Origin of the sequence: Collimonas sp., assembly GCF_039923675.1 — a bacterium.
Lineage (GTDB): Bacteria > Pseudomonadota > Gammaproteobacteria > Burkholderiales > Burkholderiaceae_D > Collimonas.
In genome coordinates, this window is record NZ_JBDTCG010000097.1 from 1 (window position 1) to 56,286 (window position 56,286).

At 58.2% G+C, this 56,286-nt stretch carries 58 protein-coding genes (1 of these 58 only partly in view); 38 read left to right on the forward strand and 20 right to left on the reverse strand.

Features of this window, described 5'->3' with window-relative positions; all coding sequences use genetic code 11:
* The 3 genes from metH to rocD form a co-directional block, all read right to left on the reverse strand.
* Positions 1 to 3,037 (reverse strand): methionine synthase (gene metH / locus ABI171_RS21500; protein ID WP_348094610.1); only part of this gene is annotated, 3,037 nt, incomplete at its 3' end.
* Positions 3,038 to 3,156: 119 nt separating this feature from the next.
* Complete coding sequence (locus tag ABI171_RS21505) at positions 3,157 to 4,035, reverse strand: arginine deiminase-related protein (RefSeq protein WP_348094611.1); 879 nt, start codon at positions 4,033 to 4,035, stop codon at positions 3,157 to 3,159.
* Positions 4,032 to 5,273 (reverse strand): ornithine--oxo-acid transaminase, encoded by a 1,242-nt coding sequence (gene rocD / locus ABI171_RS21510; protein WP_348094612.1) that lies wholly within the window; start codon positions 5,271 to 5,273, stop codon positions 4,032 to 4,034. The genes ABI171_RS21505 and rocD overlap by 4 nt, the downstream gene beginning before the upstream one ends.
* A gap of 237 nt (positions 5,274 to 5,510) precedes the next feature.
* Between rocD and ABI171_RS21515 the strand changes: the two genes are divergently transcribed.
* The 3 genes from ABI171_RS21515 (at position 5,511) to ABI171_RS21525 (ending at position 7,251) form a co-directional block, all read left to right on the forward strand.
* A complete protein-coding gene (locus ABI171_RS21515; RefSeq protein ID WP_348094744.1) occupies positions 5,511 to 5,978 on the forward strand; it encodes an Lrp/AsnC family transcriptional regulator in 468 nt (155 codons plus the stop codon).
* Between the two features lie 173 nt (positions 5,979 to 6,151).
* Complete coding sequence (locus tag ABI171_RS21520; protein ID WP_348094613.1) at positions 6,152 to 6,784, forward strand: cysteine hydrolase family protein; 633 nt, start codon at positions 6,152 to 6,154, stop codon at positions 6,782 to 6,784.
* A 65-nt stretch (positions 6,785 to 6,849) separates the two neighbouring features.
* On the forward strand, positions 6,850 to 7,251 hold the full coding sequence (locus tag ABI171_RS21525; protein ID WP_348094614.1) for a 4-oxalocrotonate tautomerase family protein: 402 nt from the start codon (positions 6,850 to 6,852) through the stop codon (positions 7,249 to 7,251).
* Here the strand turns inward: ABI171_RS21525 and ABI171_RS21530 are convergent.
* A complete protein-coding gene (locus ABI171_RS21530; RefSeq protein WP_348094745.1) occupies positions 7,244 to 7,525 on the reverse strand; it encodes a 2Fe-2S iron-sulfur cluster-binding protein in 282 nt (93 codons plus the stop codon). The two genes, ABI171_RS21525 and ABI171_RS21530, sit on opposite strands and share 8 nt — an antisense overlap.
* Positions 7,526 to 7,782: 257 nt before the next feature.
* On the opposite strand from ABI171_RS21530, the gene ABI171_RS21535 reads away from it, so the two are divergent.
* Positions 7,783 to 7,938, forward strand: a complete 156-nt coding sequence (locus ABI171_RS21535; protein WP_348094615.1) for a DUF3096 domain-containing protein — start codon at positions 7,783 to 7,785, stop codon at positions 7,936 to 7,938.
* Positions 7,939 to 7,954: 16 nt separating this feature from the next.
* Here ABI171_RS21535 and ABI171_RS21540 read toward each other — a convergent pair whose 3' ends face one another.
* Together ABI171_RS21540 and ABI171_RS21545 are read right to left on the reverse strand one after the other, a co-directional pair.
* Positions 7,955 to 8,857 carry a LysR family transcriptional regulator gene (locus ABI171_RS21540; protein ID WP_348094616.1) on the reverse strand — a complete coding sequence of 301 codons (903 nt, stop codon included), beginning with the start codon at positions 8,855 to 8,857 and terminating at the stop codon, positions 7,955 to 7,957.
* A gap of 60 nt (positions 8,858 to 8,917) precedes the next feature.
* Positions 8,918 to 10,009, reverse strand: a complete 1,092-nt coding sequence (locus tag ABI171_RS21545; RefSeq protein WP_348094617.1) for a BMP family ABC transporter substrate-binding protein — start codon at positions 10,007 to 10,009, stop codon at positions 8,918 to 8,920.
* 257 nt (positions 10,010 to 10,266) lie between these two features.
* On the opposite strand from ABI171_RS21545, the gene ABI171_RS21550 reads away from it, so the two are divergent.
* Positions 10,267 to 11,031, forward strand: coding sequence for a class II glutamine amidotransferase (locus ABI171_RS21550; RefSeq protein WP_348094618.1), 765 nt, complete (start codon positions 10,267 to 10,269; stop codon positions 11,029 to 11,031).
* 37 nt (positions 11,032 to 11,068) lie between these two features.
* Here ABI171_RS21550 and ABI171_RS21555 read toward each other — a convergent pair whose 3' ends face one another.
* Positions 11,069 to 11,836: an exodeoxyribonuclease III gene (locus ABI171_RS21555; RefSeq protein WP_348094619.1), complete on the reverse strand. Its 768-nt coding sequence runs from the start codon at positions 11,834 to 11,836 to the stop codon at positions 11,069 to 11,071.
* Between the two features lie 234 nt (positions 11,837 to 12,070).
* Between ABI171_RS21555 and pyrE the strand changes: the two genes are divergently transcribed.
* Entirely contained in the window at positions 12,071 to 12,736 is a 666-nt protein-coding gene (gene pyrE, locus ABI171_RS21560) for an orotate phosphoribosyltransferase (protein WP_348094620.1), read from the forward strand.
* Positions 12,737 to 12,873: 137 nt separating this feature from the next.
* Entirely contained in the window at positions 12,874 to 13,494 is a 621-nt protein-coding gene (locus tag ABI171_RS21565; protein ID WP_348094621.1) for a DUF4124 domain-containing protein, read from the forward strand.
* A gap of 75 nt (positions 13,495 to 13,569) precedes the next feature.
* Here ABI171_RS21565 and gatB read toward each other — a convergent pair whose 3' ends face one another.
* The 4 genes from gatB to gatC form a co-directional block, all read right to left on the reverse strand.
* Positions 13,570 to 15,030, reverse strand: coding sequence for an Asp-tRNA(Asn)/Glu-tRNA(Gln) amidotransferase subunit GatB (gene gatB, locus ABI171_RS21570; protein ID WP_348094622.1), 1,461 nt, complete (start codon positions 15,028 to 15,030; stop codon positions 13,570 to 13,572).
* Between the two features lie 10 nt (positions 15,031 to 15,040).
* Positions 15,041 to 15,556, reverse strand: coding sequence for a hypothetical protein (locus ABI171_RS21575; protein WP_348094623.1), 516 nt, complete (start codon positions 15,554 to 15,556; stop codon positions 15,041 to 15,043).
* 11 nt (positions 15,557 to 15,567) lie between these two features.
* On the reverse strand, positions 15,568 to 17,034 hold the full coding sequence (gene gatA / locus ABI171_RS21580; protein ID WP_348094624.1) for an Asp-tRNA(Asn)/Glu-tRNA(Gln) amidotransferase subunit GatA: 1,467 nt from the start codon (positions 17,032 to 17,034) through the stop codon (positions 15,568 to 15,570).
* A gap of 102 nt (positions 17,035 to 17,136) precedes the next feature.
* The gene (gatC, locus tag ABI171_RS21585; protein WP_348094625.1) at positions 17,137 to 17,439 is read right to left on the reverse strand and encodes an Asp-tRNA(Asn)/Glu-tRNA(Gln) amidotransferase subunit GatC; all 303 of its coding nucleotides are present in this window, start codon (positions 17,437 to 17,439) and stop codon (positions 17,137 to 17,139) included.
* A gap of 247 nt (positions 17,440 to 17,686) precedes the next feature.
* On the opposite strand from gatC, the gene ABI171_RS21590 reads away from it, so the two are divergent.
* From ABI171_RS21590 to ABI171_RS21615, 6 genes are all read left to right on the forward strand, one after another.
* Positions 17,687 to 18,730: a rod shape-determining protein gene (locus ABI171_RS21590; RefSeq protein WP_038493730.1), complete on the forward strand. Its 1,044-nt coding sequence runs from the start codon at positions 17,687 to 17,689 to the stop codon at positions 18,728 to 18,730.
* A gap of 167 nt (positions 18,731 to 18,897) precedes the next feature.
* Positions 18,898 to 19,911, forward strand: coding sequence for a rod shape-determining protein MreC (gene mreC / locus ABI171_RS21595; protein WP_348094626.1), 1,014 nt, complete (start codon positions 18,898 to 18,900; stop codon positions 19,909 to 19,911).
* Entirely contained in the window at positions 19,908 to 20,420 is a 513-nt protein-coding gene (gene mreD / locus ABI171_RS21600) for a rod shape-determining protein MreD (RefSeq protein ID WP_348094627.1), read from the forward strand. The genes mreC and mreD overlap by 4 nt, the downstream gene beginning before the upstream one ends.
* A gap of 43 nt (positions 20,421 to 20,463) precedes the next feature.
* Positions 20,464 to 22,464, forward strand: a complete 2,001-nt coding sequence (gene mrdA / locus ABI171_RS21605) for a penicillin-binding protein 2 (protein ID WP_348094628.1) — start codon at positions 20,464 to 20,466, stop codon at positions 22,462 to 22,464.
* A 29-nt stretch (positions 22,465 to 22,493) separates the two neighbouring features.
* Positions 22,494 to 23,606, forward strand: a complete 1,113-nt coding sequence (rodA, locus tag ABI171_RS21610) for a rod shape-determining protein RodA (protein ID WP_348094629.1) — start codon at positions 22,494 to 22,496, stop codon at positions 23,604 to 23,606.
* Between the two features lie 85 nt (positions 23,607 to 23,691).
* Entirely contained in the window at positions 23,692 to 24,801 is a 1,110-nt protein-coding gene (locus tag ABI171_RS21615; protein WP_348094630.1) for a septal ring lytic transglycosylase RlpA family protein, read from the forward strand.
* A 29-nt stretch (positions 24,802 to 24,830) separates the two neighbouring features.
* Here the strand turns inward: ABI171_RS21615 and ABI171_RS21620 are convergent, their stop codons facing one another.
* Positions 24,831 to 25,625, reverse strand: coding sequence for a hypothetical protein (locus ABI171_RS21620; RefSeq protein ID WP_348094631.1), 795 nt, complete (start codon positions 25,623 to 25,625; stop codon positions 24,831 to 24,833).
* Between the two features lie 120 nt (positions 25,626 to 25,745).
* On the opposite strand from ABI171_RS21620, the gene ABI171_RS21625 reads away from it, so the two are divergent.
* The 6 genes from ABI171_RS21625 to ABI171_RS21650 all read left to right on the forward strand — a co-directional run bounded on the left by ABI171_RS21625 (position 25,746) and on the right by ABI171_RS21650 (position 30,993).
* Positions 25,746 to 26,477: a transcriptional regulator gene (locus ABI171_RS21625; RefSeq protein ID WP_348094632.1), complete on the forward strand. Its 732-nt coding sequence runs from the start codon at positions 25,746 to 25,748 to the stop codon at positions 26,475 to 26,477.
* A 227-nt stretch (positions 26,478 to 26,704) separates the two neighbouring features.
* A complete protein-coding gene (gene phnC / locus ABI171_RS21630) occupies positions 26,705 to 27,550 on the forward strand; it encodes a phosphonate ABC transporter ATP-binding protein (protein ID WP_348094633.1) in 846 nt (281 codons plus the stop codon).
* A gap of 98 nt (positions 27,551 to 27,648) precedes the next feature.
* Positions 27,649 to 28,623 carry a phosphonate ABC transporter substrate-binding protein gene (phnD, locus tag ABI171_RS21635; protein ID WP_348094634.1) on the forward strand — a complete coding sequence of 325 codons (975 nt, stop codon included), beginning with the start codon at positions 27,649 to 27,651 and terminating at the stop codon, positions 28,621 to 28,623.
* 27 nt (positions 28,624 to 28,650) lie between these two features.
* Positions 28,651 to 29,430, forward strand: a complete 780-nt coding sequence (phnE, locus tag ABI171_RS21640; RefSeq protein ID WP_348094635.1) for a phosphonate ABC transporter, permease protein PhnE — start codon at positions 28,651 to 28,653, stop codon at positions 29,428 to 29,430.
* Between the two features lie 129 nt (positions 29,431 to 29,559).
* Positions 29,560 to 30,057 (forward strand): GNAT family N-acetyltransferase, encoded by a 498-nt coding sequence (locus ABI171_RS21645; protein ID WP_348094636.1) that lies wholly within the window; start codon positions 29,560 to 29,562, stop codon positions 30,055 to 30,057.
* Between the two features lie 84 nt (positions 30,058 to 30,141).
* Positions 30,142 to 30,993: a D-hexose-6-phosphate mutarotase gene (locus ABI171_RS21650; RefSeq protein ID WP_348094637.1), complete on the forward strand. Its 852-nt coding sequence runs from the start codon at positions 30,142 to 30,144 to the stop codon at positions 30,991 to 30,993.
* A gap of 3 nt (positions 30,994 to 30,996) precedes the next feature.
* Here ABI171_RS21650 and fmt read toward each other — a convergent pair whose 3' ends face one another.
* Positions 30,997 to 31,950 (reverse strand): methionyl-tRNA formyltransferase, encoded by a 954-nt coding sequence (gene fmt / locus ABI171_RS21655; RefSeq protein ID WP_348094638.1) that lies wholly within the window; start codon positions 31,948 to 31,950, stop codon positions 30,997 to 30,999.
* 103 nt (positions 31,951 to 32,053) lie between these two features.
* On the reverse strand, positions 32,054 to 32,584 hold the full coding sequence (gene def, locus ABI171_RS21660; protein ID WP_348094639.1) for a peptide deformylase: 531 nt from the start codon (positions 32,582 to 32,584) through the stop codon (positions 32,054 to 32,056).
* A 260-nt stretch (positions 32,585 to 32,844) separates the two neighbouring features.
* On the opposite strand from def, the gene ABI171_RS21665 reads away from it, so the two are divergent.
* Positions 32,845 to 33,918, forward strand: coding sequence for a LysM peptidoglycan-binding domain-containing protein (locus ABI171_RS21665; RefSeq protein WP_348094640.1), 1,074 nt, complete (start codon positions 32,845 to 32,847; stop codon positions 33,916 to 33,918).
* Here the strand turns inward: ABI171_RS21665 and ABI171_RS21670 are convergent.
* Positions 33,912 to 34,124 carry a hypothetical protein gene (locus ABI171_RS21670; RefSeq protein ID WP_348094754.1) on the reverse strand — a complete coding sequence of 71 codons (213 nt, stop codon included), beginning with the start codon at positions 34,122 to 34,124 and terminating at the stop codon, positions 33,912 to 33,914. The genes ABI171_RS21665 and ABI171_RS21670 overlap by 7 nt on opposite strands.
* Between ABI171_RS21670 and dprA the strand changes: the two genes are divergently transcribed.
* The 11 genes from dprA to ABI171_RS21725 all read left to right on the forward strand — a co-directional run bounded on the left by dprA (position 34,023) and on the right by ABI171_RS21725 (position 46,796).
* Positions 34,023 to 35,141 carry a DNA-processing protein DprA gene (gene dprA, locus ABI171_RS21675; RefSeq protein WP_348094746.1) on the forward strand — a complete coding sequence of 373 codons (1,119 nt, stop codon included), beginning with the start codon at positions 34,023 to 34,025 and terminating at the stop codon, positions 35,139 to 35,141. The two genes, ABI171_RS21670 and dprA, sit on opposite strands and share 102 nt — an antisense overlap.
* 172 nt (positions 35,142 to 35,313) lie before the next feature.
* Entirely contained in the window at positions 35,314 to 35,793 is a 480-nt protein-coding gene (locus tag ABI171_RS21680) for a DUF494 domain-containing protein (protein ID WP_038493694.1), read from the forward strand.
* Between the two features lie 299 nt (positions 35,794 to 36,092).
* Positions 36,093 to 38,738, forward strand: a complete 2,646-nt coding sequence (locus ABI171_RS21685; RefSeq protein WP_348094641.1) for a DNA topoisomerase III — start codon at positions 36,093 to 36,095, stop codon at positions 38,736 to 38,738.
* Between the two features lie 192 nt (positions 38,739 to 38,930).
* Positions 38,931 to 40,109 carry a pyridoxal phosphate-dependent aminotransferase gene (locus ABI171_RS21690; RefSeq protein WP_348094642.1) on the forward strand — a complete coding sequence of 393 codons (1,179 nt, stop codon included), beginning with the start codon at positions 38,931 to 38,933 and terminating at the stop codon, positions 40,107 to 40,109.
* Positions 40,110 to 40,426: 317 nt separating this feature from the next.
* Positions 40,427 to 41,383 carry a sugar ABC transporter substrate-binding protein gene (locus ABI171_RS21695; RefSeq protein WP_348094643.1) on the forward strand — a complete coding sequence of 319 codons (957 nt, stop codon included), beginning with the start codon at positions 40,427 to 40,429 and terminating at the stop codon, positions 41,381 to 41,383.
* 96 nt (positions 41,384 to 41,479) lie between these two features.
* On the forward strand, positions 41,480 to 43,075 hold the full coding sequence (locus ABI171_RS21700; protein ID WP_348094644.1) for a sugar ABC transporter ATP-binding protein: 1,596 nt from the start codon (positions 41,480 to 41,482) through the stop codon (positions 43,073 to 43,075).
* A 37-nt stretch (positions 43,076 to 43,112) separates the two neighbouring features.
* Positions 43,113 to 44,078 carry an ABC transporter permease gene (locus ABI171_RS21705; RefSeq protein ID WP_348094645.1) on the forward strand — a complete coding sequence of 322 codons (966 nt, stop codon included), beginning with the start codon at positions 43,113 to 43,115 and terminating at the stop codon, positions 44,076 to 44,078.
* Positions 44,079 to 44,148: 70 nt separating this feature from the next.
* Positions 44,149 to 45,138 (forward strand): LacI family DNA-binding transcriptional regulator, encoded by a 990-nt coding sequence (locus tag ABI171_RS21710; RefSeq protein ID WP_348094646.1) that lies wholly within the window; start codon positions 44,149 to 44,151, stop codon positions 45,136 to 45,138.
* Between the two features lie 51 nt (positions 45,139 to 45,189).
* A complete protein-coding gene (rbsK, locus tag ABI171_RS21715) occupies positions 45,190 to 46,104 on the forward strand; it encodes a ribokinase (RefSeq protein ID WP_348094647.1) in 915 nt (304 codons plus the stop codon).
* 1 nt (position 46,105) lies between these two features.
* Complete coding sequence (gene rbsD, locus ABI171_RS21720; RefSeq protein WP_348094648.1) at positions 46,106 to 46,498, forward strand: D-ribose pyranase; 393 nt, start codon at positions 46,106 to 46,108, stop codon at positions 46,496 to 46,498.
* 52 nt (positions 46,499 to 46,550) lie between these two features.
* Positions 46,551 to 46,796: a DUF3717 domain-containing protein gene (locus tag ABI171_RS21725; RefSeq protein WP_348094649.1), complete on the forward strand. Its 246-nt coding sequence runs from the start codon at positions 46,551 to 46,553 to the stop codon at positions 46,794 to 46,796.
* Here the strand turns inward: ABI171_RS21725 and ABI171_RS21730 are convergent.
* Positions 46,785 to 48,305 carry a DUF4080 domain-containing protein gene (locus tag ABI171_RS21730; protein WP_348094650.1) on the reverse strand — a complete coding sequence of 507 codons (1,521 nt, stop codon included), beginning with the start codon at positions 48,303 to 48,305 and terminating at the stop codon, positions 46,785 to 46,787. The two genes, ABI171_RS21725 and ABI171_RS21730, sit on opposite strands and share 12 nt — an antisense overlap.
* Positions 48,306 to 48,516: 211 nt before the next feature.
* On the opposite strand from ABI171_RS21730, the gene ABI171_RS21735 reads away from it, so the two are divergent.
* Together ABI171_RS21735 and ABI171_RS21740 are read left to right on the forward strand one after the other, a co-directional pair.
* Entirely contained in the window at positions 48,517 to 48,780 is a 264-nt protein-coding gene (locus tag ABI171_RS21735; RefSeq protein WP_348094651.1) for a type II toxin-antitoxin system HicA family toxin, read from the forward strand.
* A 1-nt stretch (position 48,781) separates the two neighbouring features.
* Positions 48,782 to 49,198: a type II toxin-antitoxin system HicB family antitoxin gene (locus tag ABI171_RS21740; protein ID WP_348094652.1), complete on the forward strand. Its 417-nt coding sequence runs from the start codon at positions 48,782 to 48,784 to the stop codon at positions 49,196 to 49,198.
* Positions 49,199 to 49,214: 16 nt separating this feature from the next.
* Here the strand turns inward: ABI171_RS21740 and ABI171_RS21745 are convergent, their stop codons facing one another.
* Complete coding sequence (locus ABI171_RS21745; RefSeq protein WP_348094653.1) at positions 49,215 to 49,493, reverse strand: hypothetical protein; 279 nt, start codon at positions 49,491 to 49,493, stop codon at positions 49,215 to 49,217.
* Positions 49,494 to 49,671: 178 nt separating this feature from the next.
* Between ABI171_RS21745 and ABI171_RS21750 the strand changes: the two genes are divergently transcribed.
* The 3 genes from ABI171_RS21750 (at position 49,672) to phaP (ending at position 52,322) form a co-directional block, all read left to right on the forward strand.
* On the forward strand, positions 49,672 to 50,856 hold the full coding sequence (locus ABI171_RS21750; RefSeq protein ID WP_348094654.1) for a patatin-like phospholipase family protein: 1,185 nt from the start codon (positions 49,672 to 49,674) through the stop codon (positions 50,854 to 50,856).
* A gap of 28 nt (positions 50,857 to 50,884) precedes the next feature.
* Positions 50,885 to 51,649, forward strand: coding sequence for a M15 family metallopeptidase (locus ABI171_RS21755; protein ID WP_348094655.1), 765 nt, complete (start codon positions 50,885 to 50,887; stop codon positions 51,647 to 51,649).
* 118 nt (positions 51,650 to 51,767) lie between these two features.
* Positions 51,768 to 52,322 carry a TIGR01841 family phasin gene (gene phaP / locus ABI171_RS21760; RefSeq protein WP_348094656.1) on the forward strand — a complete coding sequence of 185 codons (555 nt, stop codon included), beginning with the start codon at positions 51,768 to 51,770 and terminating at the stop codon, positions 52,320 to 52,322.
* 49 nt (positions 52,323 to 52,371) lie between these two features.
* Here phaP and ABI171_RS21765 read toward each other — a convergent pair whose 3' ends face one another.
* Positions 52,372 to 53,286: a LysR family transcriptional regulator gene (locus ABI171_RS21765; protein ID WP_348094657.1), complete on the reverse strand. Its 915-nt coding sequence runs from the start codon at positions 53,284 to 53,286 to the stop codon at positions 52,372 to 52,374.
* 135 nt (positions 53,287 to 53,421) lie between these two features.
* Here ABI171_RS21765 and ABI171_RS21770 point away from each other — a divergent pair, with 135 nt between their 5' ends.
* Positions 53,422 to 53,862 (forward strand): DoxX family protein, encoded by a 441-nt coding sequence (locus ABI171_RS21770; protein WP_348094658.1) that lies wholly within the window; start codon positions 53,422 to 53,424, stop codon positions 53,860 to 53,862.
* A 39-nt stretch (positions 53,863 to 53,901) separates the two neighbouring features.
* Positions 53,902 to 54,699: a 4,5-DOPA dioxygenase extradiol gene (ygiD, locus tag ABI171_RS21775; RefSeq protein ID WP_348094659.1), complete on the forward strand. Its 798-nt coding sequence runs from the start codon at positions 53,902 to 53,904 to the stop codon at positions 54,697 to 54,699.
* 21 nt (positions 54,700 to 54,720) lie between these two features.
* Here the strand turns inward: ygiD and ABI171_RS21780 are convergent, their stop codons facing one another.
* Both ABI171_RS21780 and ABI171_RS21785 read right to left on the reverse strand, forming a co-directional pair.
* Positions 54,721 to 55,938, reverse strand: a complete 1,218-nt coding sequence (locus tag ABI171_RS21780) for a phospholipase D-like domain-containing protein (RefSeq protein WP_348094660.1) — start codon at positions 55,936 to 55,938, stop codon at positions 54,721 to 54,723.
* Between the two features lie 28 nt (positions 55,939 to 55,966).
* Positions 55,967 to 56,286 carry the final stretch of a bifunctional metallophosphatase/5'-nucleotidase gene (locus ABI171_RS21785; RefSeq protein WP_348094661.1) on the reverse strand. It continues 1,402 nt past the right edge of the window, so the window shows 320 of its 1,722 coding nt (coding positions 1,403-1,722); the start codon falls outside the window, past its right edge; its stop codon occupies positions 55,967 to 55,969.

The window sequence follows — 56,286 nt, forward strand, 5'->3', positions numbered from 1 at the left end:
CGATAATCCTGGCAAGCATCGCCTTTCCCTCGGCGAGCACGTTGCGCGCTGCTTCACCGACGACCGGATCGTCGAGGATCGCCGGATACGGTCCCGACAATTCCCATGCCTGGAAAAACGGTCCCCAATCCATGAACGGCAGCAACAGCGACAGGTCGACGTTGCGCAGCGGGCGCTTGCCGATCAGCGTCGGCGCCGGCGGCGCGTATTGCTTCCAGTCGGTGGCGAACGCGTTGGCGCGCGCGGCGGCGAGCGTGACAAGCTTCGGGCCCGACTTCGCGGCATGCTGCGCGCGCACGCGTGTGTAGTCGGCGGCCGTCTCGGCGATGAATGCGTCGCGCTGGTCGGGTGACAAAAGGCGCGTGGTGACCCCCACGGCGCGCGACGCGTCGGGCACGTACACGGTAACGCCGGCGTAATGCGGCGCGATCTTGACGGCGGTATGCACGCGCGACGTTGTCGCGCCGCCGATCAAAAGCGGCAGCGTGCAGCCCTCGCGCTGCATTTCGGCCGCCACATGCGCCATTTCCTCGAGCGACGGCGTGATGAGGCCCGAGAGCCCGATCGCGTCCGCGTTGCGCTCGCGCGCCGTGGCGAGGATCTTCTGCGCCGGCACCATCACGCCGAGATCGATGACGTCGAAGTTGTTGCACTGGAGCACGACGCCGACGATGTTCTTGCCGATGTCGTGCACGTCGCCCTTGACCGTCGCCATGACGATCGTTCCCTTCGGCTTCGACGCGGTGCCCGTCAGCCGCTTTTCGTCCTCGATGTACGGGATCAGGTGCGCGACCGCGAGCTTCATCACGCGCGCGCTCTTCACCACCTGCGGCAGAAACATCTTGCCGGCGCCGAACAGGTCACCAACGATGTTCATGCCATCCATCAGCGGGCCTTCGATCACATGGATAGGGCGGCCGCCGTTGTTCAACAATTCTTGCCGGGCTTCTTCGGTATCTTCCACGATCCATTGCGTGATGCCCTGCACCAGCGCATGCGCCAGCCGCTGCTGCACTGTGCCGCCGCGCCATTCCAGCGTCGCTTCTTCCTTCTTGTCGCCAGCCTTCAGGGTCGAAGCGATTTCGATCATGCGTTCGGTCGCATCGTCTCTGCGGTTCAACACCACGTCTTCAACCCGCTCGCGTAATTCCGCCGACAGGTTGTCGTAGACGCCCATCATGCCGGCGTTGACGATGCCCATGGTCATGCCGGCCTTGATCGCGTGATACAGGAACACGGTGTGGATCGCTTCGCGCGCCGGATCGTTGCCGCGGAAGCTGAAGCTGACGTTGGAAACGCCGCCACTGATTTTTGCATGCGGCAGGTTTTCGCGGATCCAGCGGGTGGCGTTGATGAAGTCGACTGCGTAGTTGTTGTGTTCTTCGATACCGGTGGCGATCGCAAAAATATTCGGGTCGAAAATGATGTCTTCCGGCGGGAAGCCGATCTGGTTCACCAGCAGTTTGTAGGCACGCTCGCAGATTTCGATCTTGCGCTCGAAGGTATCGGCCTGGCCCTTTTCATCGAAGGCCATGACGATCACGGCGGCGCCGTAGCGCCGGCACAGCTTGGCCTGGCGCAGGAATTCCGGCTCGCCTTCCTTCATCGATATCGAGTTGACGACAGCCTTGCCCTGCACGCATTTGAGACCGGCCTCGATCACCGTCCATTTGGACGAATCGATCATGATCGGCACGCGCGCGATATCCGGTTCGGAAGCGATCAGGTTGAGGAAGCGCTGCATGGCTGCGATTGAGTCCAGCATCGCTTCGTCCATGTTGATGTCGATGACCTGAGCGCCGTTTTCAACCTGCTGCCGAGCCACCGCCAGCGCTTCGTCGTATTGCTCGTTCAGGATCAGCCGCGCAAACGCCTTGGAGCCGGTGACGTTGGTGCGCTCGCCGACGTTGACGAACAGCGAGTTGTCGTCGATGGTGAACGGCTCCAGGCCGGACAGGCGCATTTCGTGCGTGGTTTCCGGCACGGTACGCGGCGGAATTCTGGCGACGGTATCGGCAATCGCCTTGATGTGCGGCGGCGTGGTGCCGCAGCAGCCACCGGCGATGTTGACGAAGCCGCTCTCGGCGAAATCCTTCAGCAGTGACGAAGTGACGTCCGGGGTTTCGTCGAAGCCGGTGTCGCTCATCGGATTGGGCAGACCGGCGTTCGGATAAATGCAGACGAAGGTATCGGCGATCTTGGACAACTCTTCGGCGTAGGGACGCATCAGCGCCGCGCCCAGTGCGCAGTTGAGGCCGACCGTCAGCGGTTTGGCGTGGCGGATAGAATTCCAGAAAGCGGGCACGGTTTGTCCCGACAGGATACGTCCCGAGGCATCGGTGACGGTGCCGGAAATCATGATCGGCAAACGCAGTCCCGACTCTTCAAAGAAGGTATCGATGGCGAACAGCGCAGCCTTGCAGTTCAGCGTATCGAAAATGGTTTCGACCAGCAGCACATCGGCCCCGCCTTCGACCAAGCCGCGGGTTTGCTCCAGGTACGTGGCGACCAGCTGATCGAAAGTGACGTTGCGCGCCGCCGGGTCATTCACATCCGGCGAGATCGACGCGGTTTTCGGCGTCGGGCCGAGAGCGCCGGCGACGAAGCGCGGCTTGTCCGGCGTCGAGTATTTGTCGCAAGCAGCGCGCGCCAGCCGTGCCGAGGCGACGTTCATCTCATAGGCTAGATGCGCCATATGGTAATCGTCCTGCGCCACAGTGGTGGCGCCAAAGGTATTGCTTTCGATCAGGTCGGCGCCGGCCGCCAGGTATTCCTCATGAATGGCGCTGATGATATGCGGCTGCGTCAGCGACAACAATTCGTTATTGCCTTTGACGAACAGCTCCCGACCCGGCCCGGTGAAGTCGATGAAGCGGCCATTGGGACCGCCGCGATAATCCTCTTCCGTCAGCTTGTATTGCTGGATCATGGTGCCCATGGCGCCATCCAGGATCAGGATGCGTTGCGCCAGTAGCTCGCGCAAACGCGTTTCGACGGGGTTGATTGAAGCGGCAGGATTTGTTGCGGAAGGCGTCATTAGCGTACTCAGTCGGTCAGGACGCAAAAAACCCGGTCGCCGATAGCGCCGGGTTGTTTGCAAGGGCAATGCCAGAAATTATACGTTAAATCAATGGCTTGCGTATTCCAGATAGCTGATTAGGCAGCTTCTTGGCGGACCGCCTGTGTAGCGCCTTGATGTGGTTCATTGAGCTTCAACGTCAGGCATTTTGCTGCGCCGCCAGCCTTGAGGAACTCGGTCAATGCTGTCTGATGCACAATGAAACCGTGTGCCTGCAGCTGAGCGACCAGCGTGTCCGATGCCTGGTTCAGGAAAATATGACGGCCGGAGTTGACGGTATTGCAAGCAAAATGCAGGGCATCTTCGCTACCGACGATAATGCGCTTGTCGGCTGGAACACGGGCTGTGATGTGCGCTTGCGACTCGGCGTCGAATGCTTCAGGGAAATACATCACATAGCCGCCAGCCAAAGGACAGAAGCAGGTATCCAGATGATAGAAGCGGGCGTCGACCAGTTTCAGCGGCTGCACTTCGATGTCCAGCAGTTCAGACAAACGGGTGGCGCAAGCGATATCGGAGCGATGGCCGTGGCCGAACCACAACAGGTTTTCACTGCGGTCCATCAGCGCGTCGCCGGCGCCTTCGAAAGGCAGCTCCGGCGGCAGGGTCAGCACTTCAAAACCGTGGGCGGTGAAGGCGGCGTCGAAATAGACTTCCTCAGCTTGCCGCTCAACGTGGCGGAAACGCGACAACACCACTTTATTGCCCAGCACTACGCCGGCATTCGCAGTAAATACCAGATCGGGAACGCCCGGCATGGCCGGCATCATCTCGATCTTCGCTACCTGGCCGATGGCTTCCACCAATGCCAGCCATTGCTCCATGGCGATGCTACGGTTGCCATGCGCAATATTGCCAGCCATCCACGGATTAATGACATAAGACACTTCAAAATGGTCCGGAGCGCACATCAAGAATGTGTCTTCCGCGGTATGGTCCAGCAGTTGGTTGGTCATGCGTAGCTCCTTTCGGTCAGGTTGGTTGCGGGTGTATCAGTCAAGGTCGAAAATGTGTGGCGAATGGCTTCGAGTGCGGTATCGATGTCGTTGGCGGTGATGATCAGCGGCGGCGCAAAGCGCACCACGGTGTCATGCGTGTCCTTCGATAAAATACCCTGGCTCATCAACCGTTCGCAGAATTCGCGGGCGGAAATAAAGCTCGGATCGAGGTCCATGCCGATCAGCAGGCCCTTGCCGCGGATCTGCCGGATCGCAGGATGCTGAATCGCCCGCAAGCCGCTCAACAGGCGCTCGCCCATGCGTTGTGCGTTCTCAGCCAGCTTCTCTTCGCGCAGCAAGCGCAGCGCCGCATGGCCGACAGCCGCCGCCAGCGGATTGCCGCCGAAGGTGCTGCCATGGTCGCCGGGCGTAAACACCGCCATCAAATCTTCCCTGGCTAAAAATGCGGATACCGGCAGCAAACCGCCACCAAGGGCCTTGCCCAGGATCAGGCCATCCGGCTTGACGCCGTCGTGGTCGCTGGCCAGCAGGCGGCCGGTACGGCCGAGGCCGGTTTGCACTTCATCGCAAATCAGCAAGACGTTGTGGCGGTCGCAGATTTCACGGCATTTTGCCAGATAGCCATCGGGCGGCACAATGATGCCGGCTTCACCCTGGATCGGTTCCAGCAAGAAGGCTGCGGTGCGCGGCGTAATTGCGGCTTCCATGGCGGCGGCATCGCCAAACGGCACGCTGCTGAAACCACCGGAAAACGGCCCGAAACCATCGCGATACTGCGCTTCAGAGGAGAAGCCGACAATGGTTGTGGTGCGGCCGGAGAAATTGCCGTGGCAAACGATGATTTCAGCGCTGTTTTCAGCAATGCCCTTGACCTTGTGGCCCCACTTGCGAGCCGCCTTGATCGCGGTCTCGACGGCTTCCGCGCCGCTATTCATCGGCAAAGCCTTAGGCATGCCGGTCATTTCGCATAATAATTGCAGGAACGGTCCGAGCTGGTCGCTATAGAACGCCCGCGAGACGATTGCCAGCTGGGCGGCCTGTTTGGTCAGCGCGCCGACCAAGGTAGGGTGGCTATGGCCGAAACTGACGGCAGAGTAGGCCGACATCATGTCCATGTAGCGCTTGCCATCCTGATCCCACAGCCAGATGCCTTTGCCGCTGCTGAGCACCACCGGCAGCGGTTCATAGTTGTGCGCGCAGTATCGGTCTTCGAGAGTTATTGCATGGTTCTTCATGGTCTGCTCCTGGTGAGGCCACTTCTAAGAACCTAGCCTGGCCAGGCGATGACGTTATGTCCGCAGGCGGACGCTGGCTGAGACGCTTAGAGGTAGCTGCAAAATGCTGTTGTATATATGTATTGCATCTGGCTACATGATAATCACAAGCGATGGAAATATTTGTGCATAATGAAGCATGAATTGGTTGTAATACGCACGAATCGTGCATAAGTGGGAGTAAAGATGGAAAGCAAGGTGGAAAAACTCGATCGTTACGACAGGATACTGCTGCGCACCCTGCAGGCGAACGGCCGCGCATCCAATGTGGAACTGTCGGAACAAGTCAATTTATCGGCGCCGCAATGCTACCGGCGCGTCCAGCGGCTGGAGAAAGACGGCATCATCCGGGGTTATGCCGCGCAGGTGGAACCGGCGGCCATCGGCTTGGGCGTGGTCGCCTTCGTCAACCTGAATATCGCGCGCGAGCAGTTCAAGCAGGTGCGCAAGTTGGAGAAGGCGATCCGCCTGTTTCCTGAAATCCTGGAGTGCTATACGATTTCGGGGGACTTCGATTATTTGCTGAAGGTGGCGGCCAGCGATTTGAAGTCGCTATCGGCATTTTTGACGGATCGTTTGATGCAGGTGCCGGGGGTGGCGGGAGTGCGTTCCATGGTGTGTCTGGAAGAGATCAAGCCGTCCAGTCCTCTGCCGTTGGCGGATTGAGTGAGAAAACTCCTGCAAGGATTGAAGCGACTTGGTACGGGTGTGATGTTGCGAATAAATTAATTTAATGATGATTTGTGCTGTTCTTGCACAAATCATGTGTTATCTACCCGCTGTTCTAGCGCTGCTCGCGGGCTTAAGCTGTGTACTCCAACTCACCAACAGGAGCTCACATGAATGCCTCGACCAACAACCTGGCCGGTAATCCAACCATCCGGACCCTGGTAGGCGCGACAGCCAGCACCAGCCTCGATCCGAAAACGACCGCTCTGTTGGTGATTGATGTTCAAAATGAATACTTCAGCGGCAAGCTACCGATTCCGGATGGCTTGGCGGTAGTGCGCAACGCCAATCGCCTGATTACGCTAGCCGACAAGCATGGCATGACAGTGTTTCATGTGCAGCAATGGAATGCAGTCGAGCGGCCACTGTTTACGAAAAACACGGTGATGGCCGAATTCCATCCCGATATGCAAGTGGCTTCGCATCATGCGATTGTCCGCAAAACCTTCGCCAGTGCTTTTGCCGGCACCGATCTGCAGCAACAACTACAGGCGCGTGGCATCAAGACGCTGATCGTGACTGGCTTGATGACTAATAACTGCGTGGCGGCGACTTCTTTCGATGGTGTCGCCAACGGCTACAAAGTCATCATCGGCAGCGACGCCAGCGCCACGCGTGACATCCGCAGCTGGGACGGCGGTGTAGTCAATCACAAGGACTTGCATCGCGCCGTATTGACCGGCATGTCGGACGCCATTGCTGAAATTCGCAGCACCAGTGAAATCCTGGAGCTGGTCAGCTAGAAATAGATTTTCCTATTGCTACAGCAGCCGTTGCTTCTTTTTCTACCCTATATTGAAAGCGCATCATGCCCATACTTACCGTACTGTTATCCACTACTCCGGACACCGCGATGTCAGCCAAGGTCGCCGGCACCTTGTCACGTCTGACCGCGGAGATTTTGCACAAGAAACCTGAACTGACCTCGGTTGCGATTTCGCACGTCGATCCGGCGCACTGGTTTGTCGGCGGCCCGTCATTGGCGGCGCAAAGAAAGACCAGCTTCTTCCTGGACATCCGTATCACCGATGAAACCAACACCGCGGATGAAAAGGCGCGTTACATCGATGTAGTCTTCAAGGAAATCGGTGCATTGCTGGGCGAGCTGCATCATGAAAGCTATGTCCACGTCCACGATGTGCGGGCAGCCGCTTACGGTTTCGGCGGTTTGACGCAGCAGCATCGGGCGGTGGCGGCGCGCCTTACTTGATAAGTTGCGTGGCACGCGGTTCTTCGATGACCAGGTCGGATTGCGGATAAGCGATACAGGGCAGGATGTAGCCGTCTTTTTTTTCATCGCTGCTCAGGCCCGGCCACGCGATCTGGTAGCGAATTTCTCCACTGAGAAGACGGCACATGCAGGTTCGGCATGTGCCGTTTCTGCATGAACTCGGCAAGTTGATTGCGGATTGCCTCGCTGCTTCCATGACAGGGATGGCGCCAGACGCTTCAAAGTCCCAATTCTTTGGCTCGATCCGCACCATGAATCTTCCATCAGGCGGCATGTTTCATTCCTCTATATGTCGATATGTAATAGAACTTACGCAAAACTGCCCCAGCGGCGTTACTCCTCCTAGCCGTACGCCGTACTGTCTTCGTCGTCGTGCCTTGCCGGGACAGTTTTGCGTAAGTCCTATGTAAATCTCTCCGTAAGATGGCGGCGATCTTGTAGAATCGCTGATCGGTCAGAACCCCTGTCCGCAGTCCGCATTGCGCCGTTTTCCATCCTATGGATTTACCCATGAATATACATTTTTCGCTCGTTCCCATCGTGTCCCTGATCGCCGGCATCCTGATTCTGATCACGCCCAAGCTCTTGAACTATATCGTGGCTTTCTACCTGATCGCCATCGGGCTGATCGGTCTGTTCGGCGCCGGCCATTTCCGTCTGCATTGAGAATTGACGCGCTGTTTCAATCCCAGCGCGGAGTGGCATACCATGTCACCGCGAAATCGACAAAAGCCCTTACTTTCGGCGACAAGTGCCGATTTTGCGGATAGATCGCGTACAGGTCGCGCGGCTTCAGCGTGAAGCCGGGTAATACCTGCAACAGATCGCCACGCCGCAAGTCTTCGTGCACGATAAAGGAGCTGGTGGCGGCGATGCCCAGCCCGGCCAGCGCCGCCGAACGCAAGGCAATCCCGGTGTTGGCTTGCAAGTTGCCACGTACAGTCACCGTGTGTTCGCTGCCATCGGCTGCGTAAAATTCGAATTCGTCGGGTTTTTTCGCCAACGTGTAAGTCAGGCAGTTATGCCGGGTCAGGTCAGCGGGCTGGTTCGGGACGCCCTGCCGTTTCAGATATGCCGGTGAAGCCGCCAGGAGTATTCCACAAGTCGCCAGGCGCTTGGCGACCAGGGTCGAGTCGGGCAAGCTGCGGGTCAGGCGCAACGCCACGTCGAAACCTTCTTCGATCACATCGACCAGCCGGTCATTGCACACCAGGTCGACTTTCAACTGCGGATTGGCGATGATGAATTGCGGCAGCCATTGCGCCAATTCCAGCGTGCCGAACGCCATCGGCGCATTAACCCGCAAGGTGCCGGACGGCCGCGCCTGATGCGCCGATACGGCCTGGGTGGCGTCGTCTATCTGGTCGAGTATGTGGCGGCTGCGTTCATAGTATTCCTGGCCGGCCTCGGTCAGCGCAAAGCGGCGCGTTGTGCGGTTCAGCAGTTGCGCGCCCAGCTCCAGCTCCAGTTGCCGTACCTGGCGCGAAACGATGGTGTGCGACTGGTTGAGTTCAGCGGCGGCAGCGGTGAAGCTGCCGCTCTCCACCACACGCCGGAAGGCGCGCATTGCAGCCAGTTGATCCATGCGCCATGCTCCAGGATAAATAAAAGCACAACGCTATCAGAATCGACCGGCTACCGCTATTTAATCTACCTTGAGTTTGCCGCTGATGATTGCAGTGCTGGCTTCGCGCAGCTTTTGCAGCAGCGGCCGTTGATGCAAGATGTCGCACTCCGAATAGGCGGCATCCAAGCTCAGTGCGGTCAACGCCACGGCCCCCTCTTTCAGGCCGAAATCAAAACGCGGTGAGGTCGAACCGTTGGCCAGCAAGCCGACCGCCAGGATAATTGCGCTATCCACATGCACTTCGACGTTGTCCAGTACCTTGCCCGGCGCCTGGATGCATTGGTTGACGCCGCTGCCGATGGCCTTGGCATGGGACTGTGGCGTGAGTGCCTTGAACACACCGGAATTGCTGCCGGCGGCGGCGGCCCAGATGACGTCGACGCCGTCGCCGAGCATGGTCTTGGTCAGCGCCTCGGCGCGCGACGGATCGTTGAACGGCTGAGCGCCTTCCACCCACAACGGCTCGTGCACCGAAATCGCCGGTTTGGCGGCTCGTGCGCCATTGGTGAAGGCCTGGCTGTTTTTCTGGCGCAAAGCGGTATCGCTGGCGCCGATCAGGCCGATCTTGCCGGTTGCAGAGACCAGCGCCGCCTGCATGCCGGCCAGGTAGCTGGCTTCGGATTCACGGAAAGTGATACAAGTGATATTGCTGGCGGCGTTGTCAATGCAGTGTTCAAGAATCAGAAAACGGGTCTGCGGCGCCTGGCGCGCCACACTGTCCAGCAGTTCCTTGAACTCCACTCCCATTACCACCACGATCTTGGCGCCTTGCTTGACCGCGTTGTCCAGCTGTTGCAGGCGGCCGGCGCGGGTAGGCTGGCTTTCCAGCGTGCCGGCCTGCATCTTGTACAGTTTGGCGGCGTTGTTGACGCCACTGCTGCCTTGCTGCAGGAGGAAGTCGTCGTTGTTTGGCACCGGCCGCACATAAATGATCTTGGGCAGGTCGGCAGCGTTGGCATTAGCGGCGGCAGACTCCACAAAAAACCCTGGCAGCAATGCCAACGGCAGAAACAGGCAGCGCCATTTGGCCACATTGTGCGGCTTGCGGCATTCCATGCCGGTCATAACGGGACGTGAGTTTGTGTGCGGCGTACGAGCGGCCAGTGTCATTGTCTCTTCCTTTTTTATACGGCGCCGGATCTGATGCCGGCACGCGGTGTGCCCACATATTGCTGGCAAAGCGGTTGCGCTCCATTTGGAGGAAGATATACAAGGTATTGCGCCGAACTGATGTGCGGCGCCGTGGGGCGCGGCAGCGGCACGATATTTAACTTTTTATTGCGGCTTCTGCGTGATACCGTTATCAAATTGAATATTGCCGCAATAATGCGGCAGCAAATTACGTTTATCTCACCTGGTTCAGGAATATGTGTCAGTTACTTGGAATGAATTGCAATGTGCCGACCGACATTGTGTTCAGCTTTACCGGCTTCGCCACACGCGGCGGCCAGACCGATCATCATAGCGACGGCTGGGGCATCGCCTTCTTCGAAGGCAGCGGCGTGCGTCATTTTGTCGATTACCAGGCGGCGATCGCCTCGCCGGTGGCGGAGTTGATCCGGCGTTGTCCGATCAAGTCGAAAAACGTCATCGCGCATATCCGCAAAGCCACCCAGGGCCAGGTGGCATTGGAAAACTGCCATCCGTTTGTACGGGAGTTGTGGGGCCGCTACTGGGTCTTTGCCCATAATGGCGATCTGAAGGAATTCGCGCCGCGCCTTAACGGCCCTTACCGGCCGGTCGGTAATACCGACAGCGAGCTGGCGTTCTGTTATCTGCTGCAGCAGCTGCGCCAGCGTTTCGGCGACAGCCCGCCATCACAGGCCGAGCTGACCGTTGCGTTGCGCGAACTGGCAAGTGAAATTGCTGCCCACGGCACCTTCAACATGATGCTGTCCGATGGCTCGGCGTTGTTTACGCATTGCTCGACCAATCTGTATTACATCGTGCGCCAGTTCCCGTTTGCCGAAGCCCATCTCTCAGACGAGGATGTCAGCGTCGATTTCTCGCAAGTAACCACGCCGCAAGACCGGGTCGCAGTGATCGTCACCGAGCCGCTGACGACCAATGAGGTATGGACCAAATTTGGCCAGGGCGAACTGATCGTGTTCGTCGACGGCCAGCCGGTCTAGGAGTCCGACAGACTCCTAGGGCTGCCGTCGGAACCAATCAGGAGTAATCGATCGTCAGCGGCGCGTGATCCGAGAAGCGTTCGTCCTTGTAGATGGCCACCGCATGCGCGTTGGCGGCGATGCCCGGTGTGGAGATGTGGTAGTCGATACGCCAGCCGACGTTCTTGGCCCAGGCTTGGCCGCGGTTGCTCCACCAGGTGTATTGCTCTTCGCGCTGGTCGACCTTGCGGAAGACGTCGACCAGGCCGACTTCGTCAAACAGCCGGGTCAGCCAGGCGCGTTCTTCCGGCAGGAAACCGGAGTTCTTCTTGTTGCCCTTCCAGTTTTTCAAGTCGCGTTCCTGATGCGCGATATTCCAGTCGCCGCAAATTACGACTTCGCGGCCGCTGGCTTTGAGTTCTTGCAGATGCGGCAGGAATGCTTCCATGAAACGGAACTTGGCGATTTGCCGTTCTTCGCTGGACGATCCGGACGGGCAGTACAAGGAAATCACCGTCAAATCACCAAAATCGCACTCCACATAACGGCCTTCGGCATCGAATTCCGGATTGCCAAAGCCGATCCTGACCGATTTCGGCTTGCGTTTGCTATACAAGCCGACGCCCGAATAGCCCTTCTTTTCGGCGTAATGGAAATGTCCGACGTAACCTTCCGGCGTCAGGAATTCCGGCGTCATGTCAGCGGCTTGCGCTTTCAGTTCCTGGACGCAGATGAAATCGGCGGACTGTTTGGTCAGCCACTCGAAGAAACCTTTCCTGGCTGCGGAGCGGATACCGTTGAGATTGGCGGAAATGATTCTTGGCATGGTTGTTATTGGTAAAAAATTAATGGGAAATGATGTCCGGTGAGGTACCAAGGATAACCGAAGCGTAGCCTGGGCGTGTAGACCGCTCTGTATGCAAAGCATTGACATGGCAGGCACGTTGTTTGCACTTACCGCTGTGTAGCAGGTGAACTCCATTTAAAATGGCGGTCTGGTGTCGCTTTTGGTTTATAAATAGCGACAAAATTTGTCAGCCTCAACCGTCTGGAGTGCATTTTGAACAATTTACGTCAACAATTTATTGAATTTGCGGTGAAGGCCGGGGTCCTGAAGTTCGGCGAGTTTGTCACCAAGGCAGGGCGCACCTCGCCGTATTTCTTCAATGCGGGCATGTTTAACGAGGGCGCCGCCCTGGGCCAGCTGGCGCAATTTTATGCACGCACCCTGATTGATTCTGGTTTGCAGTTTGACATGCTGTTCGGACCTGCCTACAAAGGTATTACGCTGGCTTCGGCCACCGCGGTGGCGCTGGCGGCGCAAGGGCGCAATGTGCAGTTTGCCTATAACCGCAAAGAAGCCAAGGATCACGGCGAGGGCGGCAACATCGTCGGCGGGCCATTGAAGGGTCGGGTGCTGATTATCGATGACGTGATTTCAGCCGGGACCTCTGTGCGGGAGTCGGTCGACATGATCCGCGCCGCCGGCGCTACGCCTTGTGCGGTAGTGATCGCGCTGGACCGGATGGAGCGGTCCGGCAAGGATGACGCTTTATCGGCCAATTCCGCAGTAGAAGAAGTGACGCAAGCGTATGGCATGCCGGTGGTTTCGATCGGCAACCTGAACGACTTGCTGGAATATATTTCCGGTGCTGGCGCCGATGCTGAACTGAACCGCTACCAGGCTGCGGTAGCAGCTTACCGGGAGCGCTACGGGGTAGCATGATCGCGCGGCTTGTGTGACGCACGAGCCGTTGCCTTCGCGCTGCTGGTATCGCTCGCGCCGGATTGCAACGTGTTGTGTGTCGACATTTGTCGTGGATGATGGGAATGAAGCGGATTGCACTAACTCTTAAGCGAACTTTGTTTTTCGGTGTAGCAGGCTTGCTGCCTTTGCTGCCCATCATGGCGCACGGCCAGATTTATACCTGCAAGGATGCCGCCGGGCGCACCGTCACCGGCGACCATCCGATGCCGGAATGTGCCGACCGCCGGATTGTGGAATTGTCCAAGGCGGGAGTGGTGAGGCGAGAAATCCCGGCGCCGCTGACCGCGGAACAAAGACGGCAGCAGGACATCCTGGATGAAAAACGGCGGGCGGAGGCGGCGACGGCAGAGCAGCGGCGCCAACAGGACCGTGCTTTGCTGGCGCGTTATCGCAGCGAGGCCGACATCGAATCTTCGCGCCGCTATTATCTGTCGTTGTCGCAAGATTTGATCAAGCGCGACCAGATCGGCATCGACGATGCGCAGAACCAGCTGAAAACAGCCAATACCGAAGCCGAGTTTTACAAGCACAAGAAAAGTCTGCCGATGAGCTTGCGCAACAAGATGGACGAAGCTAATCGCGATATCGCCTATAACCAGAAAAACATGGCGGATCATCAGTCCGAATTGACCCGTATCAATGGCAAGTTCGACGAAACCCTCAAGCACTATCGGGAATTGGCCAGCGTCGCTGCGGAAGCGCAGGCCGCACGCTGAGAGAAGCTGCCGCAGAAAGCAGAACGGCTGGCAGAGCGTCCAGCCGTTTTTTTTCGTCCTGCTGTCGTCCTGCTGTTATGTCGTCAGTTTCCGTTTCAACAGCTCGGTCAATTGCGCCGGATTGGCTTTGCCCTTGGTGGCTTTCATGGCCTGGCCGATCAGGGCGTTAAAGGCCTTTTCCTTGCCGGCGCGGAATTCCTCGACTGATTTGGCGTTGGCCGCCAACACGTCATCGATTATTTTTTCCAATGCGCCGCTGTCGGAAATCTGCTTCAGGCCCTTGCTTTCGATAATCTCGTCGGCCAGGTTTTCCTGTGCGGATTTTGCTTCCCACATCGCGCCGAATACTTCCTTGGCAATCTTGTTGGAGATGGTGCCGTCGGCGATACGCTGCAACAGCACGGCCAGCTGCGCCGCACTGACAGGCGCGTGCGCGACATCGACGTTTTCGCGGTTCAGCGCCGACGCCAGGTCGCCCATCAGCCAGTTGGCGGCAGGCTTGGCTTGTTCCTTGCCGGCTTTGACCGTCACTGCTTCAAAGTAACCCGCCATGGCTTTTGACTGCGTCAATACCGCTGCGTCATATTCCGACAAGCCAAAATCGCGGACGAAACGTTCGCGCATGGCGTCCGGCAGTTCCGGCATGGTGGCGCGCACGCGTTCCACCCATTCCGCAGCGATCACCAGCGGCGGCAAATCCGGGTCGGGGAAGTAGCGGTAATCCTGCGAATCTTCCTTGCTGCGCATCGAGCGCGTTTCCTTCTTGTCCGGGTCGTACAAGCGGGTTTCCTGCACTACTTTGCCGCCGTCTTCGATCACTTCGATCTGGCGCCGCACTTCGTAGTTGATTGCTTCTTCCAGGAAGCGGAAGGAGTTGAGGTTCTTGATTTCACTGCGGGTGCCGTAGGCAGCCTGGCCGACTGGGCGCACCGAGACGTTGGCGTCGCAGCGGAACGAGCCTTCCTGCATGTTGCCGTCGCAAATGCCCAGCCACATTACCAGCGAGTGCAAAGCCTTGGCATAGGCCACCGCTTCAGCGGCGCTGCGCATGTCCGGCTCGGTCACGATTTCCAGCAGCGGCGTACCGGCGCGGTTGAGGTCGATGCCGCTCATGCCCTGATAGTCTTCATGCAACGATTTGCCGGCGTCTTCTTCCAGATGGGCGCGCGTCAGTTGCACGCTGCGCAGCTCGCTCTTGCCGTCTTTTTCCAGCATGAAGGAGACTTTGCCGCCTTGGACCACAGGAATTTCAAACTGGCTGATCTGATAGCCTTTCGGCAGGTCAGGGTAGAAGTAGTTTTTACGCGCAAAAATGGATTGCGGCGCAATCGTGGCGTTCACCGCCAGGCCGAACTGGATCGCGCGTTCTACCGCGCCGCGATTGAGCACCGGCAGCACGCCTGGCAAGGCCAGATCGACCGGGCTGGCCTGGGTGTTGGCTGCCGCGCCGAACTGGGTCGAGGCGCCGCTGAATATTTTTGACTTGGTCGAGAGTTGCGTATGCGTTTCCAGACCGATCACGACTTCCCACTGCATAATTATTTCCTCATTTATCTTGATAACTACAGTCGCCGGTCTTCAAGTCTACCGACAGTTCCGTAAAATTTCCTCTAGAGCCGCATAGCGCCGGGCAGCTGGGTATCACGTGCAATTTGTCGCCATCGCGTTGCAAGCGAATACTGCAATTCATGCCGTGATTGAAAAAATCGTAACCGCGCTGTTGGCGTGCCGCGGCAGGATCTTTCAAGGTGATGCGCCAGTTGTCTTTCTTGCCGTCCTGCTCGACTTCGGCTTGCGGATCGTCGCTGGTGTCGATGCTGCATTCGAAACCGTGGGTCGGCCGGTACAGCGCCGATTCCCAGCGCAGCGCTTCGATGCGGTCGCCATCCAGCTTGAACTCGCCGGTGTCGCCGTAAATCACTTTTTCGCCATCCTCATTGCGCGTCATGTTGCAGCCGAACTTGGTCTGCAACTGTTGCGCCTGGCTGGCCGGCGCCAATAACGCCGCACTCAGGGTCAGCAGCGCCAGCAAGCTGACGCGATTGCGCGAAACAGATGGCATCAGGCGGCTCATCAGTCAGGCGAACGCAGATGCCAGTCGGTGACGCGCTGGAACTGATGCGCGACGTTGAGCAGCTTGGCTTCGTCATAGTAATTGCCGATGATTTGCAAGCCCACCGGACGTCGTGCATTCTTCTCGCCCTGGCCGAAACCGCACGGTATCGACATGCCGGGCAAACCTGCCAGGCTGGTCGACAAGGTGTAGATGTCGGCCAGGTAATTGGCCACCGGATCGTTGGCCTTGGCGCCCAGATCCCACGCCACGGTCGGCGAAACCGGCCCCATGATGACGTCGCACTGGCGGTTCGGGCCGCTCAGTGCGTTCTGGAAATCCTGGGCGATCAGACGGCGGATCTTTTGCGCCTGCAGATAGTAGGCGTCATAATAACCGTGCGACAGCACATAGGCGCCGACCAGAATGCGACGCTTCACTTCTTCGCCGAAACCTTCCGCGCGCGACTTCTTGTACATCTCTGCCAAGTCTTTGTAATCGGCCGCACGGTGGCCATAGCGAACACCGTCGAAACGACTCAGGTTGGACGACGCTTCGGCCGGTGCGATCACGTAATAGACCGGGATCGACAGTTCGGTTTTCGGCAGCGAAATGTCGACCAGCGTCGCGCCCAGTTTTTCATATTCGGCTAGCGCCGCGCGTACCGCCTGCTCGACATCCGGCGCCAGGCCGCTGCTGAAATATTCGCGTGGAATACCGATGCGCAAACCCTTCAAATCTTTTTCCAGATCGCGGCTGAAATCTTCTTTGGCGCGTTCCAGGCTGGTCGAATCGCGCGGATCGAAACCGGTCATGGCGTTTAGCAGCAGCGCGCAGTCTTCCGCAGTCTGGGCGATCGGCCCGGCCTGGTCCAGCGACGAGGCGAAGGCGATCATGCCGAAGCGCGAGACGCTGCCGTAAGTCGGCTTGATGCCGGTGACGCCGCACAGCGAAGCCGGTTGGCGGATCGAGCCGCCGGTGTCGGTTGCGGTGGCCGCCGGCGTCAGGCGCGCAGCTACTGCCGCCGCGGAGCCGCCAGACGAACCGCCAGGAATCGCGCACTTGTCCCACGGATTCTTGACTGCGCCGAAATACGAATTTTCATTCGACGAACCCATCGCGAATTCATCGCAGTTCAATTTCCCCAAGGTCACCATGCCGGCGTTGTTGAAGTGTTCGACGACGGTGGCGTCGAACGGGCTGGTGTAATTTTCCAGCATCTTCGAACCGGCGGTGGCGCGCCAGCCGCGCGTGACGAATATATCCTTGTGGGCGATCGGCACGCCGGTCAGCGGCGTCGTGTCGCTTTGCGCCAGACGCTGGTCGGCGGCGCGCGCCTGTTGCAAGGTCAGTTCCTGATCGACATGCAAGAAGGCGTTCAGGTCGCTTTGCTGGATACGCGCCAGGTACAGTTGCGCCAATTCCTCGGCGGAAATCTTCTTTTCGTGCAACAGCACTGACAATTGCTTGAGTGTTTTGGTATGCATGAGTACTTTTAAATATTAACTTTGCGGGACCGCCCGCCAGGCTTCGGAGCATTTATCGTGCGCACATCGCTCGCAGATCGGTGCAAGCAAGCGCGAAATGATTTATTCGATTACCTTAGGCACCAGATATAAACCATCTTCAATCGCCGGGGCAACTTTTTGATATTCTTCGCGTCGATTGGGTTCGGTCACTTCGTCGTCGCGCAAGCGCAGGGCGAGATCATGGCGGATCGCGGCAATCGGGTGGCTCAGCGGTTCGATACCGGTGGTATCGACTGCGCGCATCTGCTCCACCAGAGAGAAGATACCGTTCAGTTTGTCCAGCGTGGAGGCGGCCTGGTCTTCGGTGAGTTCAAGGCGTGCTAAATTGGCAATGCGCTTAACGTCGGAAAGGGCTAATGACATGATTTTCGTTCGCGCTTCGGGGCGCGGCTGCTAGTGTGGTTAAAAAGTAAATGCTTTGCTTGCGGAAAATTGCTCGGATTTTTGTAAAAAGCAAGCATTTTGAGCGCTATACGCCCTAAGTTGAGTCAAATTATAAGGTAGAATGTTGCGTCCATGCGGCAGGTAATAGATCTTTACCATGCGCGGGATACTAGACACCCCCCTAAAAAACGTTTAAGCGCACCATTGTTGCGCATTGGAACAATTCATGTTTGGATTTTTACGCAGCTACTTTTCAAATGACCTGGCGATTGACCTGGGTACCGCGAATACGCTGATTTATGTACGCGATAAAGGTATTGTCCTGGACGAGCCGTCGGTTGTAGCAATTCGCCAGCAGGGCGGCCCGAACGGCAAGAAGACAATTCAAGCCGTCGGCCGTGAAGCAAAACAGATGCTGGGCAAGGTTCCTGGCAACATCGAAGCGATCCGCCCGATGAAAGACGGCGTGATCGCCGACTTCACTGTCACCGAGCAAATGCTCAAGCAGTTTATCCGCATGGTGCACGACACCAAGCTGTTCAAGCCGTCGCCACGCATCATCATCTGCGTACCTTGCGGCTCGACCCAGGTTGAGCGCCGCGCGATTCGCGAGTCGGCATTGGGCGCCGGCGCTTCGCAGGTGTTCCTGATCGAAGAGCCGATGGCCGCGGCGATCGGCGCCGGCTTGCCGGTCTCGGATGCGACCGGTTCGATGGTGGTGGATATCGGTGGCGGTACGACCGAAGTCGGCATCATCTCGCTGGGCGGCATGGTCTACAAAGGCTCGGTACGGGTCGGCGGCGATAAATTCGACGAAGCCATCGTCAACTACATCCGCCGCAACTACGGCATGCTGATCGGCGAACAGACTGCCGAAGCGATCAAGAAGGAAATCGGTTCCGCCTTTCCTGGTTCGGAAGTGCGTGAGATGGAAGTCAAGGGCCGCAACCTGTCCGAAGGCATCCCGCGCTCGTTCACCATCTCCAGCAATGAAATCCTGGAAGCGCTGACCGATCCGCTCAACAACATCGTATCGGCCGTCAAGAACGCGCTGGAACAGACACCGCCGGAACTCGGCGCCGACATCGCCGAAAAAGGCATGATGCTGACCGGCGGCGGCGCTTTGCTGCGCGATCTGGACCGGTTGCTGATGGAAGAAACCGGTTTGCCGGTGATCGTGGCCGAAGACCCGCTGACTTGCGTGGTGCGCGGTTCCGGTATGGCGCTGGAACGGATGGACAAGCTGGGCTCGATCTTTTCTTACGAGTAATCCAGGCTGATGCGACGCTTACCCAACCTCGTCAGTTTTATCTTGAGGGTGGGTAACGGCAACCGGGTCGGTGCACCAGTGCATACGACCCGTTGTCACATCTGCGGTATCAGCATGAACCTGCTGGTGCCGCCAGTTACCGACCATACCGAACCTGTCCATTACTGATGGAATACAGTCCACCACCCCTCTTCAAGCAAGGCGCTTCCGCCCGCGCCAAGGCGGTGATATGCACGCTGCTGGCGTTGTCGCTGCTGATTGCCGACTCGAAGATACATGCCTTGCTGCTGCTACGCCAGGCAGTCGGCACCGCGCTTTATCCCTTGCAGATGGTCGCTCTGGTGCCACGTGACGCCAGCAACAAAGTGATCGATTATTTTTCTTCGCTGTCGACGGTGGAAAAAGAAAATCAGGCATTGCGCAGCAAGCAAGGCGAGCGCGCGCAGCAATTGCAGCAGGCGCTGCAGCTGGCCGCGGAAAATGCGCAACTGCGTAAATTGCTCGGCGTCGAGCAGCGCTTGCCGGTGAAATCGGTGATGAGCGAAATCCTGTATGACGCGCGCGACCAGTTTGCCCGCAAGGTCATCATGGACCGTGGTTCGCAGCATGGCGTCGCTACCGGCCAGCCGGTGATCGACGACGCCGGGATTGTCGGCCAGGTGACGCGCGTATTTCCATTCACTTCCGAAGTCACGCTGCTGACCGACAAAGACCAGGCGATTCCGGTGCAAGTGCTGCGCAACGGCTTGCGTAGCGTCGCCTACGGCCGCGGCCAGTCCGGTTACCTCGACCTGCGTTTCATGTCGTCCAACGCCGATATCCAAAAGGGCGACCTGCTGGTCACCTCCGGCATCGACGGTGTCTATCCGGCCGGTCTTGCGGTTGCCAAGGTGATACAGGTTGAAACCAAGTCGGCCGACGCCTTCGCCCATATCGTGTGCGAGCCGGTGGCAGGTATCGACAGGCACACGCAGTTGCTGATCCTGTTGGTCGATCCGAATCCGATCGCTCGGCCGGATGATGAGGCGGCTGTCCCCAACAGCAAGGCCGACATTCTCAGCAAACGCCGTCTGACCGAGAGCACCCGTGACAAGACCAGGGAAGCTGCTGCCAAAGATGCCGGCAAAGAAAATAATCCGGAAGCGGCCCGCAAAAATCCGCAGGGAGCCAGTGTCCGATGATGCGTCCTCACTATATTCTGTTGCCGGCCAATCCGCTGTTCATTGCGATGACCTTGCTGCTGGCGTTTCTGCTCAATTTGCTGCCATGGGGCCAATGGCCCGGGGTGCCGGATTTCGTCGCGTTGACGCTGGTGTTCTGGAGCATTCACCAGCCGCGCAAGATCGGCATCGGCATCGCCTTTTGCATGGGCTTGCTGATGGACGTGCATGAAGCCACGCTGCTCGGCCAGAACGCCTTGGCATACACTTTGTTATCGTATTTTGCGATCATGATCCATCGCCGCGTATTGTGGTTTTCGGTCGGCGTCCAGGCCCTGCATGTGCTGCCTTTGATGCTGTTTACACAGCTGATACAGATGGTGATCCGCATGTCGGTCAGCGGCAAGTTTCCCGGCTGGCTGTATTTCTCCGAGAGTTTTGTCAGCATGGCCTTGTGGCCGCTCGTGGTGTGGTTATTGCTGGCGCCGCAGCGGCGCGCAGTCGATCGCGATGACAATCGCCCAATCTAGCATTTATCGCTACGACTGCTATTGAACCGTTGCAGAGTTATTCATGACAGAATTTAAAAACACCGAACGCGAACTCAGAAATTTCCGCCTGCGGATTTCGGCGGCTATCGCGTTTGTGCTGATCTGCTTTGGCCTGCTGTGCGCGCGCTTTGTCTGGTTGCAGGTGGTGCGTCACGATGCCTACGCCGCACAAGCTGAAGACAACCGGATTTCGCTGGTGCCGGTGGTGCCCAACCGCGGCCTGATCATGGATCGCAACGGCGTTATCCTGGCGCGCAACTACTCCGCCTACACGCTGGAAATCACCCGCTCGAAAATCAAGGGCGATATCGATAGCGTGATCGATGATCTGGCGCAGGTGGTCAGTATCACGCCGAAGGACCGTCGCCGTTTCAAGAAATTGCTGGAAGACTCCAAGAGTTTCGCCAGCCTGCCGATCCGCACCCGCCTGACCGATGAGGAAGTGGCGCGCTTCACCGCACAGCGTTACCGCTTTCCCGGCATCGATGTGCAGGCGCGTTTGTTCCGCCAGTATCCGCTGGGCGAAGTGGCGGCCCACGTGATCGGCTATATCGGCCGCATCAACCAGAAGGACGCCGACCGCATCGACGACAGTGACGACGCCGCCAACTACAAAGGCACCAGCTACATCGGCAAGGACGGGCTGGAAAAAAGTTACGAAAAACAATTGCACGGCACCACCGGCTACGAGGAAATCGAAATCGCCGCCAGCGGACGGGCGGTGCGCAGCATGTCGCACGTGTCAGCGACGCCGGGCGACAACCTGATCCTGTCGATCGACATCGAATTGCAGAAGGTGGTTGAAGAAGCGTTCGGCAACCGCCGCGGCGCAATGGTGGCGATCGAGCCATCCACCGGCGACGTGCTGGCGTATGTGTCACAGCCTTCCTTCGACCCCAACCTGTTCGTCGAAGGCATCGACCAGCAAAGCTGGGATGAGTTGAATAATTCGCCCGACCACCCGCTGATCAACCGGCCGATGAGCGGCAGCTATGCACCAGGCTCGACCTACAAGCCGTTCATGGCGCTGGCTGCGCTTGAGCTGGGCAAGCGAACGCCAGCGTTTGCAATCAACGATGTCGGCTATTTCATGCTGGGCGGCCATCAGTTCCGCGACGACAAGGTCGGTGGCCACGGCCGGGTCGATATGTACAAGTCGATCGTGGTTTCCTGCGATACCTATTACTACATGCTGGCCAACGATCTGGGGCCCGACACCATCCATGATTTCATGAAGCCGTTCGGCTTCGGCCAGCTGACTGGCATCGATCTGGAACACGAGCAGCGTGGCCTGTTGCCATCGACCGACTGGAAGCGTAAATACTACAAACGCGTGGCGGCACAGAAATGGGTAGGCGGCGACACCATTTCCCTCGGCATCGGCCAGGGTTTCAATTCCTTTACGCCTTTGCAGATGGCGCATGCGGTGGCGACGCTGGTCAACGATGGCATCGTGATGAAACCGCATCTGGTGAAAATCATTGAAGACGGCGTGACCCGCCAGCACACAGAGACGGTGCCAAAGGAAAGCTATCGGATTCCGCTGAAGCAGGAAAACGTCGACTTCATCAAGAAAGCCATGGTCGGCGTGACACGTGAAGGTACCGGCGCCAAGGTATTTGCAGGGGCTGGTTACGAGTCGGGTGGCAAGACCGGGACGGCACAGGTGGTCAGCATCAAGCAAGGCGAGAAGTTCGATGCCAAGAAACTGAGTTCGCGCCAGCTGGACCATGCTTGGTATACCGCATTTGCCCCTGCCGATAAGCCGCGCATCGCGCTGGCCGTGATCGTCGAAAATGGCGGCTTCGGAGCGGCGGCGGCGGCGCCGATCGCACGCAAGGCCCTGGATTTTTATCTGTTGGGCAAGCGCCCTGGCGATTCCGGCAAGGCAGCGCCAGCCGCTGCACCGACGCCGGTGGAGGAAGACATCACTCCTGCGCAACCGACGGACGACATGAAGTCCAGCGATGGCTCGGAAAACAGCTATAAGCCGGGTGAAGAAACCCCCGGGAACCGGGAATAACAGATGGCCGCCGAATTGAAAGCAACAGCATGAGCCTGACCGATAAACACGCCTGGCTGCGCAGCATCAAATCACACATCGTGGTATTCGATGCAGCGCTGTCTCTGATCATTTTCCTGATCCTGGCGGTCGGCATCGTCACCTTGTATTCGGCCGGGATCGATTTTCCTGGGCGGGTTGAAGACCAGCTGCGCAATATCCTGGTGGCGTTCGTCATCATGTGGGTCGCCGCCAACGTACCGCCGCAGACCCTGATGCGGTTTGCAGTGCCGATCTATACGGTCGGGGTGGCTTTGCTGATTGCGGTGGCCTTGTTCGGCATCGTCAAGAAGGGTTCGCGGCGCTGGATCAATTTCGGCGTCGTCATCCAGCCGTCCGAAATCATGAAGATCGCCATGCCCCTGATGCTGGCCTGGTACTTCCAGAAGCGCGAAGGCATGATCACCTGGCGCGATTACCTGGTGGCGGCAATATTGCTGGCGCTGCCGGTCGGCCTGATCATCCGCCAGCCGGACCTAGGCACCGGCACCCTGGTGCTGGCGGCCGGCTTCTATGTGATTTTCCTGGCCGGCCTGTCGTGGCGTGTACTGGTCGGCCTGGCGGTGGCCGTCGCGGCCAGCCTGCCGGTGCTGTGGTCGGTATTGCACGATTACCAGCGGCAGCGCGTGATGATGCTGATCGATCCGACCTCGGACCCGCTCGGCAAAGGTTTCCACATCATTCAATCGACGATTGCGGTCGGCTCTGGCGGCGTCTTCGGAAAAGGTTGGCTGAAAGGCACACAAGCGCATCTGGAATTCATTCCCGAACGCACCACCGACTTCATTTTTGCGGTATTTTCCGAAGAGTTCGGCTTGATCGGCAATGGCGTCCTGCTGTTCTTGTACATGCTGCTGATCGGTCGCGGCATGATGATTGCGGTCAATGCGCCCACCATGTTCACGCGTTTGCTGGCCGGCTCCATCACGCTGATTTTCTTTACTTATGCCTTCGTCAACATGGGCATGGTCAGTGGCATTTTGCCGGTGGTTGGCGTACCTTTGCCATTCATGAGCTATGGCGGCACGGCGTTGGTTACGTTGGGCCTGGGCGCCGGCATCCTGATGAGCATCCAGCGCCATCGCAAACTGATACAAACATGACCATGGTTGAACTTGTGTCGTCAAACTCGAGTCCATTGCTGCAGTTATGCATGAGCAATGGCCAGCGGAAAGTCAGGGAGAATGCATGGTAGGCAGGCAGGGCGCGCGGCGCCACGGTAAAGTGAGCACCAGCTACGGCATCGCCGCGTATGCCGGCGCATTGCTGACGGCGCTGATACTGACCGGCTGCGGCTCGTCGCCGAAAGCGCCTTCAGCCTCCTCCGCGCCGACCAAGACCGCTGCGAGCGGCCGTGGGGGGCCGTCGCTGCCCGCGGCAGGCTCCGGCCGCGGCGGCTACTACAAGGATGACGGCCCGGGCGATGTCACGCCAGAAGGGCTGCTGGACGTTCCTGATGCGATTCCCGCCATCGAACCTTATTCGCGCACCGGCAACAAGCCGTATGTGGTATTTGGCAAGACCTACACGCCGCTGACCGACGACCAGCCGTTCAAGCAGCGCGGCACCGGCAGCTGGTACGGCAAGAAATTCCATAATCAAAAGACATCTTCCGGCGAACTGTACGACATGTACAAGATGACCGCCGCCCATCCGACCTTGCCGATCCCGTCCTATGCGCGGGTAACCAATCTGAAAACCGGCGCCCAGGTGATCGTGCGGGTGAATGACCGCGGACCTTTCCATTCCAGCCGCATCATCGACCTGTCCTATACGGCGGCGCTGAAGCTGGGCTACATCGGCAGCGGTAGTGGCCAGCTGGAGGTGGAACGGCTGCTGCCGGCAGATATCATCGCGATGAACAAGCAACGCCAGAACGGTACTTTAGCGTTGCCGCAAGCGCAGCTTGAGCCGGCCAGGGATATCGGCGCGCCGGCGACCGTAGTCACGGAATCCGTCGACATGCCGGTGCTGACGGCGCAGCCGCTGCTGCTCGGCCCGATGCCGTCTGCCGCAGCCAGCGTTGCGCCAGCCGCGGCCCAGGACGATAGCAACAGCACGCTCGCCGCCGGCTTCTACCTGCAGTTCGGCGCCTATTCCCAGCAAGCCAATGCCGACGGCGCCCGCGCCCGTCTCATGCAAGAGTTGAGCGGCGTAGTCAATTCGCTTAACAGCGTTGCGGTCAACGGCTTGTATCGCTTGTATGCCGGACCTTACGCCAGCCGCTCCGACGCCAACAGCATCCTGCAACAGATCCGCCAGCGCACCAGCGTCAATCCGATTGTGGTGCAGCGCTAGATTATTGGCCGGGTACTGTCGCAGATCGGCTAGACGGCCAGCCGATCTATCCCTGCTGTCAAATCGTTCCATTCCCGAGTACGCCGGACTACCCGGCAGACCAGCACGCCCGCTGCCGCAGTTGCCAGCAAATGCTTGAGCGTGTGGCCGCTGATGACTCCCAGAAGATCAAACAGCTGGTGATCGTTCAGTTCCGCGATCTTTGCCCCGACATACAGCAACAGGGCGATGCCAACGGCGCGGCGGTCTGCAACCGGGGCCCGGTAAATCCACTGCCAGAGCGGGATCAAGACCAGCGGCAAGCCCTGTATCAGCAGATACGGCCGCAGATCGCCGACGCCATGGCGTTCGCCCAGCCACCACCAGCCGACGCTGAATAATGCGCAGACCGCCAGTAGTGCGACATTTGCCTTGCTGTCGACATTGGTGACGGTCTCCGCCCTGATAGCCGCCAGCAAACCGGTGCAAGCCAGGGCAATCGGCAAGCGGTCCCATAGCAGCCGTGAATTGTCCGGCGCCAGGTGGTAAAAGCCGGAACCCAGTGCGGTCAGCAACAAGCCGGCCAGGAACAGGTGATAACCACGCCAACCAGCTTCGAGAAATGCCTGTTCGCGTACTTTCCGTAATCTGAACAAGCCCCATACAGCGATTAATGCAAAGCCGAGATTGGAAAAAACATCGGCGGCATGCGGTACCCTCATGAAGGCAGACTGGTCGGCAAATTCGTTGTAGTGCGGCAGTTGCGCTATCGGCCCGTGAAATAAAAACAGGCCGCAGATTGTCGTGGTGACTAGCGTCGGCAGATAGACAAGCAAACGTCTCAAGATGCATCCCCTTGGTAATGGTGTGCTCGCAGATTGCCGGAATATCGCTATAAATGGTACTTTATAGAAACAAGTATTTAATTCTATAAAGGAAAGTATCGAATTCCGATACTAGTCGTCATGACCGAAGCAACCCAACTCGTCGTAACGCTCAAGCAGCAACTGAGGCAGCAAGGCAAAACCTATCGCGACGTCGGGCGCGAGCTGGGCATGTCGGAAGCGAGCGTGAAGCGCATGTTCGCCTCGGGGCGCTTTGCCCTTGAGCGATTGGTGCAGGTGAGTAACATGCTTGGTTTCACCTTGGCGGAGCTGGCGCAAACCGCCAGCGCCGGCGAACTGAGACTGCGCGTGCTCAGCGCTGAGCAGGAACAAGAACTGGTGTCGGATCCGAAGCTGCTGCTGGTAGCCGCTTGCGCGCTTAACCATTGGACCCTGATTGACATCCTCGCGGCTTATCGCTTGAGTGAAGCGGAATGTTTACAACGCCTGCTGCGGCTCGATCGCTTGCGCCTGATCAGCCTGTTGCCGGGCAACCGGATCCGGCTGGATGTCGCGCGGGATTTCGACTGGATCCCGGAAGGCCCGATCCGCAAATATTTCCGAGAGCAAGGGCTGGGCGATTTTCTCGACAGCGGCTTCAACCGCGCCGATGAGTCATTGACGTTTTCCAATGGCATGCTGACGGAAGCCGCCATCGTTAAAATGCAAGGCGAGCTGCGCCAAGTCCGCCTCAAATTCGCCGAACTGCACGAAGAAAGCCTGGCCTCGCCTTTGGCCAAGCGGCGCGGCAGCGGCATGTTGCTGGCGATGCGGGAATGGGAACCGGCCGGTTTTACCCGCTTGCGGCGCTAACCGGTTCCGGTTTATCTGCAGTGTTGATAGCGCGTCAAAAGCTTGCCTGACTTAGGCCTGCATCCAGTATAACCAAGCCCTCTGGGGCCATGGAAATCAAGTAAAACAGACTTGTAGATTGTCTACATTCATGCCTTTTGTAACCGAATGGTCATAAAACATTCATACGCCTGACATATTTGACCGCAATACTTCGGCCATTCAAAAGCGTAATGGCGGTAACAATCATGGTTGAAATCAAAGGTTTGTCAAAGACGTTTCGCGGCGGTTTCCGGGCGCTGGATAATGTCAGCCTGCGCTTCGCGCAGGGCGAGATGGTGGCCTTGATCGGTGCATCCGGTTCGGGAAAATCAACGCTTTTACGGCATATTTCCGGTTTGATGGCGGCAGATGGCGGTGGCGGCACGATTTCCATCGATGGCCACTCGGTACAGAAGGACGGCCTGGTCGACCGCAATATTCGCGCCGTCCGCGCCAACGTCGGTTTCGTGTTCCAGCAATTCAACCTGGTCGGCCGCCTGCCGGTCCTGACCAATGTGCTGACCGGAGGCCTGTCGCGCATGCCGCTCTGGCGCAGCTGCTTCAAATTGTTTACCGCGGAAGAGAAGGCACTGGGCCTGGAAGCGCTGACGCGGGTCGGCATTTCCGATCACGCCTATAAGCGCGCATCGGCGCTGTCCGGCGGCCAGCAGCAACGGGCGGCGATCGCCCGCACCATCGTGCAGAAGGCGCGCGTGGTGCTGGCCGATGAGCCGATCGCATCGCTGGATCCGGAATCGGCGCGGCGCGTGATGCAAACGCTGGCCGACGTTAACCAGCGCGACAAGAGCACCGTCATCGTCTCGCTGCACCAGGTCGATGTGGCGCTGCGTTTTTGTTCGCGTACGGTGGCGCTGCATAAAGGCCGTGTGGTGTACGACGGCCCGTCCAACGCGTTGACCGAAGCCATGTTGCGCGACCTGTACGGCAGCGAAGCGGAAGACATCCTGGGCGGCTCCAACAGCTTGACCCGGCCGGCGGTCGCAGTGCCGACGCCCTTCGACAGCATACCGGCGCTGGCTGTCGCCGCCTGAGCATAATCGAAATCAGCATCAAAAATCAGCACCAAAAATCAGCACCAAGATACGCGCTACAAATTCATAACACTCATCCCAATCAGGAGTTTCAAATCATGTTTGCAAAATTATTTTCCGGCGTTGCCCTGGCGATGCTGGCGGTGACAGCTTCTGTAGCGCATGCCGACGATGCCAAGGTGCTGAACTTCGGCATCATCTCCACCGAATCGTCGCAAAACCTGAAGCAGGACTGGCAGCCGGTGCTGGACGAAATGAGCAAGCGCATCGGCATCAAGGTCAATGGCTTTTTTGCCTCCGACTATGCCGGCATCATCGAAGGCATGCGTTTCGGTAAAGTGCAGATGGGCTGGTTCGGCAACAAGTCGGCGATGGAAGCGGTAGACCGCGCCAGCGGCGAAGTGTTTGCGCACGTGGTCAATCCGGACGGCACATCAGGTTATTACAGCCTGGTCGGCGTACAAAAAGACAGTCCGTACAAGAGCATCGAAGACGTCCTGAAAAATTCCAAGAGCCTGACTTTCGGCATCGGCGACCCGAACTCGACTTCCGGTTTCCTGCTGCCTAACTACTACATCTTCGCCAAGAACAATGTCGATCCGAAGACAGCGTTCAAGGTCATCCGCACCTCCAACCACGAAGCCAATATCCTGGCCGTGGCCAACAAGCAGCTCGATTCCGCCGTGTTTGCCTCCGACACCATGGACCGCATCGAAGAGCGCCAGCCGGCAGTCGCCAAGGAAGTCCGCATCGTCTGGAAATCGCCGCTGATCGCCGCCGATCCGCTGGTATGGCGCAAGGATCTGCCGGCCGACACCAAAGCCAAGATCAAGGATTTCTTCCTCACCTACGGCAAGACCGGTCCTAACGCAGCGCAGGAAAAAGTGCAACTCGCCAAGCTGCAATACAGCGGCTTTGCAGAATCCAGCAACGTCCAGCTGAATCCTATCCGCCAACTGGAACTGTTCAAGCAAAAGGGCAAGCTGGAAGCGGACGAGAACCTGAGCGCCGACGAAAAGAAAACCAAGCTTGACGACATCAACCGTAAATTGTCCGACCTGGCCAAATCCTAAGCAATGACAAGTTCCGCACCTCTGAAAATGCAAACCACGTACCCGGTCCCGCCTAAGCAATCGATAGGCCGGACGCTGTTCTGGGGCGTGCTGCTGGCAATCCTGATCGCGTCATGGAAGGGCGCCGATATGCGCCCGCTGGAATTGTTGCGCGACGGCGGCAACATGGGCACTTACGCCGCCAGCTTTTTTCCGCCCGATTTTCACGAGTGGCGCACTTACCTGCAAGAGCTGCTGGTGACGATACAGATTGCGGTCTGGGGTACGGCGCTGGCGGTGGTTTGCGCGGTGCCATGCGGTTTGCTGGCATCTTCCAATATCGCGCCTGCCTGGGTCAACCAGCCGGTGCGCCGTTTGATGGATGCGGCACGTGCGATCAATGAAATGGTGTTTGCGATGCTGTTCGTGGTGGCGGTCGGCCTCGGGCCGTTTGCCGGCGTACTGGCCTTGTTTGTGGCGACTACCGGCACCTTGTCGAAATTGTTTTCGGAAGCGGTTGAAGCCATCGATCCACAACCGGTTGAAGGCATCCGCGCTACCGGCGCCAATGCCCTGGAAGAAATCGTCTATGGCGTCTTGCCGCAGGTGATGCCGCTCTGGATTTCCTACGTGCTATACCGCTTCGAAGCCAATGTGCGTTCGGCGACGGTGGTCGGCATGGTCGGCGCAGGTGGTATCGGCGTGATCCTGTGGGAAGTCATCCGCAGTTTCGAATATGCGCAAACCTGTGCTGTGCTGATCATGATCGTGGTTGCCGTCAGCATGATCGATCTGGTTTCATCGCGCATGCGCAAACTGTTTATTTAACCAGTTCCTGCCGCTGTTTTTGCCAATGACGGGGCGCCTGGATTGCAGGCGCCCCGTCATTTTTCCACGCACGGGATTTTCGGTATAGTCTTTATCCTTACGCCTAATCTCGCAATGGAGCAAAGACCGATGACTGCCGCCCCCGATCATTCCCTGCTACAAATTACGGTGCGCCAGGCCACGGCCGACGATGCCGAGACCCTGGTGACCTTGCTTGCCGAGATGGACGATGTCGCCGCTCGTGCGGCCACGCTGGACGCGGATGGCGCTCGCAAGATCATGGCGTCGATGGCTGCCTATCCCTACTTCCGTGCGTACCTGGTATTTGCCGACGGCGTTGCCATAGGCACCTTCAGCATGTTGGCGTTTTGCAGCCTGACCCACGAAGGCACACAACAAGCCGTGCTCGATGCGGTCGTCATCAGCCGCGCTAGCCGCGGCCAAGGCGTCGGCAGTGTGATGCTGGATCATGCGGTACGGATTGCCGGTGAGGCGGGATGCTACAAGATCGCGCTGTCATCCAACCTGAAGCGCATGGATGCACATCGTTTCTATGAAAATTTCGGTTTTACCCAACACGGCATCAGCCTGGCGGTCCCGGTTCCGAAAGCACACCGACTGCCGTAGGAAAGATGGCTGAAAAGCTCTGCCAGCCTTCAGAATTGCCGAACCCGGGCGCATAATACGCGGATAGCCATCGGAGACAAAATTTTGCCAACTTCAGAAAATCCGCAACCGACCAACGGATTCATTATCGCCACTGCCGCCGATGGCGCGCAGGTAAAAGTGAGTTTGCATGGCGCTCATGTGTGTTCCTGGCAGACGCCGGACGGCGTCGAACGGCTGTTCATGAGCCCGTTGAATTCATGGCGCAGCGACAGTGCCATTCGCGGCGGCATCCCGGTGATCTTTCCGCAATTCGCCAGCGAAGGGCCGCTGCCGAAGCATGGTTTCGCACGCGTCAGTTTATGGACTCTGTGGGAGACTTCCAGGCAGATAGATGGCAGCGGCCTGATACGCCTGGGCCTTAGCGATGTAGAAGAAACCCGGCGAATATTTCCGCATGCATTCTCTCTGGAACTGCGCATTGAATTTTCCGGGAAGACGTTGAACATCAACCTAAAGGTGACCAATAACGGCGATCAGTCTTTCGACTTTACTTGTGCCTTGCACACCTATCTGAATACGCAACTTGCCGAGGCTGCGATATACGGCTTGGCCGGCTACGAGTACCGGGATTCCGTCGACGGCCGCCGGATCAAGCACGCGGATCAAGAGCTTCTGCATATCCACGAAGAAGTCGACCGGGTTTATTTTGCAGTCGATAAGCCAATCACCCTAAGCGACCACAAGCACAGCATGATTGCCAGTCAGGCAGGATTTGTCGACGCTGTGGTGTGGAATCCGTGGGAAAACGGCTGTGCAAAAATCGCCGATTTGAAGCTGGACTCTTATCAGCATTTTGTTTGCGTTGAAGCAGCAACGGTCCGGCATCCGGTTACATTGGAGCCGCAGGCAAGCTGGAGCGGATCGCAGAATCTGGAATGCCTCTCGATCGGCTGATATTCAATCGAACTTGCCACCATGCATAGGGAAAGCCCTCAAAAATTCAGCTGCCGGCAACCGCTTGCCACCGGGCCTCTGTAGTTCTGCAATACGCAAAGCGCCATCGCCACAAGCCACCACCACGCCATCCTGAGGATCGGCGCTGACGATGGTTCCCGGTGCTTGGGCGCCGATAGCGGCAACCACCTGTGCCTGCCACAACTTTAATGTGACGCCGGCGAATGAAGCCGAGGCCGCCGGGAAGGGATTGAATGCACGTATTTTGCGTTCCAATACTTCGGCCGAGAACGTGAAGTCCAGCGCCGCTTCTTCCTTGCTGATCTTGGCGGCATAGGTGACGCCCTGTTCCGGCTGTGGCGTGGCCGGCAATGCATCTTGTTCCAGGCGGCGCAGTGCTTCCACAATCATTTCACCGCCTAGCGCCGCCATCTTGTCATGCAGGCTGCCGGTGGTGTCGTCGGCGCAGATCGCCAGTTTTTCGATCAACAGCATGGCGCCGGTATCCAGACCCTGGTCCATTTGCATGATGGTGATGCCGGTCTCGTTGTCGCCAGCTTCGATCGCGCGGTGGATGGGCGCCGCACCTCGCCAGCGCGGTAGCAGAGAACCGTGGATGTTGAGGCAACCGCGCGGCGGAATGTTTAAGACGCTGAGCGGCAGGATCAGACCGTAGGCCGCGACTACCATGATGTCGTGCGGCGTTGCTTGCAACAATGCTTGGGCTTCTGCGGCGACATCGGGATATTTGCCGTCCAGCCGCAGCGATACCGGCTGCGCCACCGGAATCTGGTGATCGCGTGCGAATTGCTTGACCGGCGATGCATGCAGCTGCATGCCGCGACCGGCCGGCCGGTCCGGCTGCGTCAGCACCAGGACGATCTGATGGCCGGCCTCGTGCAAGGCCTTGAGCGCCACTGCGGCGAATTCGGGAGTGCCGGCGAAGATGATTTTCATAGTGAACGATATGACGAATGGTAGCCAAAATGACTGCGGGACAAACTGCAAGATCAGCTAAAAGGCGCTTCTTGCAGTTTGTCCCGCAACTTGGAAAAGATGCTTATCTAGTACCGTATTGCTTGTCGCGCTTCAGCTCGCGTTCTTCCTTGAGCATCTTGGCCTTGATCCGGTTGCGCTTCAACGGTGACAGATACTCAACGAATACCTTGCCTTGCAAGTGATCCATCTCATGCTGGATGCAGACCGCCAGCAAGCCATCGGCATCGACCTCAAACGGATTACCGTCGGCATCCAGCGCACGCACTTTGACCCGCGCGGGGCGTTCGACGCCATCGTAGACGCCCGGCACCGACAGGCAGCCTTCGTCGTAAATCTGTTTCTCTTCGCTGGCCCAGAGAATCTGCGGATTGATGAAAACCCGCAAGTCTGTGCCGCTATCGGAGGTGTCGATCACCATCAGTTGTTCGTGGACGTCGACTTGCGAAGCGGCCAGGCCGACGCCGGGTGCTTCGTACATGGTTTCAGCCATGTCGGCGATCAATTTTTTTAACCGACTGTCAAAAACTGTCACTGGCTTGGCAATTTTATGCAAGCGGACATCGGGATAACGCAGAATATTTAATAAGGACATGCTTGAATGCGTAACAATTAGGCGGTTTGGAAGGGGTTTTCTCTTGCTAGTTCAATCGTTTATGGGCAAAATTTGATTCACTATGGCAAGTTTTTTGCTTTCTTTTGCTGTTTTTGCTTTTACCTAGATCAAATGCCATGGCGACGAACCAGCCAGAAGCCTGCCGGGCAGGGGAAGATCAGCTTGCGCTTTGATCCCCTGAGCTGGACAGTCTCCTGCGATGCAGGCGCCAATTTAACGCAGTATTCACCGGAAACAATATGAAAAAGTTTAGCACAGCTGCACTCCTTCTTGCTTTATGCACCGGATTTGGCATTTCCAGCATGGCCAGCGCGCAGGCGGTCAAGCCCATGCGCTGCGAGTTTTTGCCGAATGCGCCGGACCAGCACGTGGTAGTGCGTGGCGACACGCTGTGGGGGATTTCCGGTCAGTTTTTGCAACATCCATGGTGCTGGCCACAGGTGTGGGGTTTGAATCAGGACGAGATTCGTAATCCGCACTGGATTTATCCAGGCCAGATCGTGTATTTCGATCGCGTCAATGGTCGCCTGCGTTTGGGCAATACCACCAGCGGTGAGGGCGGCGTGGTCAAATTGTCACCGCAAACCCGGGTGCAAGGTATCGGCCGCGATGCGATCACGACGATTTCCACCGACGCCATTGGTCCTTTCCTGTCGCAACCGTTGATCATCGAAGGCGATGATTTGAAAACCGCGCCGCATATCGTGGCCGTGCAGGAAGGCCATGTGAACCTGGGCAAGGGCGATAAAGCCTATGTGCGCGGCAATCTCGCGGATGCGACGGCTTTCCAGGTATTTCGTCCTGGCAACGCGCTCAAGGATCCGGTCACCGGCAAGGTCATCGCCAATGAAGCCTTGTATCTGGGCACCTTGAAACTGGAGCGCCGCGGCAGCACGCCCGATGAGGCGGCAACTTTCAGCGTGGTCGACACCAAGGAAGAAATGCAGGTCGGCGACCGCATCATTCCGCGTCCGGTCGAGCCGATCCTGAATTATGTGCCGCATGCGCCTGCCGGCCCTGTCGACGCCCGTATCGTCTCCATCTATGGCGGCGTGGCGACGGCGGCGCAGAACCAGATCGCCACCATCAACCAGGGCAAGGCTGACAACATTGACGTCGGCACGGTGTTGCAGCTGTCGCGTCTGGGCCAGGTCATCAAGGATCCTGCCGATCACAACAAGAAGGTCAAGCTGCCGGACGAACAATACGGTACCCTGTTCATCTTCCGCGTGTTCAACCATATTTCGTATGGCCTGATCATGGAAGTGCAAAATACGGTCGATATCGGCGACATCGCCAGATCTCCTCAATAAAGGTTCTTGCTGTTAATAAAGATAATCTTCATGACGATGGTGGCGCGGATCCAAGCCACCATCCGGCTGCAACCGATGCCGATGATCTGGCAGCCTGGTTGCGTCTGGAACAAACTGCCGGTGTCGGCGCCGAAACCGGGCGTCGGCTGCTGGCTGCCTTCGGTTTGCCTGAGAGCATCTTTTCCTCTTCTTTTTCCGCTCTGCACAAAGTGGTGCCTGATCGTATTGCCTATGCTTTGCTGGCGCCGCCATCGGACGCTACCCGGGCGCTCGTCGAACGTACCCTTGAGTGGCTGCAGCAACCCGCAAACCGATTAATCACCCTGGCTGACGCTGCTTATCCACAAGCTTTGCTGGACATCGCCGACCCGCCGCTGATGCTGTATGTGAAGGGCCGCGTCGAATTGCTGGCGCGACCGGCAATGGCGGTGGTCGGCAGCCGCAACGCGACTGTGCAGGGTATCGCCAACGCCGACCGCTTTGCCGAAGTGCTGAGCCAGCGTGGCCTGACCATCATCTCGGGGTTGGCTTTAGGGATCGATGCGGCCGCCCATCACGGCGCTTTGCGTGGCGCCGCTGGTAGCCCGGAGGCAGGCAGTACGATCGCCGTGATCGGCACCGGCGCCGATATTGTCTATCCGGCGCGCAATCGCGGGCTGGCGCATCAGATCGCCGAAGCGGGCTGCATCGTCAGCGAGTACCCGCTGGGCATGCCCGGCATAGCGGCCAATTTCCCGCGCCGCAACCGCATCGTTTCCGGTCTGGCGCGCGGTGTGCTGGTGGTGGAGGCCGCAGCCCAATCCGGTTCTCTGATTACCGCCAGGATGGCTGCGGAGCAGGGACGCGATGTCTTTGCGATTCCCGGCTCCATCCACTCGCCGTTGTCGAAGGGTTGCCATCAACTGATCAAGCAGGGTGCCAAACTGGTCGAATCGGCGCAGGATATTCTGGAAGAGTTGAGTACTTTCCAGATGATAGCTGCAGTGAATGCGGAAGCGGGCGTTGCCGACAGCGAGCCTCAGATAGCCGGTGAAATCGACGAGGCCGTAGCCGACGACAATCAAAAGCTGCTGCGGCAACTCGGGTATGATCCGGTCAGTTTCGATGTGCTGGCGGCGCGTAGCGATAGCGACGCGGCCAGCCTCAACGGCCAGCTGCTTGAGCTGGAACTGGCAGGCCGGATCGAAGTTTTACCGGGCGGTTTATACCGCCGTATCGACTGATATTGCCATACTGCGCCTGAAGGGCATTTTGCCATTTCGCGCAGCTTTGCCCAAATCCTGCGATACTAATATACGTATACTGACGATCAAAGTTGCAACATTGCTGCAATGCATTTCACACTTACGTCGCACTTTACTTGTCATACCCTTACCTTAGCGATACAGTAGAACCATGTTTGAAGTCCTTGTTTATCTGTATGAAACTTATTACCGGCCCGATGCCTGCCCTGAACCGGAGGCCTTGGTCAAGAAGCTGTCGGCGATCGGTTTTGAAGAAGACGAAATCACCAAAGCGCTCGGCTGGCTGACCGATCTGGCGGAAGCCAATCACGAATTCGCCGACAAGTATCCGCAGCAAACCTCTTTTTCTTTTGGCATCCGCATCTACGCCCAGCAGGAAATCGACGTGCTGGGGATCGCTGCGATCGGCTTCATCCAGTTCCTGGAGTCGGCCAAGATGCTCAACCCGGTGCAACGCGAGATAGTCATCGAGCGCGCACTGACCGTCAGCGAGACTCCGGTCCCGCTCGACAAACTCAAGGTGATCGTGCTGATGGTGCTATGGAGCCAAGGCAAGGAACCGGATGGCTTGATGTTCGACGAGCTGTTTCTCGACGAAGACGAGGACCCGGAACCGCGCCTCTTGCATTAGCCGCGGCAAGCGCCATCTGAGGCATGCCGGCAAGATACCGGCAAAACCGCGGTCCGCCGCGCTTGCGACTTTCCCGACAACCCGCTTATCATTGCCGCAATAATTGCTAACCGTGGCGTAATTTTGATGTCAGCCTGGGAGTTGACAGCAAAATCGTCTGGCGCGAGTGGTATATTAAATGAGAGAATTTCTCTCTGGCAACTAAAATTCCGAATTGCCACAATGGTGAAACACTGATCCATTGCGTGCAAAAAGCAAAAAATGCGCTGAAACATGGCGCGCTACTTCGAGACAACACTATGAGCAAGACCCTCATCATTGCCGAGAAACCTTCTGTCGCGAACGATATCGCGAAGACGCTCGGCGGCTTCACCAAGCACGATGAGTACTTTGAATCCGACGAATACGTCCTGTCATCGGCCGTTGGCCATCTGCTGGAAATCGCGGTTCCTGAAGAATACGACGTCAAGCGCGGCAAATGGACCTTCACCCATCTGCCGATGATTCCGCCGCATTTCGCGCTGAATCCGATTGCCAAGACCGAGGCGCGCCTCAAGGTGCTCAACAAGCTGATCAAGCGCAAGGATGTCACGTCCCTGATCAACGCCTGTGACGCCGGGCGTGAAGGCGAGCTGATTTTCCGCCTGATCGCGCAACATACCAAAGCCAAGCAGCCGATCAAGCGGCTGTGGCTGCAATCGATGACGCCGGGTGCGATACGCGACGGTTTTGCCAATTTACGTGAAGACAAGGACATGCTGCCGCTGGCCGACGCGGCCCGCAGTCGCAGCGAGGCTGACTGGTTGATCGGCATCAACGGCACGCGCGCAATGACCGCCTTCAATTCGAAAGAAGGCGGCTTCTATTTGACCACCGTCGGCCGGGTGCAGACGCCGACGCTGTCGATCGTGGTCGAACGCGAAGAGAAAATCAAGAAGTTCGTACCGCGCGATTTCTGGGAAGTACGCGCCGAGTTCGTGTGCGCAGCCGGCATCTACGAAGGCCGCTGGCTCGATACTGCCCACAAGAAGGACGAGAACGATCCGGAAAAGCGCGCCGAGCGTCTATGGAGCAAAGCCGCCGCCGAATCAATCGTCGCCGCCTGCCGCGGCAAGATGGGTGCCGTGCGTGAAGACTCCAAGCCGACCACTTCGATGGCGCCGGCGCTGTTCGACCTGACCAGCTTGCAGCGCGAAGCCAACTCACGCTTCGGCTTCTCCGCCAAGAACACCCTCGGCCTGGCGCAAGCGCTGTACGAAAAGCACAAGGTGCTGACCTATCCGCGTACAGATTCGCGCCATCTGCCGGAAGATTACCTGAGCACCGTCAAGCAAACGCTGGAAACAGTCTCGGAGAACAACAACTATCAGCAGTTCGCTGCACAGATCCTGAACAAGGGCTGGGTCAAGCCGAACAAGCGGATCTTTGACAACACCAAGATCAGCGATCACTTTGCGATCATCCCGACCCCGCAGGCGCCGAAGAACCTGTCGGAGCCGGAACAAAAATTGTACGACCTGGTGACGCGCCGCTTCATGGCGGTGTTTTTCCCGGCCGCAGAATTCCAGGTCACCACCCGTTTCACCGAAGTCTCCGGCCATCAGTTCAAGACTGAAGGCAAGGTCATGACCAATCCAGGCTGGCTGGCCATCTACGGCAAGGAAGCCGCGGATGAAAAGGATACGGAAAATAGCGGCACGCTGGTTGCCGTGGCCAAGGATGAGAAGGTCAAGACCGACAAGATCACCGGCAATGGCCTTGTCACCAAGCCGCCTGCGCGCTATACGGAAGCGACCTTGCTGTCCGCCATGGAAGGCGCCGGCAAGCTGCTCGACGACGGCGATCTGCGTGAAGCGATGGCCGGTAAAGGTCTTGGCACACCAGCTACACGGGCGGCGACGATTGAAGGTTTGATCTACGAAAAATACCTGCTGCGCGAAGGCCGGGAAATGATTCCGACCGCCAAGGCGTTCCAGTTGATGACCTTGTTGCACGGTCTGGGCGTTGATGAACTGACCGAGCCAGAGCTGACCGGCGAGTGGGAACACAAGCTGTCGCAGATCGAGCGCGGCACCATCAGCCGTGAAGAATTCATGCGCGAAATTGCGCAGCTGACCCAGATCATCGTCAAGCGCGCCAAGGAATACGATAACGATACGATACCGGGCGACTACGCGACGTTGCTGGCGCCGTGTCCGAACTGCGGCAGCGTGGTCAAGGAAAACTATCGTCGCTTCGCCTGCACCAAGTGCGAATTCTCGATGAGCAAGACGCCGGGTAGCCGTCAGTTTGAAATTCCGGAAGTCGAAGAATTGTTGACCAAGCGCACCATCGGTCCGTTGCAAGGCTTCCGCTCGAAGATGGGCCGGCCGTTTGCCGCGATCCTGAAAATCAGCCGCGACGAAGAAATCAAGAACTTCAAGCTGGAATTCGATTTCGGCCAGAACGATGAAGGCGAAGATGGCGAAGGCGTCGACTTCACCGGCCAGACCGCGTTGGGCCCATGTCCGAAATGCGCCAGCGGCGTGTATGAAATGGGCCTGGCCTACGTTTGCGAAAAAACAGTAGCCAAGCCGAAGGCTTGCGATTTCCGTAGCGGCCGCATCATTCTCCAGCAGGAAATCCTGCCTGAGCAAATGGTCAAGCTGCTTAACGATGGCAAGACCGATTTGCTGCCTGGATTTATCTCGCAACGCACCCGCCGTCCGTTCAAGGCCTTCCTGGTCAAGGGCAAGGATGGCAAGGTCAGCTTTGAGTTTGAAGAGCGCAAAGCCAAGGCGCCCGCCAAGGGCAAGGCCAAGGCGGCAGCGGTTGAAGCGGAAGACGGCGCGGTTGAAGTCAAGGTAGTAGCCAAGAAGCCGGCGGTCAAGAAACCTGCTGCTAAAAAACCAGCGGCTAAAGCGGCGGCACCCAAAAGAGTCGTGGCCAAACGCAAGGCAGCTTAAGTGCTGATCTGCACCGGAAAAGCCGCTCGTTGAGCGGCTTTTTTATTTTCATCTGAAGCTTTTCACACACTGGCTTGGTGATTTTGCCGTGCCACCAGTTACCGCACTTTCAGCTACACTTCCTGACAAGTCACGCTGATGCCGGCTTGCGCCGCCGGCATTGCAATCCATTCCTGCTAACCGGATATCGTCATGTCTCTGGATCATCCCGCCGTTGCCCGTGCCGTAGTACGTGAACTGGGTGCTTCGCGCATCCGCGAAGTCGCCAATGTCGGCATGGGCCGCGACGATGTGTTGCCGTTCTGGTTTGGCGAGCCGGATCAGGTCACGCCCGGTTTTATCCGCGATGCCGCCAAGGCGGCGCTGGATGACGGCGACACGTTTTATACCCACAACTACGGCATCCCGCCGCTGCGCGAGGCGATCACAACATATCTGTCCACTTTGCATCAGCCGATAGACGCCGGCCGGGTGGCGGTCACGTCTTCCGGCGTATCGGCCTTGATGGTGTTGGCGCAGTTGATCATTAGTCCCGGCGACCGGGTGGTGGCCGTGACGCCACTGTGGCCCAACGTCAGCGAGATCCCGAAAATCCTCGGCGCCGACGTCGTGCGGGTAGCCTTGCAATTCGGCCAGACCTGGGAGCTGGACCTGCAGCAGTTGCTGGATGCCTTGATACCAGGCACCCGCGCAGTGCTGCTGAATTCACCTAATAATCCGACCGGCTGGGTCATGCCGCGAGCGCAGCAGGAAGCCGTGCTGGCGCATTGCCGGCGGCACGGCATCTGGATCGTTGCCGATGACGTGTATGAGCGGCTGGTGTACACCGAGCAAGCTGAAGCGCATCCATGCGCGCCGTCCTTCCTCGATATCGCCGATGCCGACGACCGCGTGATTTCCTCCAACAGTTTTTCCAAATCCTGGCTGATGACCGGCTGGCGTCTTGGCTGGCTGGTGGCGCCGCCCACGCTGATGGCGGATATCGGCAAGCTGATTGAATACAACACGTCGTGTGCGCCCGGGTTTGTGCAGCGTGCCGGCATTGTCGCCATCGAACGCGGCGATGAAATTATCGGGAATACCGTGACCCGCTATCGCCAGGCCCGCGATTTTCTCTATGAGCGCCTGAATGCCTTGCCGGGCATTACCGCGCCACGGCCGAAGGGCGCGATGTATCTGTTCTTCCGCATCGACGGCGTCAGCGATAGCCTGGCGTTGTGCAAGCAACTGGTGCGCGACGCCGGCCTCGGTCTGGCGCCGGGCAATGCCTTCGGCGACGAAGGCGAGGGTTACGTGCGCTGGTGTTTCGCCAGTTCGCTGGAGCGGCTGGAGGATGGCGCGCAAAGATTGCAGCGCTTTTTGTCTGCCTGATCAGCCGGCCACAATGCTGTGGCCGGCATGTCAATTTCTTCATTCCAGCCTTCCGATTTCATAGCGAAATTCGACGTCGGCGCGGCATCCTGAAGCGGATTGCGCCACACGCTTCCTTTCCGTCAGCTTTCTTGCAAAGCGGACAAGAGCTGCTTGGAGCGCTATTTTTGACCTTTTTTTTTGCCGGTTCTGGTGCTATCATCAAAAAGCGCAAACGTTTGCGCGCTGCAAACGATGACATGCCGACCCGAACGGATGTGTCATTGACAATGAACTTATTACCAATAAATTCAATAACGACTTTCAGGAGACTTTTGATGAATACCCGTATCCGCCTCAAGCTGATTGCTGCCACCATTCTGGTCTGTGCCCTGCCTTCCCTGCCTGCGATGGCGCAAACTGCCGCCAAGCCTAAGGTCGCGCTGGTGATGAAGTCGCTCGCCAATGAATTCTTCCTCACTATGGAAAACGGCGCCAAGGAACACCAGAAGGCGCATGCAGCGCAATATGACTTGATCGCCAACGGCATCAAGGATGAAACCGACACCTCGAACCAGATCAAGATCGTCGAACAGATGATCGTCTCCAAAGTGAACGGCCTGGTGATTGCACCTGCGGATTCCAAAGCGCTGGTGCCAGTCATCAAGAAGGCGATCGACGCCGGCATCATCGTGGTCAACATCGACAACAAGCTGGATGACGCCGCACTCAAGGAAAAAGGTATTACCGTGCCATTCGTGGGTCCGGATAACCGCCTCGGCGCCAAGCTGGTCGGTGATTACCTGGCCAAGCAGGTCAAGAGCGGCGACAAGGTCGCCATCATCGAAGGCGTGTCGACCACCTTCAATGCACAACAACGTACGCTGGGCTTCCAGGATGCCATGAAGACTGCCGGCGCCAACGTGGTTGCGGTGCAATCCGGTCAATGGGAAATGGATCCGGGCAACAAGGTTGCCGCTGCGATCCTGAATGCACATCCTGACGTCAAGGCACTGTTGGCTGGTAACGACAACATGGCTCTCGGCGCTGTCGCTGCAGTCAAGGCCGCCGGCAAGACCGGCAAGGTACTGGTGGTTGGTTACGACAATATCAACGCCATCAAGCCGATGCTGAAAGACGGCCGCGTGTTGGCGACAGCCGACCAGTTTGCCTCGCAACAAGCCGTGTTCGGTATCGAAACCGTGTTGAAGGCGATCACCGACAAGAAGCCGCAGTCGAGCCTGGGCGGTACGGTTGAAACCAAGGTCATGCTGGTGACTAAAGACAGCAAGTAATCAACCTCATTGCGGCGCAGGGTTGAATTGCCGCCGCGCTTCAAGCGCGGCGGCATACCCTGTCCGTAACCAGTTATGCCATTGGTGGAGGACGTAATGTCCAATGAATTCAACGCCGCGCATCAGCCTGACGCGCGCGCCGCTGCCCCCGCAGTTCCCATATTGTTAAGCTTGACCGGAATCGGCAAGACCTATGTCGAACCGGTATTGAGCGACGTCTCGATCAGCATCAGCCCGGGCCAGATCCTGGCGCTGACCGGTGAAAACGGCGCCGGCAAAAGCACACTCTCGAAAATCGTCTGCGGCCTGGTGGAAGCAACCACCGGCAGCATGCTGCTGGACGGCCAAAGCTATTCGCCGGCATCGCGCAAGGAAGCGGAACATCTCGGCATCCGCATGGTGATGCAGGAACTGAACCTGATCCCGACGCTGAGCATTGCCGAAAACCTGTTCCTGAACCAGTTGCCGAACCGCTTCGGCTGGATCGACAAGCCGAAGCTGGCGGAAGCCACGCGGATCCAGATGGCGGCCGTAGGCCTGACCGATCTCGATCCCTGGACGCCGGTGGGCGAACTCGGCGTCGGCCATCAGCAAATGGTGGAGATTGCCCGTAACCTGATCGGTCACTGTCGTTTGCTGGTGCTGGATGAACCGACCGCCATGCTGACCAGCCGCGAAGTCGAACTGCTGTTCACGCAGATCACCCGCTTGCAGTCGGAAGGTGTCGCCATCATTTATATTTCGCATCGGCTGGAAGAGCTGAAACGGGTCGCCGACCGCATCGCCGTGCTGCGCGACGGCCAACTGGTATGCGACGATCCGATCGCCGGCTATAGCACCGACGCCTTGGTGCAATTGATGGTCGGCCGCGCCGCTGAAGCGGAACTGGATCTCGGCCATCGCACCATCGGCGCGCCCATGTTGCGGGTGCGCGGCCTGGGTCGCGGCAAAGCAGTGGCGCCGACTTCCTTCGATTTACGCGCCGGTGAAATCCTCGGCGTCGCCGGTTTGATCGGCTCCGGCCGCACCGAATTGCTGCGCTTGATTTTCGGCGCCGACCGCGCCGACCAGGGCGAGGTATTCATCGGCGATCAAAGCGATGCAGCCAAGATTTCATCGCCGAAAGACGCGGTAGCCGCCGGTATCGCCATGATCACCGAGGACCGCAAGAGCCAGGGATTGCTGCTGTCGCAATCGATCGGCCTCAACACCACACTGGCCAAGCTCGCTGATGTCAGCAAGTACGGCATTCTCGACGTAGAGGCTGAAGCCGCGGTCGCCGACGACTTTATCAAGCGCCTGCGGATCCGTTCGCGCGATGGCACGCAGGCTGCAGGCGAACTGTCCGGCGGCAACCAGCAGAAGGTGGTGATTGCGCGCTGGCTGTATCGCGATTGCCCGATCATGCTGTTCGACGAACCGACTCGCGGCATCGATATCGGCGCCAAATTCGACATCTACAAACTGCTGGCGGAATTGTCACGGCAAGGCAAAGGCTTGCTGATCGTTTCTAGCGACTTGCGCGAACTGATGCTGATCTGCGACCGTATCGCGGTGATGAGCGCCGGCAAGCTGGTCGATACTTTTGAACGCGGCAACTGGAGCCAGGAGACTATTCTGGCGTCGGCCTTCAGCGGCTACATGAACGGCAACGGCGCCCCGGCCGACCCAAGCACCGCGCAAGCGGCCTGAACCCTGAGCGCCTGCTGAAAACAACATAACCAACATCATGACAACTAACTCTCTTACCCGAAGCATGTCCGGCCTGAAGAATTACCTCGGCTTGATCGGCGCGCTGATCGCCATGTGCGTGCTGTTCTCCATTCTCAGCGAAAATTTCCTGACCATGGGGACTTTCACTACCCTGTCCAACGATATTCCGACGCTGGTGGTGATGGCGGTCGGCATGACTTTCGTGTTGATTATCGGCGGCATCGATCTCTCGGTCGGTTCGGTGATGGCGCTGGCGGCGTCGGTCTTGTCGATGGCCATGGTGCGCTGGGGCTGGCCGCTGTTCGGCGCGGCTTTGCTGGGTGTGCTGGTGGCCAGTCTGTGCGGCATGGTGACCGGCCTGATTTCGGTCGGCTGGCGGATTCCTTCATTCATCGTCTCGCTGGGTGTGCTGGAAATGGCGCGCGGCCTCGCGTATCAGGTCACCAATTCGCGCACGGAATATATCGGCAGCGCGGTCGACGGCATCAGTTCGCCGATCCTGTTCGGCATGTCGCCGGCTTTCATTTCCGCTATCGCCATCGTCATCGTCGGTCATCTGGTGTTGACCAAGACTGTGCTGGGACGTCACTGGATCGGCATCGGCACCAATGAAGAAGCGGTGCGGCTGGCCGGCATCAATCCACGCCCGAGCAAGGTGCTGGTGTTTGCCTTGATGGGTTTGCTGGCCGGCGTCGGTGCGCTGTTCCAGGTATCGCGGCTGGAGGCCGCCGATCCGAACGGCGGCGTCGGTCTTGAACTGCAAGTCATCGCGGCCGTGGTGATCGGCGGCACCAGCCTGATGGGCGGGCGCGGTTCGGTCATCAGCACCTTCATCGGTGTGCTGATCATCTCGGTGCTGGAAGCCGGCCTGGCGCAAGTCGGCGTCAGCGAGCCGATGAAACGGATCGTCACCGGGCTGGTGATTGTCGCTGCAGTGGTGCTTGACACCTATCGCCGTCGCGGCGAACGCACAGCCCACTGAAAAAATATCAGGACGAAGTAAACTACGCGAAGTAAGCTACGCCTCCGCAAACCGGCATCGAGTAAATACTATGGCAACCATCAAGGATGTAGCGCGTAAGGCCGGGGTGTCGTACACCACAGTGTCGCACGTCCTCAACCAGACCCGTCCCGTCAGCGCCGACGCCCGCGCCCGCGTGCTGGAGGCGGCCGAGTCGCTGGCCTATGTGCCGAGTGCGCTGGCGCGTTCCCTGCGCAGCAAGACCACCGGCAGTATCGGCCTGATCATTCCGAACAATACCAATCCGTATTTTTCGGAAGTGGCGCGCGGCATCGAAGACAGTTGCTACGCGGCCGGCTACAGCGTCATCCTGTGCAATTCCGACGACGACCCGGCCAAGCAGCGCGATTATCTGAACGTTTTGCTGACCAAGCGCTGCGATGGCCTGATCGTGGCGACGCTGGCGCAGACCGACGGCGAGCTGTTGCGCAAGATGAAGGTGCCGACCGTGCTGCTGGACCGGGCGCCGAAGGACATGGGTATTGATCTGGTGGCGGTCGACAACGCCGCCGGCGGCGCCTTGGCGGCGGAGCATCTGCTGGGCCTGGGCCGGCGCCGCATCGCTTGCATCGGCGGTCCTGCGGATATCGATATTTCGCGTGAGCGGATTGCCGGCTTGCGCCAGACCATGTATAGCGCCGGCGTCGCGCTGCCGGACGACATGCTGGTGTATGCTGACTTTACCAGCGCCGGCGGCTATCTGGCGGCGCGCAGCTTGCTGGCATCGCAAAAGCCGGACGCGATTTTCTGTTGTAATGATTTGATGGCGATCGGCGCCTTGCGCGCTGCGGCGGAGTACGGCATCGCGGTGCCGCAGGCGCTGGCGGTGGTAGGCTTCGACGATATCGACCTCGCGCAGTTTGTGCATCCAACCTTGACCAGTGTCGCCCAGAATACGCGTCGGCTCGGGCAACTTACCGCGCAATGCCTGCTGGAGCGAATTGCCACTCCGGAGCGGCCGTTGCAGCGGCAGACCATTGCGCCGGAATTGCATGTCCGTGGTTCGACCGTGGCGGCCTGACTATGCGGGCGCTTGTTATTCTATTTTGTAATCCTAATTTCTAAGACACACATGATCGTCATTATCGGCAGTATCAACATGGACCTGGTGTTGCGCGTGCCGCGCATGCCGCACCCGGGCGAAACCTTGTCCGGCGGCCAGTTCCGCACCATCCCCGGTGGCAAGGGCGCCAACCAGGCGGTGGCATGCGCGCGGCTTAGCGCCGATAGCGTCAAGGTGGCGATGATCGCCTGTCTCGGTGACGACGCTTTTGGCACCGAGCTGCGGGCCGCTTTGCATAACGACGGCATCAACCATCAACACGTCAGGACCATGAGTGGCATGGCGTCCGGCGTAGCGTCGATCATGGTCGACGCCAGCGGCCAAAACAGCATTGTGCTGGCGGCCGGCGCCAATGATGCGCTTAGCCCGGAACATATAGACGCCGCCCGCGCCCTGATCGAACAGGCACGCATTGTCGTGTTGCAGCTGGAAACGCCGCTCGCCACCGTGCGTCATGCGATCAAGCTGGCGCATGCGCTGGGCAAGACCGTGGTGTTGAATCCGGCGCCGGCGCAAGCCTTGCCGGCCGATTTGCTGGCGCAGGTGGAATATCTGATTCCTAACGAAATTGAAGCGGCGATGCTGGCCGGCTTGCCCGAAGCAAGTCTCGACAACGACGCCGCGATCGACGCCGCAGTTGCTACATTGCGCGCCAACGGCAGCGCCAATGTGCTGGTGACGCTCGGTTCCAAGGGCGTGTATGCCGCGTTGGCGTCCGGCGCCGAGCATTTCCCTGCGCAGCCGACCAAAGCGATCGATACCACGGCTGCCGGCGATACCTTCATCGGCGGCTTTGTCGCGGCGCTGGCGGAAGGCCGCAGCGAATCCGATGCCATCGCTTTCGGCCAGCGCGCCGCTGCGATCAGCGTGGCGCGTATCGGCGCCCAGACTTCGATTCCTTATCGTCACGAACTGGAGGCTTGAGATGAAGAAGAGCCCATTGCTGAATATCGCCTTGTCGCAACTGATTGCATCGCTAGGCCATGGCGATAGTATCGTGATCGGCGATGCCGGTCTGCCGGTGCCGCCAGGCGTGCCGCTGATCGACCTCGCATTGACTCGCGGCGTGCCTGGTTTCATGGTGACCTTGCAAACGATATTGACTGAAATGCAGGTCGAGCACCATGTGCTGGCCGACGAGTTGCCGTTGCACAGTCCCCAACTGGCGCAGCAGATCGACGCCCTCGGCGTGGCCGACAAGCGGACCTTGGCGCATGCCGATTTCAAGCGCATGACGCATAGCGCCAAGGCGGTTATCCGCACCGGCGAGTTCACGCCGTATGCCAATATCATCCTGGTGGCCGGCGTAGTTTTTTAATAATATTTTATGACTTGGCTGACAAGCTGTTGGCGACAGGTACAATAAAGGCATGAATATCTCATTGCCCGAACTGGAACAAGCCATCAATTACTGGCGCCTGCAAAGGCCTGCGGTAGGGGAAGAGTGCGCCTTGTCGCCCGAGGTCAATGCGCTTGCCGACGTCTACGCCATGATGATCATCCATCACAGCAGCAGCGTTGCGCTGGCCTCGATGGGCAACATGGCGCAGCAGCTGATCGCCACCTGGCGTCAGCACATGCTGGACCTCAACGCCGCCAGCTGGTCAGTGAGCTAGATGACGCGCCTGGCGCTTAGGCGCCGCGGCGACATCCGTTTCTTTCTTCGCCACCAATTGTTGCACCTCCGCCAGCTTGGCCGGCTTGCCCGCGTAATCGGTACTGAGCACCGCATTTACCGCGGCTTCCGTCATACCCTGCAAGCGTAGCCATTGTCCGACCAGTCCTGCCAGCCGGTCCAGCGCGATGCGGTGGGTGGCGTCGGTTTTACCGTATAGCCAGTCTGAAAACGCCATAAAGTTATAGAACGGCGTCCCGCCCAGCAGGATCGGCAAGGTGTGGGCGAAGCGGCCCGAGTTGGCTACCAGATCCCAGTAACGCGAAAAGCGCTGCAAACGCTGCATGGTCGGGAAATCGATCTTGTTGGTGGCGAGGATGGTGTAGGGCGGGTGCGGATCGAAGATCAGGCCGAACGGTTCGGTATGGCGGATGATCGGCGTGCCGCGCAGGCGCTTGAGAATGCCGAACTGGATTTCGTGCGGCTGCAATTCCACCAGACGATCGAAACCGCTGGCGAAACTTTCCACATCTTCACCGGGCAAGCCGGCGATCAGGTCGACGTGCAGATGGGCTTGCGATTGCTGTATCAGCCAGCGGATATTTTCTGCGGCCTTCTCATTGTTTTGCTTGCGGCTGACCAAAGCCTGCACTTCGGGATTAAAACTCTGGATGCCGATTTCAAACTGCAGTGCCCCCGGTGGGAATTGCGAGATCGCATCTTTCAAGGCATCCGGCAAATGATCCGGCACCAGCTCGAAGTGGGCAAACACCGGATCGTCGGGATTGGCCGCCAGCTTGTCGAGAAAGAATTGCAGGATCTTGAGGCTGGTCTTGACATTCAGGTTGAAGGTGCGGTCGACGAACTTGAACAGCCGCGCGCCGCGCGCATGCAATGACTCCATCTCCGCCAGGAAATTATCGAGCGCGAACGGCCACGCGGTCTTGTCCAGCGCCGACAAACAGAATTCGCACTTGAACGGACAGCCGCGCGAGGCTTCGACATACAGCGTGCGGTGCGCAATATCGTGGTCGCTATACAGGCTGTAGGGCAGGGTGATATCTGCCATCGGCGGTTGTACGCCGACATGGATTTTCATCAGCGGTTTCGGGCCGTGCAGGATCTGCTTGCACAGTTGCGGCAAAGTCACATCGCCCCAGCCGGTCACCAGGTAATCGGCCAGCTGGACGATCTGCTGTTCGGCCGATTCGTAGGAAACCTCTGGTCCGCCCAGCACGATCACCATCTCCGGCGCCACCCGCTTCAGCATTGCCACCACCTTGGTGGTTTCCTCGATATTCCAGATATACACGCCGAAGCCGACGATGGTCGTCCCTGCGACCGCCTTGTGCGCCAGCAGTTTTTCGACGATGTCGGTGGTCTTGGCGCCGATCACGAATTCATGCAACTGGGTGGCGTCGCGCAGATCGCCCATGTTCGCCTGCAGGTAGCGCAAGCCGAGCGAGGCATGGGAATAGCGGGCATTGAGCGTGGACAGCAGGATGGTCATGTGTGGCTAGCGGAAAGAGGGCAGAAACTGCGGAATGCGCCATTTTACGCCCAGCACCAGTTTGCTCTTGCGCTTTTAAGATAATTGCCAAATTGACAAAATCAATCTTGATTATCATCATTGCAATGACTGGCAGGGAAATGAACAATTTGAAATTTGTTTCTGCAACTAATTTTCAGTTGCAATTTATAGAGTCATGCAGGATAATCAAATGACTAGAAGCGACAAACTACGCAGCCGGGCTGAATCTGTCCCGGCAGACTTCACGTGGCACGAGCTGGTCGTCCTGCTCGATATCTATGGATTTAGCGAGTTCTCCGACAAGGGCGGTTCATATCGCAGTTTTAAAACCGAAGCGGGCCTGAAGATTTTTGTACACAAGCCCCATCCCGGAAATATCGTGAAGAAATACCTGTTGCGAAAGGTAATAGGCAAGCTGAAAGAGTTCGGCTTGATGAGCGCCAATGAGGAATGAAATGAGCGATAAAGTACTGAGCCATAAAAATTACCAGGGTTCGATCGAGGTCAGTATCGAAGACGGCTGCCTGCATGGCGAACTCCTGTTTATCAATGATCTGGTCAGCTATGAATCCGACAGCGTCGGAGGGCTGCAATCCGCCTTTGAAGACGCCGTGGATTTTTATCTGGAAAAATGCCGGCGCGAGGGACTCGTACCAGACAAGCCTTGCAGCGGTACTTTCAATGTGCGCATGACGCCGGAACTGCATCGCAGCGCCAGCATGGCGGCGGCAAGAAAGGGGCAATCCCTGAACGATTTCGTGAAAGACTGTGTCAGCAAAGGCGTGTCCGAAACAGAAAAAAATGGCGGTCCGGATTTGCATCGGAGCCATTTGCGTCCTGTGATCTCCAAGCCGCACGCGCGCAACAAATAAGGTGCCGGGAAGTCCCTCAGCGTTTCGATGTATTGTTGCGCCCTGATGAATCGTGCATGATGATGTTTCTCCGCCGAAGGTCCTGTCCCATCTCGATCATGCAATCGACGAAGTGGCCCGGCATCAGTCCGAATGTCTGGCACGTTGTGGCATTCTCTTTATAAATAGCATCACTTTTTGGATATGAATCATGGCGAAGTACATTGTGGTCGGCTTGGAATTTGGCGTTGTGCTGCTGGTCGGACTGGCGGTTTACATGATCAGGAAGAAATAAGCGCCTGATGCCTTCACGCATGAAAAAGGCTGGCGAATCATTCGCCGGCCTTTTTTACGCCCGACAGCCCTGATAATTTGTAGCCGGCGCGATTGCGGTTATCGTTTGTGAAGGTTTCATGACATATCAGTCGTCGCCGTTACCGCTCGCCGCGATGGGGTAATATGTTTACTCTTTCACACGCAAAGATCGGTTTCAAATGAGTAATAAAACCACTTCCAAGTCACAAATACGCACCACCGGCAAAGCCGAATCGACCACGCCGCGAGTGGCGCTGGTGTTGCAGGGAGGCGGTGCGCTGGGTGCTTATCAGGCCGGCGTTTATCATGCGATGCACGAGAATGGCCTGACGCCGGACTGGGTGGTCGGAACCTCGATCGGCGCGATCAACGCCGCCATCATCGCCGGCAACGAGCGCGATCTGCGACTCTCGCGCCTGAAAGAATTCTGGGAGCAGGTCGGCCACGGCGACCTGACGGATTTGAGCAAAGTCCCTGACGCCATGCGTCAATTCAACACCTGGTGGACCACTACCGACGTCACTACCCGTGGCGTCCCTGGATTCTTTTCACCGCGGGGAATGAATCCATTCATGCTCGGCATGGCGGTGGAACCGGAACAAGCCAGTTTCTACGACACCACACCGCTCGCCGAGACCTTGGCGCGGCTGGTCGATTTCGAACATCTGAACGCCCCGGGCGGCATGCGCCTGACTGTCAGCGCAATGAAGGTCGCTTGCGGCAGCCTGGTCAATTTCGATTCGCAGGAGCGGAAAATCGGCGTGGAGCACATCATGGCCAGCGGCGCCTTGCCACCCGGCTTCGCCCCGGTGCGCGTCGATGGCGACCTGTACTGGGATGGCGGCCTGTATTCGAATACGCCGCTGGAAGTGGTGCTGGACGATGAATCCAAGACTGATGTCGATGGCAATACCTTGTGCGTGATGGTCGATTTGTGGAGCGCCAACGGCCCCGAGCCGTCGACTCTGGACCAGATCACCAATCGCCAGAAAGACGTGACATTCGCCTCGCGTTCGGAACGCCACATCGAAAACTACCTGCGCATGTATCAATTGCGCCGCGCCGCGCAAGCGTTGTATGACAAGCTGCCGCCAGCCCTGCGCAAGAAATCCGATCTCAAGGAATTCGAAGGCTTGTCCGATGACAGCACGATCCATATCGTGCGGCTGCGCTATAGCGGCCACGACTGGAACATGCCGTCCAAGGATATCAATTTTTCGCGCGGCTCGATCGAATGGCGCTGGGAGCAAGGCTATGCCGATGCAATGCAAGCTGCCGAGCGGATCAAGGCTAACGGTGACACCTTCGGCAATTCCGACGCCGGCCTGGTGGTGCACGAACTGGTCATGCCGCCCGTGAGCTGATGCCGTGATGTTGCAGAAATTGTGCTGGTTGTCTTCTCTCTTGGTGCTGCTGTCGGGTCTGGCGCAGGCGCAGCCTGCCAGCCTCGGCCTCGATCGCCAGCAATGCGAGCTGCTTGAACAGCAGGTGCTGCAGCCAGGAGGGCCGGTTTCTTGTGGGCAACTACAGATGGTACATTTTTCTTATGTCGACTTCGACAAAGTGCGTCACGACGACGGCGAAATCATGGTCATGGCCGCCGTTGCGTCGCAGGTAAAAGCGCTGTTCGACGAACTCCTCAAGCGCGGTTTCCCGCTTGCGCAGGCGCGTCTGATGGAGCATTATCAAGGCAACGACGACGCATCGATGGCGGACAATAATACCTCCGCCTTCAACGACAGGCCGATCACCGGCGGCAAGGCGATTTCCTTGCATGCTTACGGTTTGGCGATCGATATCAATCCTTTGCAAAATCCGTACGTGTTGCGCAATCCGCAAGGCGAGCAGATTTACAGCCCGGCGGCCGGGAAGGCTTTCGGTCGGCGAGACCCCAGCCGCGCCGGCAGCAGTGAACAAATTGTGGAACTATTCGCCCGGCACGGCTTTCTGACCTGGGGTGGAGACTGGAAAAAACCGGTCGACTACCAGCATTTCCAAGTCAGCCGCAGCATGGCTGAACGGCTGGCGAAACTGCCGCTGCCGCAGGCGCGCCAGTTGTTTGAAAATTCTGTCGTGGCATACCGCAGTTGCCGTAGCGGCAGTGATCACGGCAGCAAACAGAATGGCAGGAAAGTTTGCGCTGGAGCAGCAGGCTGAGCAATTTGCTGTACTGCGCTGTTAGATTTGGCAGGAGGTAGATGTACATTTTTATTGTATAATAAACAACGTTTCCATATTCATAGCAATCGATGATTTGTTCACACAGGAGAAGGCCATGTTTTCGTTTCACGAACAGTTTGCCGCAGCAACCAAAGCCCATTTCGAAGCGCAGTTGGCATTGCTCAATACACTCACTGCAAAGACCTTCGAAGGCGTTGAAAAAGTAATCGAACTCAACCTGAGCGCAGCCAAGGCATCGCTGGAAGAATCCGGCGCCGGCGCCAAGCAGCTGTTGAGCGCCAAGGATCCGCAGGAATTCCTGAACATCTCGGCCGCCCAGGCCAAGCCTAACGCTGAAAAAGCCGCGGCTTACGGCCGTCATCTGGCCGGTATCGCCTCCGGCGCCCAGGCCGAATTCACGCGCGCGGCGGAAGCCCAGGTCGCGGAAACCCAGAAGAAAATCAACGCCTTGATCGAAGAAGTCAGCAAGAATGCGCCGGCCGGTTCGGAAAACGCCATCGCCATCCTCAAATCGGTGATCAGCAACGCCAACGCCGGTTACGAACAGTTGACCAAGAACGCCAAGCAGGCGGTCGAAACGCTGGAAGCCAATCTGAATAACGCGACTACGCAATTGACCAAGGCCGCTACGCCACGCGCCAAGAAGTAAATCGCAGCGCTGCTTCAGCAAACAAAAAGGTCGCAGATGCGGCCTTTTTTCATAGAGGCAGATCGCGGTCCCAGTCGGGTATTTCGCCGAACTGCTGCGCCAGGAAATCGACAAAGGTACGCACTTTGGCAGACAAATGCTGGCGGCTCGGATACACCGCATGGATCGCCAGCGCATCGCCATGATAATCAGTCAGTAGTGGAACCAGGCGGCCATCGCGGATCGCATCGCCGATGATGAAAGTGGGCTGGCGGATGATGCCCATGCCGGACAGCGCCGCCGCCAGCAACAGATCGCCGTTATTGCAATGCAGGCCGCCATGGATGCGCACCGTGTGGATTTTGCCATCGCGCTGCAAACGCCATTCGTTGTCTGGCTGGGTGTAGGCATAGGTCAGGCATTTGTGCTCCGCCAGGTCGTCCGGATGTTGCGGAACGCCGTGTTTTTCCAGATAAGCCGGCGCGGCGCAGGTCAGCACCCGCGCCGCCACCAGCCGCCGCACGACCAGGCTGGAACTTTGCAGCTTGCCGATGCGGATCGCCAGATCGAAGCCTTCTTCCACCAGATCCACCACCCGGTCCGACAAGGTCACATCCAGCTCGACATTGGGGAACTGTTCCGCATACAAGGGCAGGACCCGGCCCAAGTGGTGCACGGAAAATGATAGCGGCGCGTTGATTCGTAATACACCACCGGGATTGGCGGCGTGCATGCCGGCGGCCAGCGTGGCCTGTTCCAGGTCAGCGAGTACTTGCTTGCAGCGCTCCAGATAGGCGCTGCCGGTGTCGGTCAGGCTGATACGCCGGGTGCTGCGATTCAGCAGGCGTGCGCCGAGGTATTCTTCCAGATCGGCGATATGCCGCGTCACCGACGGGTTCGACAAGTTCAAGATGCGCCCCGCGCCGGACAAGCTGCCGGTTTCAGTGACTTTGACAAACACTTTCATGGCTTCGAACAGGTTCATCGCGGAGTCCTATTGTTTCGAAATTCGGAAATAGTATTTTAGTAAAAGCAGATTTTTCTTTCCATTGCAAGAATATATAGTGAAATACGATCCAGAAGTCACCTCGGCTTTTAACCAATTTTCAGAAAGTAAGCAATGAACCCGATTAACACGACGAACACGACGAACACGACGAACACGACGAACACCGGCATATATGCCGCAACCCTGCTCAGACTCACCCTCGGCATCGCCTTGCTGGCGCATGCCTACCTCAAGGTTTTTGTTTTCACATTCCCGGGCGCCGCTGCATTTTTTGCCAGCCAGGGTTTCCCGGCATGGTCGGTGTACCCTGTAGTGGCAATCGAAGTACTGACCGGGCTGGCGATGGTGCTTGGCCTGCAGGCGCGTATCGCGGCGATCATTTCCCTGCCGGTGCTGCTGGGCGCCTTGTCGGTGCATGCGCCCAATGGCTGGGTATTCACCAGCCCGAACGGTGGTTGGGAATTTCCGGCCTTCATGATTGTTACGGCGCTATCCATCGCATTGTTAGGCAATGGCGCGTTTGCAATCGGTAACGCCAAGGCCGCCAAGTAACCTTGTTGACACTTTATTGGATGATTGGATGAGATTACGATGAGCATCAATGCCACCCGCATGCCGGCGATTTTCTTCGGTCACGGCAGTCCGATGAATGCACTCGAAGATAATATCTACACCGCTGCCTGGGCCAAATTGGGGGCCAGCGCAGCGCAGCTGAAGCCGAAGGCGATCCTGTCGGTATCGGCGCACTGGTACACGCGAGGCATCGGCGTCACGGCGATGACGATGCCGAAAACCATTCACGATTTCGGCGGCTTCCCGCAAGCGCTGTTCGATGTCCGCTACCCGGCCGCGGGCGATCCGCAACTGGCGGCGCAGGTGCGCGATCTGCTGGCGCCGCTGAGCGTCGCCATGGACCAGTCCTGGGGGTTGGACCACGGCACCTGGTCGGTGTTGGTCAAGGCTTTCCCCAAGGCAGACGTGCCGGTGATACAGCTGAGTATCGACGCCACCCAGCCGGCACAGTTTCACTTTGATCTGGGGCGCAAGCTGGCAGTGCTGCGCGAGCAGGGCGTGCTGATCATCGGCAGTGGCGACGTGGTGCACAACCTGCGGTTGATGAACAGGCATGCAGATGCGCCGCCCCATGCCTGGGCCGAACGCTTCAACGATCACATCCGTGAGAGTTTGTTGGGCGGCGACATGCAAGCCCTGATCGATTACGCCGATCAGGGCCAGGATGCGCAATTATCGGTGCCGACGCCGGAGCACTACCTGCCGTTGTTATATATCGCCGGCGCCAGACAGGATGACGAGGCAATATCGATTGCAGTCGACGGCATCGACATCGGCGCCATCAGCATGCTGACCGCAGTGGTCGGCGTGGTCTGAGACCGTTCTTCCTAAGACGGATTATTCCTTGCCCTTCACCGGCTTGGGGTAATCCCTCATCACATCGATAGGCTGGGCGTAGGCCGAATCCCAGGTTTGCTGGTGCAAGTCGGCGATCCGCTGCGCCATCTTTTGATTGCGCAGCACGATTTCCAGGTTGCGCGACAAATCCAGGTAGCCGCCGCTCCAGTTGCTGGTGCCTATCCACGCCACCTGGCCGTCGATCTCCATGGTCTTGGTATGGATCACGCGGGCGAAAGGGATGAAGCCGCTGCCGGCTTGCGGCAAGGTGACGATCCTGATTTCCATGCCCGGCAGCAGCGCCAGGCTCTGCAGGTAGGCGATCCCCGGTTTCTCGGTATTCCAGTTCGACACCATCAGCTTGACCTTGACGCCGCGTGCCAGCGCCGCACGGATCGCATTGTCGATCACCGCGTAATAAGGCCGGGTATGATTCGGACCATAGCTCAGCGGGGCATAGTCGAGCAGTTGAATTCGCACTTCCGATTTGGCAGCCGCCAGCAGCTTGATTAATTCGGACTCAGAATCGCCCACGCCAGCCGGATTGAAGGCGTTCGGGCTGGCGACCAGGAATGCCGCTTGCCGGTCGTCGGCGGCCACCGTGGCATGGTTCAGGCGCGGTACTTCCTTGCCTTGCGCAACCAGTTCCTGCGCATGCCAGTCATGATCAAAGATCTTTTGCACCTGGGTGACCACAATGGGGGCGGTAATCCGCAGCCCGGTCTCATGGATATGGGCAAATGAACGCCAGTCGAAATTCTGGCTGCCGACATAGGCCTCTTTGCCATCGATCACCATGTATTTCGCATGAATGATGCCGTTGCCGGTCAGCTTCGAGTAATCAAGATAGCGGAATTCCAGGTTCGGAATTTTCTTCAACCGTTCGATGGTCTCCATGTCGGAGGCGAACTTGCCCTTTTCTTCCATCAGGAAGCGGATCTTGACGCCGCGTTCGCCGGCGGCGGCCAGCCGCGCTATCACCTGTTCGAACGCCGCGCCAGGCTGGCTGGCGACATAAAACTGGCCAAGTACGATCTCGCGTTTAGCGCCATCGAACATGTCGCTCCAGACCTGCAGCGGCTCGCGTAAATCAGGCGTCGCCAGTGTGGTTTCCACCGGTGCGGTATGCACCAGTTCGTAGCCGGGAATGCTGAATTCGGCATGTGCGGCGCCGGTACAGGCGAGCAGGATGGTTGTCGAGACGATCAATTTGCGCATGCGTTGCTTCCGAAAATTTGATAAGAAATTAATGCACGCGCACAATACGGGTATCCGTCTGCGTGCTGCCGACGGGATGTCCCTCGCGTTCGCGGGCAATCAGATAGTGGCTAAGGGCGTCCAGGTCATTGATGCCGGTATCGATGCGGTCAGTACCCTGGGTGAGCAGGCTGAAGCCGTCGCCGCCTTGGGCGATGAAGCTGTTGACGCTGAGCCGGTATTGCTTCTGCGGATCCAACGCAAGGCCATTCAACCTGACGCTGCCGGGTACTACGCGTTGTCCGAGCGGCTGCCGGGCATCCCAGCTATAGCGCAAACCGTGCGAGACCTGCAACATGAAGCGCCCGC

Coding starts and splice junctions, on each gene's coding strand:
- ABI171_RS21505 (WP_348094611.1), bottom strand. CDS start 4,035: ATGACCAACCAACTGCTGGACCATACCGCGGAAGACACATTCTTGATG.
- rocD (WP_348094612.1), bottom strand. CDS start 5,273: ATGAAGAACCATGCAATAACTCTCGAAGACCGATACTGCGCGCACAAC.
- ABI171_RS21520 (WP_348094613.1), top strand. CDS start 6,152: ATGAATGCCTCGACCAACAACCTGGCCGGTAATCCAACCATCCGGACC.
- ABI171_RS21525 (WP_348094614.1), top strand. CDS start 6,850: ATGCCCATACTTACCGTACTGTTATCCACTACTCCGGACACCGCGATG.
- ABI171_RS21530 (WP_348094745.1), bottom strand. CDS start 7,525: ATGGTGCGGATCGAGCCAAAGAATTGGGACTTTGAAGCGTCTGGCGCC.
- ABI171_RS21535 (WP_348094615.1), top strand. CDS start 7,783: ATGAATATACATTTTTCGCTCGTTCCCATCGTGTCCCTGATCGCCGGC.
- ABI171_RS21540 (WP_348094616.1), bottom strand. CDS start 8,857: ATGGATCAACTGGCTGCAATGCGCGCCTTCCGGCGTGTGGTGGAGAGC.
- ABI171_RS21545 (WP_348094617.1), bottom strand. CDS start 10,009: ATGACACTGGCCGCTCGTACGCCGCACACAAACTCACGTCCCGTTATG.
- ABI171_RS21550 (WP_348094618.1), top strand. CDS start 10,267: ATGTGTCAGTTACTTGGAATGAATTGCAATGTGCCGACCGACATTGTG.
- ABI171_RS21555 (WP_348094619.1), bottom strand. CDS start 11,836: ATGCCAAGAATCATTTCCGCCAATCTCAACGGTATCCGCTCCGCAGCC.
- gatB (WP_348094622.1), bottom strand. CDS start 15,030: ATGCAGTGGGAAGTCGTGATCGGTCTGGAAACGCATACGCAACTCTCG.
- ABI171_RS21575 (WP_348094623.1), bottom strand. CDS start 15,556: ATGCCATCTGTTTCGCGCAATCGCGTCAGCTTGCTGGCGCTGCTGACC.
- gatA (WP_348094624.1), bottom strand. CDS start 17,034: ATGCATACCAAAACACTCAAGCAATTGTCAGTGCTGTTGCACGAAAAG.
- gatC (WP_348094625.1), bottom strand. CDS start 17,439: ATGTCATTAGCCCTTTCCGACGTTAAGCGCATTGCCAATTTAGCACGC.
- ABI171_RS21590 (WP_038493730.1), top strand. CDS start 17,687: ATGTTTGGATTTTTACGCAGCTACTTTTCAAATGACCTGGCGATTGAC.
- mreC (WP_348094626.1), top strand. CDS start 18,898: ATGGAATACAGTCCACCACCCCTCTTCAAGCAAGGCGCTTCCGCCCGC.
- mreD (WP_348094627.1), top strand. CDS start 19,908: ATGATGCGTCCTCACTATATTCTGTTGCCGGCCAATCCGCTGTTCATT.
- mrdA (WP_348094628.1), top strand. CDS start 20,464: ATGACAGAATTTAAAAACACCGAACGCGAACTCAGAAATTTCCGCCTG.
- rodA (WP_348094629.1), top strand. CDS start 22,494: ATGAGCCTGACCGATAAACACGCCTGGCTGCGCAGCATCAAATCACAC.
- ABI171_RS21615 (WP_348094630.1), top strand. CDS start 23,692: ATGGTAGGCAGGCAGGGCGCGCGGCGCCACGGTAAAGTGAGCACCAGC.
- ABI171_RS21625 (WP_348094632.1), top strand. CDS start 25,746: ATGACCGAAGCAACCCAACTCGTCGTAACGCTCAAGCAGCAACTGAGG.
- phnC (WP_348094633.1), top strand. CDS start 26,705: ATGGTTGAAATCAAAGGTTTGTCAAAGACGTTTCGCGGCGGTTTCCGG.
- phnD (WP_348094634.1), top strand. CDS start 27,649: ATGTTTGCAAAATTATTTTCCGGCGTTGCCCTGGCGATGCTGGCGGTG.
- phnE (WP_348094635.1), top strand. CDS start 28,651: ATGCAAACCACGTACCCGGTCCCGCCTAAGCAATCGATAGGCCGGACG.
- ABI171_RS21645 (WP_348094636.1), top strand. CDS start 29,560: ATGACTGCCGCCCCCGATCATTCCCTGCTACAAATTACGGTGCGCCAG.
- fmt (WP_348094638.1), bottom strand. CDS start 31,950: ATGAAAATCATCTTCGCCGGCACTCCCGAATTCGCCGCAGTGGCGCTC.
- def (WP_348094639.1), bottom strand. CDS start 32,584: ATGTCCTTATTAAATATTCTGCGTTATCCCGATGTCCGCTTGCATAAA.
- ABI171_RS21665 (WP_348094640.1), top strand. CDS start 32,845: ATGAAAAAGTTTAGCACAGCTGCACTCCTTCTTGCTTTATGCACCGGA.
- ABI171_RS21680 (WP_038493694.1), top strand. CDS start 35,314: ATGTTTGAAGTCCTTGTTTATCTGTATGAAACTTATTACCGGCCCGAT.
- ABI171_RS21685 (WP_348094641.1), top strand. CDS start 36,093: ATGAGCAAGACCCTCATCATTGCCGAGAAACCTTCTGTCGCGAACGAT.
- ABI171_RS21690 (WP_348094642.1), top strand. CDS start 38,931: ATGTCTCTGGATCATCCCGCCGTTGCCCGTGCCGTAGTACGTGAACTG.
- ABI171_RS21695 (WP_348094643.1), top strand. CDS start 40,427: ATGAATACCCGTATCCGCCTCAAGCTGATTGCTGCCACCATTCTGGTC.
- ABI171_RS21700 (WP_348094644.1), top strand. CDS start 41,480: ATGTCCAATGAATTCAACGCCGCGCATCAGCCTGACGCGCGCGCCGCT.
- ABI171_RS21705 (WP_348094645.1), top strand. CDS start 43,113: ATGACAACTAACTCTCTTACCCGAAGCATGTCCGGCCTGAAGAATTAC.
- ABI171_RS21710 (WP_348094646.1), top strand. CDS start 44,149: ATGGCAACCATCAAGGATGTAGCGCGTAAGGCCGGGGTGTCGTACACC.
- rbsK (WP_348094647.1), top strand. CDS start 45,190: ATGATCGTCATTATCGGCAGTATCAACATGGACCTGGTGTTGCGCGTG.
- rbsD (WP_348094648.1), top strand. CDS start 46,106: ATGAAGAAGAGCCCATTGCTGAATATCGCCTTGTCGCAACTGATTGCA.
- ABI171_RS21725 (WP_348094649.1), top strand. CDS start 46,551: ATGAATATCTCATTGCCCGAACTGGAACAAGCCATCAATTACTGGCGC.
- ABI171_RS21730 (WP_348094650.1), bottom strand. CDS start 48,305: ATGACCATCCTGCTGTCCACGCTCAATGCCCGCTATTCCCATGCCTCG.
- ABI171_RS21735 (WP_348094651.1), top strand. CDS start 48,517: ATGACTAGAAGCGACAAACTACGCAGCCGGGCTGAATCTGTCCCGGCA.
- ABI171_RS21740 (WP_348094652.1), top strand. CDS start 48,782: ATGAGCGATAAAGTACTGAGCCATAAAAATTACCAGGGTTCGATCGAG.
- ABI171_RS21745 (WP_348094653.1), bottom strand. CDS start 49,493: ATGCGTGAAGGCATCAGGCGCTTATTTCTTCCTGATCATGTAAACCGC.
- ABI171_RS21750 (WP_348094654.1), top strand. CDS start 49,672: ATGAGTAATAAAACCACTTCCAAGTCACAAATACGCACCACCGGCAAA.
- phaP (WP_348094656.1), top strand. CDS start 51,768: ATGTTTTCGTTTCACGAACAGTTTGCCGCAGCAACCAAAGCCCATTTC.
- ABI171_RS21765 (WP_348094657.1), bottom strand. CDS start 53,286: ATGAACCTGTTCGAAGCCATGAAAGTGTTTGTCAAAGTCACTGAAACC.
- ABI171_RS21770 (WP_348094658.1), top strand. CDS start 53,422: ATGAACCCGATTAACACGACGAACACGACGAACACGACGAACACGACG.
- ygiD (WP_348094659.1), top strand. CDS start 53,902: ATGAGCATCAATGCCACCCGCATGCCGGCGATTTTCTTCGGTCACGGC.
- ABI171_RS21780 (WP_348094660.1), bottom strand. CDS start 55,938: ATGCGCAAATTGATCGTCTCGACAACCATCCTGCTCGCCTGTACCGGC.